This is a genomic window from Bradyrhizobium sp. 1200_D9_N1_1, from assembly GCF_052075915.1.
Taxonomy (GTDB): Bacteria; Pseudomonadota; Alphaproteobacteria; order Rhizobiales; family Xanthobacteraceae; genus Bradyrhizobium; species Bradyrhizobium diazoefficiens.
Genome location: NZ_CP197226.1, coordinates 5,577,432 through 5,632,827, shown reverse-complemented (window position 1 = coordinate 5,632,827; position 55,396 = coordinate 5,577,432). Strand labels below are relative to the sequence as shown.

Sequence of the window (55,396 nt, the reverse complement as noted above, 5' to 3'; positions counted from 1 at the left end):
GGCATGCGCGCGATCACGGGGGCGGGGAACTGGCGCACGGCCTCGCAGAGATCGCGCAGGCGGCTGATGAAGGCTTCGGCCGATGCCTGCTCGAGCTTGGCCATCTCCTTGATGTCGGCGCCGCCGATCATGCTCTTCTCGCTCTGGCCGCGCAGCACCACGACGCGGATGCTGCGATCGGAGGCGAGCTGTTGCAGGCCTTCGCGCACCGCGTCGGTGACGGGCGAGCCGAGGATGTTGAGCGAGCCGGCGTTGCAGATCGCGACGTGAACGACGCCGCGCGCATCGCGCGTCACGCCGCAGTGGTTGTTGAGCATTTCCATCGTGGGATCTCGACGTTTGTTGGACGTGCGCGGGCGCACCGGTCGGGGTCACTTCCGGGCCGAAACGCGTTGCTTGTCAAGCGGGCCGGGGAGACGGAGTTGCCAGCGCGAAGTTCGTGGCATAGTATGATGTATGTCATACAAAGAGGCTGCCATGACCGACATCGATCAACTCGACCTGTTTTCGCCCACGCAGCGGCGCGAGCGTGTGGTGGACTGGCAGGTCCCTGCGCCGGTCGCGAAAGCGGCGATGGGCCTGTCGGGCATGGACGCCATGCTGGGCATTCGCGACGGCCGGCTGCCGCCGCCGCCCTTCGCAAAGCTGATCGGCTTCACCATGGCGGTGGTCGAGCCGGGCCGGATCGTGATGCAATTGGAGCCGCGCGAGGATCTCGAAAATACCATCGGCCTCCTGCATGGCGCGACGGCCGCGGCGCTGATCGACACCGCCATGGGATGCGCCATTTCGACCCGGCTGGAGGCCGGGCAGTCGTCCGTGACCCTCGATCTGAAAATGACGTTCCTGCGTCCGCTGTCGGTCCGGTCCGGGCTGATCACGGCCGAAGGCAAGATCATCAAGCTGGGACGGCAGACCAGCTACACCGAGGGGTTCGTCCGCGACGGCAAGGGGGCGCTCGCAGTCCATGCAACTGCAACCTTTTCCATGATTGGCAATATCTTAACATGAATTAATTCACCGTCCGGTCCATTCTTGTGTTATGAAATGATCTCCGACATCCAATGAGACCCGCATGCGCTATTCCCGGGAACACAAGCAGGAAACCCACGACCGCATCGTGAAGAAGGCCTCCGTGCGGCTGCGCGAAAAGGGTGCGCACGGCATCGGCGTCGCCGACCTCATGAAGGAGGCGGGCCTGACCCATGGCGGCTTCTACGCGCATTTCGATTCCCGCGAGGCGCTGGTGATCGAGGCCTTTGCCTACGCCATGGACCGCTCGATGGAGCACTGGCGCAAGATCAGTGGCGAGGTTTCTCCCGAGAAACGGCTGGCGCTGATCGCGGAGACCTATCTCTCCGCGCTGCATCGCGACAATCCCGGCCATGGCTGCTCGATTCCCGCGCTGGGCGCCGAGATTGCCCGCGAGAGCCCGAAGACGCGAAAAGCCTTCGCCGGCAAGCTCGACGAGATGATCGAGATGATGACCGACTACATCCCGAGCCTGCCGCGCAAGGCCGCGCGCAAGCAGGCGATCGCGACGCTGGCGACGATGGCCGGCACCATGCTGCTGGCGCGCATCGCCGGCTCCAGCGAACTGTCGGACGAGGTGCTGAAGGCGGGCAGGGACAGCGCGCTGGATGGTGCGAAGCGTGAGCCGAAGGTGGCGGCGGTGAAGAAGGCGAAGCAGAGTTAGGCCGAGATGCCGTAGGGTGGGCAAAGGCGCTCTTGCGCCGTGCCCACCGTCTCTCCGTGATCGTAGTTGGCATGGTGGGCGCGCTTCGCTTTGCCCACCCTACGGGATCGGTGCTTACCGCCCCGCAAACAACGCCCGCTCGCGCTCCACGATCTCACCGATGTAGTCCGCCACGGCCCTGATCCGGGCGAGGTCCTTGCTGTCGGCGTGCATCAGCATCCAGAACGTCCGCGTGATCGAGATCTCCTCCGGCAGCACCGCGACGAGCTGCGGATAGTCGCTCGCCATGAAATGCGGCAGCACCGCGATGCCGAAGCCCGAGAGCGTGGCGTTGAGCTGTGCGATCAGATTGGCGCTGCGGAAGCGGGCGGAAATCCGCGGCGACACCTGCGGCAGATAGTCGAGCTCCGGCGTGAACAGGAGCTCCTCGATGTAGCCGACGAAGCGGTGCTGCGGCAGCACCTCGCGCGACACGATCGTCGGGAAGCGGTCGAGATAGGCGGGGGCGGCATAGAGCCCGAGGCGGTAGTCGAGCAGCTTGCGGCCGACGATGCGGCCCTCCTTCGGCATGGTCAGGCTGATCGCGATGTCGGCCTCGCGCTTGGAGAGACTGAACAGCCGCGCAGTAGCCACAAGTTGCAGATCGAGATCGGGATACCGGTCCGCGAAGGGCGCCAGCCGCGGCGCCAGGAAGGCGGTACCGAAGCCATCGGGCGCACCGATCCGCACCGTTCCGGTCAGCCGCGCCACGGAGCCGCCGACCTGCTCCTGGTTGGCGACGATGGTCGATTCCATCGCTTCGGCGCTGTCGGCGACGCGCTGGCCGGCCTCGGTGAGGAGATAGCCGGTCTTGCGCCGGTCAAACAGCTTGGCCGAGAGGTGCTTTTCCAGCCTGTCGACGCGACGGATCACGGTCGCATGGTCGACGCCGAGCTGTTTTGCCGCAGCCGAAACCGAGCCGCCCCGCACGATGGCCAGCACGAAGCGAAAGTCGTCCCAGTCGATAGCGCCTTGATCCAGCATTTTCGCACATCTATGGTGCAATATATCAGACTTGAATCCTATAAAATGCAGGTCGATAGGAATTGTCAAAGCGAACAGGCTGGCCTGAAGGAGATATTTCCATGCGTTCAATCGGACATTTCATCGGCGGCAAGGAGGTCAAGGGTACCTCGGGCCGCACCGCCGACGTTTTCGAGCCGATGACCGGTGACGTGCAGGCCAAGGTGGCGCTGGCGTCCAAGGCCGAGGTCCGCGCTGCCGTGGAGAACGCCCGCGCCGCGCAGCCGGAATGGGCCGCGACCAACCCGCAGCGCCGCGCCCGCGTCATGATGAAATTCGTCGAGCTGGTCCAGCGCGACTACGACAAGCTCGCCGAGCTGCTGGCGCGTGAGCACGGCAAGACCGTGCCGGACGCCAAGGGCGACATCCAGCGCGGCCTCGAGGTCGCGGAATTCGCCTGCGGCATCCCGCATCTGATGAAGGGTGAGTACACCGAAGGCGCCGGCCCCGGCATCGACATCTATTCGATGCGCCAGGCGCTCGGCGTCGTCGCCGGCATCACGCCGTTCAATTTCCCGGCGATGATCCCGATGTGGAAGTTCGCGCCCGCGATCGCCTGCGGCAACGCCTTCATCCTCAAGCCCTCCGAGCGCGATCCCGGCGTGCCGATGCTGCTCGCCGAACTGATGATGGAAGCGGGCCTGCCGGCCGGCATCCTCAATGTCGTCAACGGCGACAAGGAAGCGGTCGACGCCATCCTCGACGACCCCGACATCAAGGCCGTCGGATTCGTCGGCTCCACGCCGATCGCGCAGTACATCTATGAGCGCGCCGCGCAGACCGGCAAGCGCTGCCAGTGCTTCGGCGGCGCCAAGAACCACGCCATCATCATGCCCGACGCCGACATGGACCAAGCGGTCGATGCGCTGATCGGCGCCGGTTACGGCTCGGCCGGCGAGCGCTGCATGGCCGTCTCCGTCGCGGTGCCCGTCGGCAAGCCCACCGCCGACCGCCTGATGGAAAAGCTGATCCCGCGCGTCGAGTCCTTGAAGATCGGCACCTCGATCGATCCGTCGGCCGATTACGGTCCGCTGGTGACGCGCGAGGCGGTCGAGAAGGTCAAGGGCTACATCGACATCGGCATCAAGGAAGGCGCGACGCTCGCCGTCGACGGCCGCGGCTTCAAGATGCAGGGCTACGAGAAGGGCTTCTATCTCGGCGGTTCGCTGTTCGACAACGTCACCAAGGACATGCGGATCTACAAGGAAGAGATCTTCGGCCCGGTGCTCTCGGTGGTGCGCGCGCACGACTACAAGGAAGCACTGGCGCTGCCGTCCGAACATGACTACGGCAACGGCGTTGCGATCTTCACCCGCGACGGCGACGCGGCGCGCGACTTCGCGGCCAAGGTCAATGTCGGCATGGTCGGCATCAACGTGCCGATCCCGGTGCCGATTGCCTATTACACCTTCGGCGGCTGGAAGAAGTCCGGCTTCGGCGATCTCAACCAGCACGGCCCGGACTCGGTCCGCTTCTACACCAAGACCAAGACGGTGACCTCGCGCTGGCCGTCCGGCGTCAAGGAAGGCGCGGAGTTCTCGATCCCGCTGATGAAGTGATCCTCTCAAGAGCGAGGCACCCATGCAGTTCGCTCTGAACGAGGATCAGATCGCGGTTCGCGACATGGCGTTGGCGTTTGCGGCGGAAAAGATCGCGCCGCACGCGCTGCGCTGGGACGAGGAGAAGCATTTCCCCGTCGATGTGATGCGCGAGGCGGCGACGCTCGGCATGGGCGGTATCTACATCCGCGAGGATGTCGGTGGCTCCGCTATGACCAGGTTCGACGCGGCGCTGATCTTTGAGGCGCTGGCGACGGGCTGTCCGACCACGTCGGCCTTCATCTCCATCCACAACATGGCGTCCTGGATGATCGATGCCTACGGCAGCGACACCCAGCGCCACAAATGGCTGCCGAAGCTCTGCACCATGGAGCTGATCGCGAGCTACTGCCTGACCGAGCCGGGCGCCGGCTCCGATGCGGCGGCGCTGCGCACCCGCGCGGTGCGCGATGGCGACCATTATGTGCTCAACGGCCAGAAGCAGTTCATCTCGGGCGCCGGCGGCACCGACCTTTTGGTCGCGATGGTCAGGACCGGCGGCGACGGCCCCGGCGGCATCTCGACGCTCGTCATTGACGGCAACACACCGGGAGTCTCCTTCGGTGCCAACGAGCGCAAGATGGGCTGGAATGCGCAGCCGACCCGCGCCGTCATGTTCGAGAACGCCCGCGTGCCGGTCGCCAACCGGCTGAGCGAGGAGGGCGTCGGCTTCAAGATCGCGATGGCCGGCCTCGATGGCGGCCGTCTCAACATCACGGCATGCTCGCTCGGTGGCGCGCAGACCGCGCTCGACAAGGCGCGCAACTACATGAAGGAGCGCAAGGCGTTTGGAAAACGCCTCGACGAATTCCAGGCGCTGCAATTCCGCCTTGCCGACATGGCGATCGAACTCGAGGCCGCGCGCACGTTCCTGTGGCGGGCCGCAGCGGCGCTCGACCGCAAGGATCCTGACGCCACCATGCTCTGCGCGATGGCCAAGCGCTTCGGCACCGATGTCGGCTTCGAGGTCGCCAACCAGGCGCTCCAGCTTCACGGCGGCTATGGCTACCTCAGCGAATACGGCATCGAGAAGATCGTGCGCGATCTGCGCGTGCACCAGATCCTCGAAGGCACCAATGAAATCATGCGACTCATCGTGGCGCGCAAACTGATCGAGGGCGCGCGATGACGGCAGCGGAAGAGGGCGATCTGGTCGCCCGCGTCGAGGGATCGGCCGGCGTCATCAGGCTCAACCGTCCCAAGGCCATCAATGCCGTGACGCTCGAGATGTTTCGCGACATCGAGACCGCGCTCGACCGCTTCGAGACCGATGCGGCCGTCGCCGTGATCGTGCTGGAGGGCGCCGGCGAGCGCGGCCTGTGTGCCGGCGGCGACATCCGCACGCTCTGGGAAAGCTCGAAGGTTCATGGCGACCTCGGCAAGATCCTGTGGCGCGAGGAATATATCCTCAACGCCCGGATCAAGAGGTTTCCAAAGCCCTATGTCGCCTTCATGGACGGCATTGTGATGGGCGGCGGCGTCGGGCTCTCCGCGCATGCGAGCCACCGCGTCGTCACCGATCGCACCAAACTCGCGATGCCCGAGGTCGGGCTCGGCTTCTTCCCGGACGTCGGCGGCACTTATCTGTTGTCGCGCTCGCCGGGCGAGATCGGCACCTATTTCGGCCTGACCGGCCAGACCATGAACGGGCCGGACGCGATCCACGCGAAGTTCGCCGATTGGGTGGTGCCGGCGGCGAAATGGCCGGAGCTGCGGGATGCGCTGACGAAGCTGCGCTCCGGTGCAACCGCGGCCGAGGTCGGCAAGCTCATCAACGGCTTTGCGACCGGCGAGACCGCCGGGCCGGTCGCGGCAAAGGAGCCGATGATCGATGCGCTGTTCGGCTTCGACCGGATGGAGGACATCGTCGCCGCGCTCAAGCGCGACGGTTCCGAATTTGCTCTGGCGACACTGAAGACGCTCGGCGAAAAATCGCCGCGCGGCATGGTGGTGACGCTGAAGCTGCTGCGGCTGGCACGCGCCGCGTCGAGCCTGGAAGAATGTCTGGTGCGCGAATATCGCGCCGCGCTGGAGGTCTTCCGCAGCGACGATTTCCGCGAGGGCGTACGCGCCGCCGTGATCGACAAGGACCGCAATCCGATCTGGTCGCCGCCGCGGATCGAGGATGTGACGCCGGAATTGCTTGCGCCGTATCTCGCCGAGATTGGCGCCGACGAACTCAAGTTCAACTAACAACAGTCTCAAGCGGAGGAAACGACAATGGCCACGATCGCATTCATCGGTCTCGGCAACATGGGCGGCCCGATGGCGGCCAATCTGGTCAAGGCCGGCCACAAGGTCGTCGCGTTCGACCTCGTCGAGGCCTCGCGCGCGCAGGCCAAGGCCGATGGCGCCGGCATTGCCGACAGCGCATCGGGCGCAGTGAAGGGCGCCGATGTCGTCGTCACCATGCTGCCGGCCGGCAAGCATGTGCTCGGCGTCTGGAACGAGGTCGTCCCTGTCATGACCAAGGGCGCGCTGATCATTGACTCCTCCACCATCGACGTCGAGAGCGCGCGGCAGGCACACGCGCTTGCCGCCAAGAACGGCGTGCTCTCGGTGGATGCGCCGGTGTCCGGCGGTACCGGCGGCGCCAAGGGGGCGACGCTCACCTTCATGTGCGGCGGCGAGGACAAGGCGTTCGCCGCGGCAAAGCCCGTGCTCGAAAACATGGGCAAGAAGATCGTGCATTGCGGCGGCGCCGGCGCCGGCCAGGCGGCCAAGATCTGCAACAACATGATCCTCGGCATTTCCATGATCGCTGTGAGCGAGGCCTTCGCGCTGGGTGAGAAGCTCGGCCTCTCGCATCAGGCGCTGTTCGACGTCGCCTCGACCTCGTCGGGCCAGTGCTGGTCGCTGACGACCTATTGCCCGGTTCCGGGCCCGGTGCCGAGCTCTCCGGCGAACAACGACTACAAGCCGGGTTTCGCCTCGGCACTGATGGTGAAGGACCTGACCCTGGCGCAGGATGCCGCCAAGGCCGCCGGCGCGGCGACGCCGCTCGGCCAGCATGCGCAGGAGATTTACCAGGCCTTCGACAAGGCGGGGCAGGGCGGGGTGGATTTTTCCGGAATTATCAAGCACGTTCGCGGCCTCGCTGGAAAATAGCGAGGCTTTGCCCGTAGCCCGGATGGAGCGAATCGAAATCCGGGACAGCTTCTGCCAATTGCGTAGCCGGCCCCGGATTGCGCTCCGCTCCATCCGGGCTACGCTCGCAGGTCAATTGGACGGGCCCGGACCATGACGACATTTCAGGAAGCGCGCGCGTTTCTTCTACAACACCGCACGGATTACGAGGCGGCGGTCAAAGGCTTCCGCTGGCCCGATCCGACCCCCTTCAACTGGGCGCTCGACTGGTTCGACGCCGAGCTGGCGGCGAATGCGGAGAGCAAGGATCGCCCCGCGCTCTGGATCGTCGATGCCGCACAGGACCGGCAGACGAAATTGTCCTTCGCGGCGCTGTCGCGCCGTTCCAACCAGGTCGCCAACTTCCTCCGAGCGCAGGGCCTGAGGCGTGGCGACCATCTCCTGCTGCTGCTCGGCAATGTGGTTCCGCTGTGGGAGACCATGCTCGCTGCGATAAAGCTCGGTGTCGTCGTCATCCCCGCCACCACGCTGCTCACCGCCGACGAGCTGCGCGACCGGCTCGATCGCGGCAAGGCGAAGGCCGTGGTGGCCGCGCAGGATCAGGTCGCGAAGTTCGCGAGCCTCGGTGCAGAGAATGTCGTCCGCATCGTGGTCGGCGCGGCCTCCGATGGCTGGCTCGCTTACGATGAGGCGGCAGAGGCTCCGGATAGCTTCGTGCCCGACGGCCCCACCCACGCCGACGACCCGATGCTGCTCTATTTCACCTCGGGCACCACGGCAAAGCCGAAGCTGGTGCTGCATAGCCAGCGCAGCTATCCCGTCGGCCATCTCTCCACCATGTACTGGATCGGGCTGAAGCCCGGCGACGTCCATCTCAACATCTCTTCGCCCGGCTGGGCCAAGCACGCCTGGAGCTGCTTCTTCGCGCCGTGGAACGCGGGCGCCACCGTGTTCGTGGTGAACCAGCCGCGCTTCGATGCGAAGGCGCTGCTCGCCACCATCGGCCGCTGCGGTGTCACCACGCTATGCGCGCCGCCGACCGTGTGGCGGCTGTTCATCCAGGAGAACCTTGCCTCGTTCAAGGTCGCGTTGCGCGAGGTCTGCGGCGCCGGCGAGCCGCTCAATCCCGAGGTGATCGACCAGGTGCAGGCGGCCTGGGGCCTTACCATCCGCGACGGCTACGGCCAGACCGAGACCACCGCGCTTGCCGGCAACTCGCCGGGGCAAAACATCAAGGTCGGCTCGATGGGCCGCCCGCTGCCGGGCTATCGCGTGCAGGTCAGCGATGCCGACGGCAACCCGGCGAAGGAAGGCGAGGTGACGCTGGTGCTCGGGGCGAACCGTCCCGCCGGCCTGATGCAGGGCTATCAGGGCGACGACGGCAAGCTCTCGGGTGCCGAGGGCGCACTCTATCGCAGCGGCGACGTCGTGTTCGAAGACGAAGATGGTTATCTCACCTTCGTCGGCCGCTCCGACGACGTGTTCAAATCGTCCGATTACCGCATCAGTCCGTTCGAGCTGGAAAGCGTGTTGCTCGAGCATGAACTCGTCGCCGAGGCTGCCGTGGTGCCGAGCCCGGATCCGATCCGGCTGGCAATCCCCAAAGCGTTCGTGCTGCTGACTTCGGGGTCGGAGCGAACACCGGAGACGGCGCTTTCGATCTTCAAGCACCTGCACACCCGCCTTGCGCCGTTCAAGCGCATCCGCCGCCTTGAAATCGTCACCGAGCTGCCGAAGACGATCTCTGGCAAAATCCGCCGCGTGCAGCTACGACGTCTCGAGCGCGACGATGATCGGGGCGATCCGCTGCGTGGCCGGGAATTCCGCGAGGAGGATTTTCCGGAGCTGCCGAAAACCCGGAGCGAGAGTTAAGTGGGTACCTTCGTCATTCCGGGGCGCGCGGAGCGCGAACCCGGAATCCATTCGGCGACAAACTCTGTGGCACAGTGGATTCCGGGCTCGATGCTGCGCATCGCCCCAGAATGACGCCATCTGGAGCTATCAATGAACGAAGTCTGGAAGAAGCCGCCGATTACGCTGGACGCCTATCAGGCCATGGTCGGCAAGGAGATCGGCGTGTCGTCATGGCACCTGATCGACCAGCCCCGCATCGACACCTATGCCGACGTGATCGAGGATCACCAGTTCATCCACGTCGACCCTGAACGGGCAAAGAAGGAGACCGCGTTCGGCACCACCATCGCGCACGGCTTCCTGACCATGTCGCTGCTGTCGATCATGTCCTATGAGGTGATGCCGGTCATCGCCGGCACCACGATGGGCGTCAATTACGGCTTCGACAAGCTGCGCTTCATCTCGCCGGTGCGCTCGGGAAAGCGCGTCCGTGGCCGTTTCGTGCTGGCGGAAGCCAAGCTGCGCAAGCCGAACGAGCTGCAGTCCCGCACCAATGTCACTGTCGAGATCGAGGGCGAGGACAAGCCGGCGCTGGTCGCCGAGTGGCTGGGCCTGATCTATTTCGCGTAGGTCTGGCCGGGCTTGACCCGGTCCTTCAACGCTGCTCAAAAGCTGTCCGATCTCTCGCGGAGCGCTCTTACCCACTCCCCCTGTGGGAGAGGGTGGCTTCGCGCCACCTTCTCCCACGAGGGGAGAAGGAAGAAAGGAAGCACAATGGCAATCAGGTTTGACGGACGCGTCGCCATCGTCACCGGCGCGGGCAATGGCCTCGGACGGGCGCATGCGCTGGGACTGGCCAGCCGCGGCGCGAAGGTCGTGGTCAACGATTTCGGCGGCGCGCGCGACGGCACTGGTGGCTCGCTGTCGCCGGCGGAAGCCGTGGTCGAGGAGATCCGCAAAGCCGGCGGCACCGCGATGGCCGACGGTGCCGACGTCTCGAACTTCGAGCAGGTCACCGCGATGGTCGAGCGTGCCACGAAGGAATGGGGCAGCGTCGACCTCTTGTGCGCCAATGCCGGCATCCTGCGCGACAAGTCGTTCGGCAAGATGGAGGCGGCCGATTTCCAGAAGGTGCTCGACGTGCACCTCGTCGGCACCTTCTACTGCTGCAAGGCGGCCTGGGCCGGCATGCGCGACCGCAACTACGGCCGCATCGTGCTGACCACGTCGTCCTCCGGCCTTTACGGTAATTTCGGCCAGGCCAATTACGGCGCGGCGAAGTCCGGCATGGTCGGCCTGATGAACGTGCTGGCGGAAGAGGGCCGCAAGACCAACATCCGCGTCAACATCATCTCGCCGACCGCGGCGACCCGCATGACCGAAGAGCTGCTGCCGCCGCAGGCGCTGCAACTGATGAAGCCGAACGCGATCACGCCCGCTGTCGAGTACATGCTCAGTGAGGATGCGCCCACCCGCACCATCATGGGCGCCGGTGCCGGCTCCTTCGCCGTGATCAAGATTGTCGAGAGCGAAGGCATCAACCTGCCGGAGTCCGAATGGACGCCGGACGCGGTCGCCGCGCATTTCGCCGAGATCAGCGACATGTCGAAGGCGAAGGCTTTGCAGGGCGCCTTCGAGCAGACGCAGAAGTATGTTGCGCAGGCCGCGGCCAGGGCCGGCATCAAGCTCTGAGTTGTCATTCCGGGGCGCGCGTAGCGCGAACCCGGAATCCATCGTGCCTCAGAATCCGTCGTCTAATGGATTCCGGGTTCGCGCCCAAGAAGGCGCGCCCCGGAATGACGAGCTAGGCGCCAGAATCTGGCCTAAACTCCCACCATGACCGCACCCGAATCCCACGTTGCCATCATTGGCGCAGGTCCGGCCGGGCTGATGGCGGCCGAGGTGCTGGCGCAGGGTGGCGCGCGCGTCACCGTCTACGACGCGATGCCATCTGCCGGCCGCAAATTCCTGATGGCCGGCCGCGGCGGACTCAATCTCACCCATAGCGAGCCGCTGCCGCAGTTCATGCCGCGCTATCGCGAGGCGGCGGCGAAGCTGCAGGCCGCGATCGAAGCGTTTCCACCCGACGCGCTGCGCGCCTGGAGCGCGGCGCTGGGCGAGCCGACCTTTGTCGGCACCAGCGGCCGCGTGTTTCCGAGGGCATTCAAGGCTTCGCCATTGCTGCGCGCGTGGCTACGGCGACTGGACGCCAGCGGCGTACGGTTCGCCTTTCGCCATCGCTGGACCGGGTGGGATGGGGAAGAGCGGCTGCTGTTTCAAACCCGGAGCGGCACCTCCGTCGTTGCCGCCGATGCCACGGTGCTTGCGCTTGGCGGCGCAAGCTGGCCGCGGCTTGGGTCGGACGGCGGCTGGGTCGATATCCTTGCGGCCAACGGCATTACCATCTCAAAGCTGCGGCCGGCCAATTCCGGCTTCACCGTCGCCTGGTCCGAATTGTTCCGTGACCGTTTCGAGGGCCAGCCGCTCAAGGGCGTGGCGCTGACGATAGGTGCACACACGGTGCGCGGCGAAGCGATGATCACCCGCGGCGGCATCGAAGGTGGCGCGATCTACGCGCTGTCGGCGGAGCTGCGCGAGGCGGTGCTGGGGATCGGGCAGGCGATGCTGACCATCGCACTGCGGCCCGACCTCGCCGCCGCCGCGCTGACCACGCGCCTGTCAGGTACGCGCGGCAAGCAATCGCTCGCAAACTTCCTGCGTAAGGCCGCGCAAGTCTCGCCGGTCGGGATCGGCCTGATGCAGGAGGCCGCGATCGCATCCGGCCGGCCGCTGGCATCGTTCTCGCCGGCCGAGCTCGCACACCTGATCAACGCAATTCCGGTTCAGCTCACCGGCGTTGCCCCGATCGATCGCGCGATCTCGACTGCAGGCGGAGTTTCGTTTGACGAGCTCGACGCGGACTTCATGATCCGCAAGCTGCCGGGCGTGTTCGCCGCCGGCGAAATGCTGGACTGGGAGGCGCCAACCGGCGGCTATCTGCTGCAGGCGTCGTTCGCGACCGGCGCTGCCGCGGGCAGGGGTGTGCTGGGGTGCCTGAAGCGCTCATAGAACCCTGTCGAGGCTCGCTGATAGAGGCGCTCATGACGTCCCCGTCCGGCTGACGAGATCCGTGACCAGGCCGAGCACCCCAAAACCCGCCGCCACCGCGCAGACCATCGTCCAGCCGCCAAGGGTCCATGCCAGCGATGCCGCGGCGGCACCGACACCGCCGCCGATGAAGAACAGCGCGACGAACAGGCCGTTGATGCGGCCGCGTGCCTCGGGCCGCAACAGGTTGATTGCCCGGCGGCCGAGCGTCTGGTCGGTGGTGATGCCGACATCGAGCAGGATGGTGCCCAGACTGAGCACGAGGAGGGCGGCAATGCGGGACTCCAGCGCGCCGGCCCAGGCGCAGAGCGCGAGCGAGCCGATGATGAGCAGATGGGCCGCAACAAACATCGAGCGTGCCCATCCCTTGTCCCCCCACCGGCCGGCCATCGGCGTCGCGGCGGCGCCAACGACGCCAATCAGCGCGAAAGCGGCAATTCCCTTGGCATCGAGGCCGAACGGCGCCTCCGGCAGTCGCAGCGCGACCGCCGACCAGAAGGCGGTGAAGGAGGCCATGACCAGCGATGCGGTCCAGGCGCGCACGCGCAGCACGGGCTCTTCGCGCAGCAGCCTGGGAAATGAGCGCAGCAATTCGCCGTAGCTTGCGCGCACCGGCGATTGCAGGACTGGAAGGTAGCGGCCGAGCGCGCCGGCAAGCAGCGCCATCAGGGCGGCGGAGACGACGTAGTAGGCGCGCCAGCTCCAGAGATCGGCGATCAGGCTCGCCGCAGGCCGCGACAGCAGAATGCCGATCATCAACCCGCTCATCACCTCGCCGATGGCCTGTCCGCGCCGCTCCGGCGCCACCATTGACGCAACCAGCGGAACCATCATCTGAATCGCCGCGCAGGAGGCGCCGAGGGCGAAGGTGCCAAGCAAGAGCAGGAACGGCTTCGGCGCAAACGCCGTGGCGAGCGCGGCAAGGATAGCGCAGCCGAGCGTGCGCAGGATGACGCGCCGGTTTTCGACGAGATCGACCAGTGGCACCAGCAGCAACAGGCCGAGGGCATAGCCGAGCAGCGTCAACGTGCTGATCAGGCCCGCCTGCCACGCCGGCATGGACAAGGAGCGCCCGATCTGCCCGAGCAGGATCTGCGGCGCGAACAGGTTGGTGACGACGACACCGGCAGTGATGGCGCCAAGCCAGATCAGGGGCCGTTCGGCGAGTTGGTTTCGCGACGCAAGCGTGGGGGTTTCTGAAATCGTCATGGGACCTCGCGGGGCTCAGTGCAGGTCCCTTTAAGCCGCGGGTCTAATATGCTACAATTCAAATAAGTCTATAAAGAATATGCGAGTTAGTTATGAACACCCATGACCTTGTGGCGTTTGTTGCGGTAGTCGAGACCGGATCGATCGTGGCGGCCTCGGCGCGCCTCAATCTCACGCAGCCCGGCGTGACGCGGCGTATCCAGAACCTCGAGGAGATGCTGGGGGCGAAGCTTCTGGACCGGCTCTCCAAGCCGCTGAAACCGACCGCGGCGGGCCATGAAGCGTATGAGCAGGGCCGGCGCCTGCTCCGGATGCTGGACGATCTCAAATCAGGGGTCGCCAATGACGGCGTGGTGCGCGGCGAATTCCGGCTCGGCCTGACGCCGTTCCTCTCGGAGGCGGGGCTGACCGGACCGCTCGACGCGGTGCGTGCCGAATTTCCCGCGCTGGCCGTGCGTGTCGTCTCCGGCTGGTCGCCGAACCAGCTCGAACGTGTCTGCCGCAACGAGCTCGATGCGGCCGCGATCTGTCTGCCCGACGGCGCGGTCCCGCCTTCCGATCTCGCCGCCGACGATCTCGGCGCACAGCCCGTCGTGTTCGTCGTTGCGCGCGACATGAAGATCCCGCGCATCGTCGATCTTGAACGGCTGTCGCAGCTGTCGTGGGTGATCAACCAGGACGGTTGCGGCTTTCGCGATTCGCTGAAACGAAAATTCGACGCGGAGCATCTGCCGTTCAGCATCGCCGTGGAAGCGCTGGACAGCGAGCTCCGCCTGTCGCTGGTGTCGCGCGGCCTCGGCGTCGGGCTGGTCACTCCGATCGCCCTGAAACGCAGCGCGTTTCGCGACAAGCTCAAGCCGGTGGTGGCGCGCGACTTCAAACCCGCCGTGCGCGCCTGGATAGTCCATCGTGCGCCCGCCGGCCGTCTGGAGCGGCCGATCAAGCTGTTCCGCGATGGACTGGACCGGGAGCTCCAGGCGATGATCGGGAGTTAGCGCAGCTTCCCCCGCGCCGCCACCGGCAGCGTGCCGATGATCTCCTCGCCACGCACCATCACGACCTCGTCCATCATGTTGACGACGACGCAGACATGATTGGGAATGATCCGCACGACGTCGCCGACGTTCGGGCGCGTGTTGCTGCGGGAGAGATCGAGGAAGCCGTGCTCTTCGGCAAAGCGCGCGATCTTGGCTTCGGGGTGCTCCAGGATCAGGCCGTGGCCGTCGAGCCCGCCGGTGTCCGTGGTCAGCGTCTTCGAGCCGGCGTCGAGGATACCGCGCTCGGGCGCGGCGCGGCTCACCACGGTCGAATAGATGTGCAGCGCGCAGTCGTCCCAGGTGGCGGAGCCGGCCGCGACCTGCATGCGGTCGTTGTAGATATAAGTGCCGAAGCGATGCTCGGTGCCGCCCTTGAGCTTGCCGATGTTGACGAGGTTCGGCGTGCCGCCGGTGGAGACGATCTTCGCATCCAGCCCGTGCGCGCGCACGCCGGCCAGCGCCTCGTCATAGAATTTCTGCGCGTCCGCCCAGCCGGTCTCGGTCGGATAGAGCATGAAGCCGGCGAATTCGAGCCCCTTGGACCCGGCGATCTCGCGCGCCAGCGCAATCGCCTCGGCCGGCGTCTCGACGCCGGCGCGCTTGCGGCCGGTATCGCATTCGACCACCACCGAGAGCGGACGGCCTGATGCTGCGGCCGCCTTGGGCAAACCGGCAACGACCGTCGAATTGTCGGCGGCCACCGTCATGTTCGCCTTCGCCTGCAGCGCGCCGAGCCGCGCCATCTTCTCTTCGCCGAGCAGATTGTAGCTGATCAGGATGTCGTCGATGCCGGCATTGGCCATGATCTCGGCCTCGCCGAGCTTCTGGCAGGTGATGCCCTTGGCGCCGGCCGCGATCTGCATCTTCGCAATGGTCGGGTTCTTGTGCGTCTTGATGTGGGGACGATTGGCGACGCCGGCCTCGTCGCAGGCCTTCTGGATCCGCGCGATGTTGCGCTCGACCTTGTCCATGTCGATGACGGCGCAGGGGGTGCCGTATTCACGGGCGATCTTGGCGGCGAGAGGAGTGGTCATGTGATGTCTCTATGTTCGGTCCTGCAGGATGGGTAGAGCGCGGCGAAACCCATCATTTGCAGCAACCGGGCAAGTGTCGATGGGTTTCGCTTCGCTCTACCCATCCTACGGTTCAAGCCTGTTCGATTTCTTCGCGGAGCATTTCCAGTTCGAGCCAGCGCTCTTCGGCGGCGGACAATTCGTCATGCGCCTTGGCGATGGCGGCGGAGGTGTCGTCGAATGTCTTGCGATCCTTGGTGTAGAGGTTGGGATCGTCGAGCACGCGTTGCAGCTTGGCGATGTCGGCCTGCAACGTCTCCATCTTCTTCGGAAGTGTTTCCAGCGCGTGCTTCTCGTTGAAGCTCAATCGCCGCTTTGGCGCGGCAGCGGGAATAGCGATCCGCTCCTCTTTCTTCTCCGCGGGGGCTTGCGCCTTCGCCGTCTCGCGCTTCAAGTCCGCGCCGCGCTGCGCCAGCATATCGCTATAGCCGCCGGCATATTCGATCCATTTGCCGTTGCCCTCAGGCGCGATCACGGAGGTGACGACGCGGTCGAGGAAGTCGCGGTCATGGCTGATCAGGATGACGGTGCCCTCGTAGTCGCCGAGCATGTCCTCGAGCACGTCCAGCGTTTCGAGGTCGAGATCGTTGGTTGGCTCGTCCAGCACCAGCAGGTTCGAGGGCTTGGCCAGTGCGCGCGCCAGCATCAGCCGGCCGCGTTCGCCGCCGGAGAGCACTTCCAGCGGCGTGCCGCGCTGCTCCTGCGCGAACAGAAAGTCCTTCATGTAGCCGACGACATGCTTCGGCTTGCCCCCGACCATGATCTGGTCGCCACGGCCGCCGGTCAGTGCCTCCGCCAGCGTCGATTTGGGGTCGAGGCTTTCACGGTGCTGGTCGAGGGTTGCCATCTCCAGATTGGCCCCGAGCCGCACGGTGCCGCTGTCAGGCTGCATGCCGCCGGTGAGCAGATTGACCAGCGTGGTCTTGCCGGCGCCGTTCGGCCCGATGATGCCGAGCCGGTCGCCGCGCTGGATGCGGGTGGAGAAATTGTCGACGATCTTGCGCTCGCCATAGGCCTTGGTGATGCCCTTGGCTTCGATCACCAGCCTGCCGGACTGCTCGGCCTCGGCGGCTGCGAGATTGGCGCTGCCAGCGGTGCCGCGATAGTTGCGGCGCTGGTCGCGCAGCGTGTGCAGATTGGCAAGCCGCTTGACGTTGCGCTTGCGCCGGCCGGAGACGCCGTGGCGCAGCCAGTGCTCCTCGTCGACGATCTTGCGGTCGAGCTTGTGCTGGTCGCGCTCTTCTTCCGCCAGCACCTCGTCGCGCCAGGCTTCGAACGAGGCAAAACCGCGGTCGATCTGCTTGATCCGGCCGCGGTCGAGCCAGGCGGTCGAGCGCGAGAGGTTGGTGAGGAAGCGGCGGTCGTGGCTGATCAGCACCAGCGCGCTGCGGCGGCTGTCGAGCTCCTGCTCCAGCCACTCGATGGTGGAGAGATCGAGATGGTTGGTCGGCTCGTCCAGCAGCAATATGTCGGGCGAGGGCGCAAGCACACATGCGAGCGCCGCGCGGCGAGCTTCGCCGCCGGAGAGGTTGTGCGGGTTCTCGTCGCCGGTCAGCCCGAGCTGCTCGAGGAGATAGCGCGCCTGATGCTGGTCGTCGCCGGGCGCAAGCCCCGCCTCGACATAGGCGAGCGTAGTCTTGTGGTCGCCGAAGTCAGGCTCCTGCGGCAGATAGCGGATCGTGGCGCCCGGCTGCACGAAGCGTGTGCCGCCGTCGGGCTCGACCAGGCCAGCCGCGATTCTCAGCAATGTCGATTTGCCGGAGCCGTTGCGGCCGATCAGACAGACCCGCTCGCCAGTCGCAACGTTGAGCTCGACGCCGTTCAAGAGCGGCGTGCCGCCAAACGTCAGCTTGATGTCCTTGAGTTGGATCAGCGGCGGCGCCATCGTCAGCCCTGACTTGAATTCTGGCTGGTTGCGGCCGCATCAATGCGGCGCCGCTGGATCCGGCGCAGCGTCTGGTCGAGCGCCGAGAGGAACGTCGAACGGTCGCGCGGCGCGAACGATCGCGGGCCGCCGGTGACTTCGCCGGCCGAGCGCAGATCCGTCATCAGGTTGCGTACCGCCAGCGTCATCCCGATCGACTGTTCGGTGAACGGTTTGCCGTTCGGCGCGATCACGTCGGCGCCCGCCTTCACGCAGCGGCTGGCGAGCGGAATGTCGGAGGTCACGACGACGTCGCCGGGCCTGGCGCGTTCGGCGATCCAGTCGTCGGCGGCATCCATGCCGGCTCCGGCCGCGATGCGCTCGATCAAGGGGTCCTGCGGCACGCGAATGAAGTTGCCGGCCACCACGCTCACGGGCACGCTGTGCCGGAGCGCGACGCGGTAGATCTCGTCCTTCACCGGACAGGCGTCGGCGTCGACATAGATGCGGGTGGGCGTGTCAGTCATTCGCGGGGTGGTACCCCATTCGGGCCGCAAAGGCGAGGGGATTGACCGGTGTTCCCCGGGGCCTACGATCGATCCGAAACAACAGGAATTTTGGGGAAGGCCAGCCATGCCGAACCGGCTCGAAACCTACCGCGTCGAGGCCTACAACACCGCCAAACAATCCGAGAACAAGATGCATGACGACAAGGTGGCGCGCCGCTTCGGCTTCTCGGGCGGGCTGGTGCCCGGCGTCGACGTCTTCGCCTACATGATGCATGTGCCGCTGGCGCGCTGGGGCCGCGATTTCCTCACCCGCGGACTGGTGGAGGCCCGCTTCATCAAGCCGGTCTATGACGGCGAGAGCGCCGATGTCGATGCGACCGAGCACAACGGCCTGCTCACGATCGAGGTGTTCAGCCGTACCGAGCTCTGCGCCACCGGGACGGCTTCGCTGCCGGCGGCTGCGCCTGCGGTGGATTTGAGCGACTATCGCGCGGTCCCCGCGGTCGCCGAGCGCAAGCCGGTCAGCCCGGCGACGTTCGAGACCGGCAAATGGCTTGGCACAGAGCCGCGCCGATGGATCGGGCAGGCCGCCGCGGACTATCTCGCCGATATCAGGGAAACCGATCCGATCTTCGCGCGAGAGGGGCTCGGCCATCCCGGCCTGATCCAGCGCGTGATGAATCGCGTCCTCGTCGACAATACCATTTTGGGCCCGTGGATCCACGTCGGCAGCCGCATGCAGCTGCTGTCGCCCGCGCGTGCCGGCGACGAGATCGTTGCGCGGGCCAAGGTCACCGCGAACTACGAGAAGAAGGGCCACCGCTTCGTCGAGCTCGACGCGCTGGTCGTCGCCAACGGCACGACACCGCTGGCGCATTGCCAGCACACCGCGATCTACCAGCCGCGCGAGGAGGCTGCGGCGTAACATCCAGCGTCGTCATTCCGGGGCGGTCCGCAGGACCGAACCCGGAATCTCGAGGTTCCGGGTTCGATGCTTCGCATCGCCCCGGAACGACAAACAACTCCTACGCCGCCTTGCCCTTCGCATCCTGGATCGCACGCCACACGCGCTCCGGCGTCAGCGGCATGTCGATGTGCTTGATGCCGTGGTCGGAGAGCGCATCGAGCACGGCGTTCACCACGGTCGACAGGCTGCCGGCGCAGCCGGCTTCGCCGCAGCCCTTGCTGCCGAGCGGATTGGTCGTGGCCGGCACCGGGTGATCGCCGACCGTCATGAACGGCACGTCCTCGGCGCGGGGGAGGGCGTAGTCCATCAGCGAGCCCGTGATCGGCTGGCCGCTCTCGTCGTAGCGGACGTGCTCCATCAGCGCCTGTCCAATGCCCTGGACGACGCCGCCATGGAGCTGGCCTGCGACCAGCAGCGGGTTGATCACCGTGCCGAAATCGTTCACCGCGCTGTAGCGCACGATCTGCACCACGCCGGTATCGGGATCGATTTCGACCTCGGCGACGTGGCAGCCGTTCGGGAAGGCAGAGGGCACCGGCTCGCTGGTGTGATCGACGTCGAGGCTATCAGGCACGCCCTCCGGCACCTTGCCGTCATGCAGGCGCTTGGCCAGCTCCATGATGTCGATGCTGCGGTCGGTGCCGGCGATGGTGAAGCTGCCGCCTTCGAACTCGATGTCGGCTTCGGACGCCTCCAGCATGTGCGCGGCGGCGCGCTTGCCCTTCTCGATCACGAGCTTGGCGGCTCCCACGATCGCCATGCCGCTCGCGGTGATCGAGCGCGAGCCGCCGGTGCCGTTGCCGGTGTGGACGATGTCGCTGTCGCCCTGCACCAGCTTGACGCTCTCGAAGGGCACGCCGAGCTGCTCGCACAGAACCTGCGCGAATGGAGTGGCATGGCCCTGGCCGTAATCGAGCGTGCCGGTGATGAGCTGCACGCTGCCGTCGGGATCGAACACGATCTTGCCGAGCTCGGGGCTCGGCGGCGCCGTGACCTCGAGGTAGGAGCCGACGGCGATGCCGCGCAGCTTGCCGGCCTTCTTGCTCTCCTTCTTGCGCTTGGCGAAATTCTCGTGGTCGGAGATTTCGAGCGCCTTGTTGAAGACGGCCTGGAAGTCGCCGCTGTCATAGGTGACGCCGGAGGACGCCGGGAACGGCATCTGGGTCGGCTTGATGAAGTTGCGCTTGCGCATCGTCAGCCGGTTGATGCCCATCTCGTCGGCGGCGCGGTCGATCAGCCGCTCCATGTAGTAGTTCGCCTCGGGCCGGCCGGCGCCGCGATAGGCGCCCATCAGCGTGGTATTGGTCAGCACCGTCTTGATGTCGATGCCCATCAGCGGCGTGCGGTAGACGCTGGAAAAGTTCTTGCCGGTGTTGAGCGAGAGCGGGCCCGGCGCAACGCCGGTGATGTAGGCGCCGAGATTGCCGTAGCCTTCGAGCTTGGCCGCGAGGAAGTGCCCCTCGGCGTCGAGCGCGAGCTCGGCATGGATTTTTTGCGCGCGGCCGTGGCTGTCGGACAGGAAGCTGGTCGAACGCTCGTCCAGCCACTTCACCGGCCGTCCCAGCGCCTTGGCCGCGTACAGGATGCACATGTATTCGGGGTAGTTGATGTTCTTCATGCCGAAGGAGCCGCCGACATTGGCGGTGAGAATGCGCACCTTCTCGTTCGGCACTTTCAGGTTCTTGGCGAGGTTGGCGCGGTTGCCGGCGACACCCTGCGTCGGAACCTGGAGCGTGTAGCGCTCGGCCTTCTTGTCGTAGGAGGCGAGCCCGACGCGCGGCTCCATCGAGACCACGGCGACGCGGGTGTTCTCGATGTCGATCTTGGTGACGTGAGCGGCGCTGGCGAAGGCCGCGTTCACCTGCTCCATGTCACCATAATGGTAGTCGAGCGCGACGTTGTTCGGGATGTGGTCGTAGAGCTGCGGCGCGCCGGGCTTGGCGGCCTCCTCGGGGTCGGTCACAGCCGGCAACGGCTCGATATCGAGCTCGACCGCCTCGGCCGCGTCGCGCGCCTGGGCCAGCGTGTCGGCCACCACGAAGGCGACGGGATCGCCGACGAAGCGAACCTTGTCGGTCGCCAGCGGCTGGCGGTTGGTCTGGAGCAGGGGCGAGCCGTCACGGCTCTTCAGCGGCAGGCCGCAGGTGAAGGGGCCGTAGCCGGCGGCATCGAGGTCCGTCCCGGTCCAGACCCCCAGCACGCCCGGCATCGCCTTGGCGGCATCGAGGCCGATGCCACGGATGATTCCATGGGCGTGGGTCGAGCGGACCACCACGGCGTAGGCCTGGCCGGGCAGGTTGAAATCGTCGGTGTAGCGGCCCTTGCCGCGCACCAGCGTGTCGTCCTCCTTGCGGCGGACGGGCTGCCCGACGCCGTATTTTTGCAGTGCAATAGCGTTTTCGAGCGTGGACGATTTGGTGTGTTCTTGCATGGAATTGACCTGAAAAGCCGGCAATTGCGCGTTTTGGGGGGCGCTTGGGGGGGCCGGACCCCTCAAAAATAACCCACGGTCCCGTTCACGACAACGCACGAATGGGCATAGTGCCATGTGATGCGTTGTTGCGCAGGCCTGCCGCGCTGCTAATGTTTCAGGCGAAAAAGCAATTCCAGCTCGGCCCCAGCGGGCCGCGGAAAGACAGTTTGTATGAATGACCACACGCGGCTCCGCGACGGCCATGGGCCGCACGGTGAGCTCGAGGGGTCGATGGCGGCGGTGGCGTTGGCCACTGAACCGGCCGTCGCCGCGCAAGCGCCGGGAACCGGCGTCTACGCGGCGCTGGACCTCGGAACCAACAATTGCAGGCTCCTGATCGCCAGTCCGACCAGCGACGGCTTTCGCGTGGTCGATTCCTTCTCGCGCATCATCCGGCTCGGCGAGGGGGTCTCGGCGACCGGCTCCATCAGCGAGGCCGCGATCGAGCGCGCCATCGCGGCGCTCAGCATCTGCCGCGACAAGATCAACTTGCGGAAAGCGCGCCGGCTGCGGCTGATCGCGACCGAAGCCTGCCGCGCGGCCTCGAACGCGGAGGGTTTTCGCAGCCGCGTCGCGGCCGAGACCGGCATCGAGCTCGAGGTGATCGACCGTGAGACCGAGGCATCGCTCGCCGTGCTCGGCTGCTCGCCGCTGGTTGACCCCAGGGGGCGCGGCGCGATCCTGTTCGACATCGGCGGCGGCTCGACCGAACTGGTGCGGATCGAGCGCGATCCGGAAAATCCGGAGCCGCGCATCAAGGCCTGGATGTCGATCCCGTTCGGCGTGGTCACGCTCGCCGAGCAGTTCGGCGGCCGCGACGTGACGCCGGAGATCTACGACGCGATGGAGCGGGAGGTCGCACACCACGTTGCGCCGTTCGCCGAACAGCACGGCGTCGATCTCGCCGACATGCACCTGCTCGGCACCTCAGGCACGGTGACGACGCTCGCCGGCATCCATCTCAATCTGGCGCGCTACGACCGTCGCCGCATCGACAGCATCTGGATGAACGATTCCGACATCACCGCGACCATCAACAAGCTGCTCGGCATGAGCTACGAGGAGCGCGCGAACAACAGCTGCATCAGCGTCGAGCGCGCCGATCTCGTGCTTGCGGGCTGCGCCATCCTCGACGCGATCCGCCGCGCCTTTCCGCTGCCGCGCCTGCGCGTCGCCGACCGCGGCCTGCGCGAAGGCATGCTGGTCGAGATGATGCGCGAGGACGGCGCGCTCAGGAGCTGGTGAGATGGCCAAGGACACCACCGGCCGCTTGCACGTCCAGGTCAAGACCGGCGGCAAGCGCAAATTGTCGTCGAAGCTGTGGCTGGAGCGGCAACTCAACGATCCCTATGTGGCGAAAGCCAAGGCGGCGGGTTATCGCTCGCGCGCGGCATTCAAGCTGCTCGAGATCGACGACAAGTTTCGGCTGCTGAAGCACGGCATGGCCGTGGTCGATCTTGGGGCCGCGCCGGGCGGCTGGAGCCAGATCGCCGCCAAGCGGGTCGGCTCGGTGGACGGCAAGGGCAAGGTCGTTGCGATCGACCTTTTGGAGATGCCCGAGATTGCCGGCGTCGAGTTCGCGCAGCTCGACTTCATGGACAATGACGCGCCGGCAAAGCTTACCGCGATGCTGGGGGGCGGCGCCGATGTCGTGATGTCCGACATGGCCGCCAACACCACCGGTCACCGCAAGACCGACCAGCTCCGCATCGTCGGCCTGATCGAGACCGCGGCGGCGTTTGCGTGCGACGTGCTCAAGCCCGGTGGCACCTTCCTCGCCAAGACGTTCCAGAGCGGCGCCGATGCCGATCTGCTCGCCCAACTCAAGCGCGACTTCGCCACCGTGCGCCATGTGAAGCCGGCGGCGAGCCGGCAGGATTCGTCGGAACGTTACGTGCTGGCGACCGGGTTTCGCGGCGGGGCGAAGGCGTAGCAACGAACTCCGTCATTCCGGGGCGCCTCGAAGAGGCGAGCCCGGAATCCATTTCTCCCAGGACTCTTGCGGCACAATGGATTCCGGGCTCGATGCTCCGGGCCGCGCTTGCGCGGTCCCGTGGCATCACCCCGGAATGACGGAGCGCGTTTTTTATCCCAGCCGCTGGTCGCGCACGTCCTGCGTATCCTCCGTCGCTGCCTTCACGGCGGCCTTGGCCGCGCCCTTGCCGGCGCCCTTGCGGCTCGCGATTTCGGTCGCCTTGCGGCCGGAGATCTCGTGGCCGGCATCAGCGGGCATCTGCCAGAAGAACCAGCTCGACGCCGCCGAGGTCAGCGCGACCACGACGAAGGCCGGCGCGAACACGGTGGCGTTGAGCTCGCTGACATGGCTGAGCCACATCGTCGTCTCGACGGACGCTGCGCCGACGGCGACGCCGGCAGAGACCGCAAGCTGCTGGTTGACGCTGACGAGCGTGGTGGCGCGGCTCATCTGCCCAGTCTCGACCTCGGCATAGGCCACCGTGTTGATCGCGGTGAACTCGAGCGAGCGGAAGAAGCCGCCGACCACCAGGATCACCATGATGATCAGCAGCGGTGTCGTCACCGTGAACAGCGCGCAGACGCCAAGAAAGAACGCGCTGACGATCGCGTTCACCGTCATCAGATTACGGAAGCCGAAGGTGCGGATGATCCGCGCGGCCAGCGTCTTCATGCCCATGGCGCCGAGCGAGGAAGCAAACGTGACGAGGCCCGAATGGAACGGCGACAGGCCGAAGCCGATCTGCATCAGGAGCGGCAGCAGGAACGGCAGCGCGCCGATGCCGAGCCGGAACAGGAAGCCGCCGAGCACGGCCGCACGCAGCGTCGGCAAGGTCAGCAGCGAGAAGTCCAGCACCGGCGATCCCGTGCGCCGGGCATGAATGACATAGAGCGTCATCGAGATCGCGCCGCCGGCGATCAGCGCGGCGACCGTGCTCCAGGGCAGCAGGTTGAGGCCGGCCACCGACAGGCCGAAGGCGATGCCGGCGAGCCCGATCCCCGCGAGCACCATGCCGTAGAGGTCGAACGGCTCGCGTTCCTCGCTCTTGATGGGATCGATGAAGCGCAAGGCCATGAAGATGCCGAGCAGCCCGATCGGGATGTTGATCAGGAAGATCCAGTGCCAGGACGCGTAGGTCGTGATGAAACCACCGAGCGGCGGGCCGATCACAGGGCCTATGAGGGCAGGGACCGTCACCCAGGCCATCGCATTGACCAGCGCGCTCTTGTCCACCGAGCGCAGCAGCACGAGGCGCCCGACCGGCGTCATCATCGCCCCGCCCATGCCCTGGAGGATGCGCGCGAACACGAAATCCGTGACCGAGGTCGAGAGCGCGCAGCCGACCGAGCCGACCATGAAGACGCCGACCGCGATCGCGAACACCATCCGCGCGCCGAACCGGTCCGCGGTCCAGCCGCTCGCCGGGATGAACACCGCGAGCGACAGCAGATAGGAGGTGATCGCGAGCTTCAGCGTCAGCGGGCTGGTGCCGATGTCGGCCGCGATCGCCGGCAGCGAGGTGGCGATCACCGTCGAGTCCATGTTCTCCATGAAGAGAGCAGTGGCCACGATCAGCGGAATGACGCGTTGCTTGTCGACCATGACGGATTGGTAACGAAAATCGGAAGGAAGGGCGAGGCTTGCGGCTTAACACTGCCGCCCGGCGGCGACCATTGCGGATCAACGCATGGCACCTAAATCCTGGGTAATAACCATGTGACCCTCGACGGCGGTTGCACTCGCTCCCTCGTCATTCCGGGGCGCGCCCTTGGTCGCGCCCCGGAATGACGAGGGGTGGCCGCCGCCCGGCTATCCCCGCTGAATTTGGGTAAAAAGCCTGTGCATGGCTGGCCAGCGGCTCGATTTGCTTTGATTCGTCACGCGGCCGTGCTATCGACCCGCGTCAACCCCACCGATGGGCTCCGATTCTCCGGCGATGCCGCAAGGTACGCCGAGGGCGGCGCTCATCCATAGCTATTTGCGGCAGGGCCGCAGGAAGGAGTTGGCAGATGGCCACGGTGCAAGTTCAAGGCATCCGCGAAGCCCTTACGTTCGACGACGTGCTGTTGAAGCCAGGCCTCTCGGACGTCATGCCGGGCGAGGTCGACATCCGCTCCCGCGTCACCCGCGCCATTCCGCTCAACATCCCGATCATGGCCTCCGCCATGGACACCGTCACCGAGGCCCGCATGGCGATCGCCATGGCGCAGGCCGGCGGCCTCGGCGTCATCCACCGCAATTTCGATCCCGAAGGGCAGGCCGCCCAGGTGCGCCAGGTCAAGCGCTACGAGTCGGGCATGGTGGTGAACCCGCTCACCATCAGCCCCGAGGCGACGCTCGACGATGCGCTCAAGCTGATGAGCGATCACGGCATCTCCGGCATTCCCGTCGTCACCGGCGCGGGCAAGTCCACGCCGGGCAAGCTGGTCGGCATCCTCACCAACCGCGACGTGCGGTTCGCCACCGACCGCAGGCAAAAAGTCTCCGAGCTGATGACGCATGAAGGCCTCGTCACGGTGCGCGAGAATGTCAGCCAGGACGAGGCGCGGCGGATGCTGCACCAGCATCGCATCGAGAAATTGCTCGTGGTCGACGAGCAATATCGCTGCGTCGGCCTCGTCACCGTGAAGGACATGGAAAAGGCGGTCGCCCATCCGCTCGCCTGCAAGGATGCGCAGGGCCGCCTTCGCGTTGCCGCCGCCACCACCGTCGGCGACACCGGCTTCGAGCGCACCGAGCGGCTGATCGACGCCGGCGTCGACCTCGTCGTCGTCGACACCGCGCACGGCCATTCGCGCCACGTGCTGCACGCAGTGAACCGCATCAAGCGTCTGTCCAACTCTGTGCAGGTCGTCGCCGGCAACGTCGCGACCTCCGAAGGCGCGCAGGCGCTGATCGATGCTGGCGCGGACTGCATCAAGGTCGGCATCGGCCCCGGCTCGATCTGCACCACCCGCATCGTCGCCGGCGTCGGCGTTCCCCAGCTCACCGCGATCATGGATGCGGTGGAGGCTGCAAAGAAGGCCGACATTCCCGTCATCGCCGATGGCGGCATCAAGTTCTCCGGCGACCTCGCCAAGGCGCTCGCCGCCGGTGCCGACATCGCCATGGTCGGCTCGCTGCTCGCCGGCACCGACGAGACGCCCGGCGAAGTCTTCCTGTGGCAGGGCCGTTCCTACAAGGCCTATCGCGGCATGGGCTCGGTCGGCGCAATGGCGCGCGGCTCGGCGGACCGATATTTCCAGCAGGACATCAAGGACACGCTCAAGCTCGTGCCTGAAGGCATCGAGGGCCAGGTACCCTACAAGGGCGCGGTCGGCCACGTCATGCACCAGCTCGCCGGCGGCCTGCGCGCCGCGATGGGCTATGTCGGCGCAAAGGACATGAAGGAGCTGCACGACAAGGCGCAGTTCGTCCGCATCACCGGTGCAGGCCTGCGCGAAAGCCACGTCCACGACGTCACGATCACCCGCGAGAGCCCGAACTATCCGGGCGGGGGTTAGTCGCTTCTGCCGTCATTCCGGGGGCGCGAAGCGCAACCCGGAATCTCGAGATTCCGGGTTCGATGCTTCGCATCGCCCCGGAATGACAATGAGTGGTTTGCGCGCTCGCCTCAATGACGGTGTCATTCCCCGCGAATGCGGGGAATCCAGTACGCCGCGGCTTCTCGGTTCAATCACAGCCGCCCCTGGACTACTGGATCGCCCGCTTTCGCGGGCGATGACAGCAAGTGTGGGATTTGCTTCATTCCCACCTACCTCCTAAATGACTGCAACAAGCATTCAGGAGGAAGCCATCATGTCCCAAGCAAAACGCATCGTTCTCGCCGCGCGTCCCGTCGGCGAACCCAAGCCGTCCGATTTCCGCATTGAGGAATTCGCTGTCCCGACACCGGGGCAGGGCGAAGTCCTGCTGCGCACGATCTGGCTGTCGCTCGATCCCTATATGCGCGGCCGCATGAGTGACGGTCCGTCCTATGCCGCGCCGGTGCCGATCGACGGCGTGATGGAGGGCGAGGCGGTCAGCGAGGTCGCGGCGTCCAACAACCCGGACTTCGCCAAAGGCGACATCGTGCGAGCCCGTACCGGATGGCAGACGCATGCGATCTCCAGCGGCAAGGGCCTAATCAAGGTGGATCCCAAGCTCGGTCCGATCTCGACCTCGATCGGCGTGCTCGGCATGCCCGGCATGACCGCCTATACCGGCCTGCTCGACATCGGCAAGCCGCAGGAAGGCGAGACCGTCGTCGTCGCCGGCGCATCCGGCGCGGTCGGCTCCGCCGTCGGCCAGATCGCCAAGATCAAGGGCGCGCGCGCGGTCGGAATTGCGGGCGGCAAGGACAAATGCGACTACGTGGTGAAGGAGCTCGGCTTCGATGCCTGCATCGATCACCGCGATCCCGATCTTGCGGCCAAGCTGAAGGACGCCTGCCCGAAGGGGATCGACGTCTATTTCGAGAATGTCGGCGGCGCCGTGTTCGAAGCGGTGTTCCCGCTGCTCAATCCGTTTGCGCGCGTGCCGGTCTGCGGCCTGATAGCCCATTACAACGACACCGAGGCCAAGCCGCCGAAATGGGCCGCCAGCATGATGCGCGCGACCCTGACCAAGCGGCTGACCTTCCGCGGCTTCATCGTCTCCGACTTCGCCGCCCGCCACGGCGACTTCCTGCGCGACATGTCGGCCTGGGTCCGCGAGGGCAAGGTCAAGTACAAGGAGTTCGTCACCGAGGGCCTGGAGAGCGCCCCCGGCGCCTTCATGGGGCTTCTGAAGGGCGCCAATTTCGGCAAGCAGCTGGTGCGGGTCGGGCAAGATAAGGCCTGATAGCGAGGGCCTGGTTGCGCCGCCGACGCCCTCCGGGCGGTGGATGGTTAAGAAAGAGTCACCAAAAGGTCACACCCGGCCCGCAAAAGCCGCAGGTGTGACCGCCGGTTCATTGACCGGCGAGCGAAGGCATTGAATCATCGCGCATATTTTGGGTGTTGCGATGTTAGAGATCAGTGTTTTCTGCGTAATCCTTCTGGCCGCCGGCTATTGGACGACCATGTTCGTCATGGGCCGCCGCGACGACGTCATCCATGGCAAGTTCGTTCATGCCGAGGACGAGGGCGATTTGACCCGGCCCGCGATGCCGACACCGCCGCCGTTCCCGAAGCGTCCGCTCAAGGCTGCGCAGTCCGCCGGCGTCCAGTCCGCCAACGTCCAGCCCGAGATGGCCGAGGCCAGGCCGGTGAACAGCGCAGCGCTGGAATCCTTGCTGGCTGCGATCCAGCAGGACCTCAAGAGCGTCGCGTAAGCCGCAATCCTCAGACGCTGCCGCGCTCGACCAGGAACAGGTCGACGGCGATCCGCTGTTCGGCAAGCTGCGTGCCCGACAGGCGCGCCAGCAGCAGTTCGGCCGCGATGCGCCCCACGGCCGCCGCATCGAACGAGATGGTGGTGAGGCCGGGCGTGATCTGATCGGCGACGTCGTTGTCGCCGAAGCCGAGCACGGCGAGATCGCGCGGCACCGACAGGCCGCGCGCGCGAGCCTCGATCAGCGCGCCGGTCGCGAGCAGATCGTTGGCGCAGAACACGGCATCGACGCGGTCGCCGCGATCGAGCAGGGCGGTGAAGGCGGCGCGGCCGTCTATGAGGCCTGTGATCTCGCCAACGCCGATCTCGTGGACGATATCGAGGCCGAGCTGCGCCGCTGCCGTGCGAAAGCCGTCGCGGCGCAGCGCGCCGCGGCCGCTGCTGCGGCCGATGAAGGCGACGCGGCGATGTCCGGCCTCAGCCAGCCTGCGCGCCGCCATCGCACCGGCATCCGCATTGGGCAGGCCGACCAGCATGTCGATGGGGTCGCGCGGAAACGCCCAGGTCTCGATCACGGGAATGCCGAGCTCTGCAAGCGCTGCGCGGTTCTCCTCGAGCTCGATCACGCCGGTGAACATCACCGCGGCGGGGCGGATGCCGCGCAGCGACTGGATCATCGCGACTTCCTTGACATAGGAGTAGGAGGTCTGGCCGACGAGCACCTCGAATCCTTCCGGCTCGAGCGTGGCCGCGAAGCTGCGCACGGCGAGCCCGAACTGCTGGCTGAGGATGTTGGAGACGAAGGCGACGACCACGTTCGAGCGGCCCGAGCGCAGCGCGCGCGCATGCGGGTTGGAGGCGTATCCGGTTGCCTCGATCACTTCGAGGATGCGCTCGCGGGTCTTTCGATTGACCTTCTGGGGGTGGCGCAGCACCCGCGACACCGTGATCGGCGATACCCCGGCGCGCTCCGCCACCTCCGCGATGCGCGGCGGCCGTCCGGTCGCGCTGGCGCGGCCGGGCGGCGCCGGAATGCGCACCACGTCGTCATAGTTCGGCTTTGCCGGATCGGTCATCGAATCCCGAGGGTAGTCGAAGTCGCTATCGTCTCCAAAGCTCAGCGCGCTGGCAGCTCGTCGCGCGACAGCGCCCGGCCGACCTGGACCAGGCAGTCGCCGCTCTGGCTGTCGGTGTGCAGGCGCTGCGAGATCACGATGCCATCGGCCGGGAAGCGCAACACTTCCTCCGGCAGCTCCGGCCGCTCGAAATCATGATACCAGCCGGCGACGTCGCCGGCCGCAACGCGCGCGCCGACCATGACCGCGGGCTCGAACCAGCCGCGCCGCGTCGCGAACACCGCCTGCGCGTGGCTTTGCAGCGCCAGCAATTCGGTGGCGCGCTCGACCGGCGCATGCGGCCCCAGCACGGGCGCCTGGACGATGCCGAGCGCGAGCAGCAGCCGGTCGACGGCGCGCGCGGTGAACGCCATCGTCTGCGGCGTGACGGTGCCGCCGCCGCCGAACTCGCCTGACAGTCCGATCGCGCCGGCGCGCGCGGCCGCCGCCATCGAGGTCGGCGCAGCGGCGCCGTTCTCGGCGACGAAGGCGAAGGGCATCCCTAATCCTTCCATCAGGCGCAGTGCCTGGCCGAACATCTCGGGCGGTCCCTGCCGCTCGATCAGCGCGCAGGGCACGTGCGCCATCGACGTGCCGCCGGAATGGATATCGAAGACGACGTCATGGCGCGGAAACAGCTCGTGCTCGAGGAAGTGCGCCAGCCGAAAAGTCGGCGTGCCCGCGGCATCGCCCGGGAAGGCGCGGTTGAGATTGCCCTCGTCGAGCGGCGAGCGGCGGCGCGCCGCCATCACGGCGGGAAGATTGGCGAAGGGCAGGATGGTGATCTCGCCCTTGACGGCCTTGGCATCGAGCCGGCGATACAGCCGCGTCAGCGTGATCTCGCCCTCGTATTCGTCGCCGTGATTGCCGGCCATCAACAGAAGTTTTGGGCCGGCGCCGTTCTTGATCCGGAAGATCGGGATCTTGAGCTGGAAGTAGGGCGATCGATCGATCGAGAAGGGAATGCCTAGATGGCCGGACCATTTCTGGTCCTTCTCGAAATCGATCTCGTGGAAAAGTCCGGTATGCATGGGATGCCCTGAGGGCCGCGTCGTCGCCGAAGCCGGCCGAAGGTTGAAGAAAGAGCGCCGCGTTTACAGCAAGGCGACCGCGGTCATCTCGACGCGCAAATCGGGATCGGCGAGACGGGCTTCGACGCAGGCGCGCGCCGGCGGATTGGCCGGATCGATCCAGGAATCGTAGACCGAGTTCATGGTGTCGAAGTCGGTGATATGCGGCAGGAAGACGTTGACCGCGATCAGTTTGGAGCGGTCGGTGCCGGCTTCCTTGAGCAGCGCGTCGATCTTGGCGAGCACCTGCTGGGTCTGCGACACGATGCCGGCCTTGCGGTCGTCAGCGACTTGACCTGCGATATGCACCATGCCGCCGGCAGCGACGGCCTGGCTCATGCGCGAGCCGACGACGTAACGTTTGATCATCTCGAAGTCTCCTTGGGAAAAGCGGCTCCCGCGCGGGCGCGGGAGCCGCTTGTGAACTTACAGCGTCGGCAGCGACTGCTCTTCCCTAAACCATTTCAGCTGAAGTGCGCCGAGCTTGCCGTTGAGCTTGTTGAAGAAGATGTCGGTGTTGATCCAGTTCAGCAGGTTCTGCTCGCCCTGGCGCACGCCGACATGGGCCGGCGACTGGCGGATCAGGAATTTCAGCTCGACCTCCTTGGTCGGGTTCTGGTCCTGCACCTTCAGCGCGATGGCGCTGTTCTCGGCGAAGGTGTCGGCCTGGCCGGCGAGGAAGGCGGCGAGCGCGGCCGGCGTGTCCTCGAAACGCACCAGCTTCACCTTAGGTGCGTTGTCGGTCAGCCAAACGTCGAGCGTCGAGCCCTTGGCCACCGCAACGCTGCGGCCGTCGAGATTGTCGGGCTTCTTGCTGGTGGCTGATGGCAGCGACTTCGCACCGTAGACGCCGAGATTCACCACCGCATAGGGCTGCGAGAACATCACCTGCTGGGCGCGCTCGGGCGTGGCGCCGAGGCCCGCGATCAGCATGTCGATCTTGTCGGAGAGCAGGCTCGGGATGCGCGCGGCGCCCGTCACCGGCACGAGCTCGAGCTTCACGCCCATGTCGGCGGCGATCAGCCGGGCGAGATCGGCATCAAGGCCCGCGATCTCACCCTTGTCGTCCTTGAAGCCCCAGGGCGCGGCATCGGTCAGGATGCCGACGCGCAGCTTGCCGGAGCCGAGCACATCCTGCAGCTTGTCGGCGTGTGCGAGGTTCGGCGCGGCGAGCACTGCGAGTGCCGTGGCTGCGATCGCAAAGAGGGATTTCAGTTGTCTCATGACTCTCTCCTGGTGGCGGATGGCTGGATGATCATTTTGCGGAGGCGATGAAGCTGGCGAGCTCGGGGGTCTCAGGATTGGCGAACAGCTTTGCCGGCGGCCCCTGTTCCCAGACGCGGCCCTGGTGCATGAAGACGATGCGGTTGGCGACGTTGCGGGCAAAACCCATCTCGTGGGTGACCAGGATCATGGTCATGCCTTGCTTCGCCATCGCCTCCATCACCTTAAGCACCTCGCCGACGAGTTCAGGATCGAGCGCGGAGGTCACCTCGTCGAACAGCATGAGGTGAGGCGCCATGGCGAGGCAGCGCGCGATCGCGACGCGCTGCTGCTGGCCGCCGGAGAGCTGCTCGGGCCAGGCGTCGATCTTCTCGGCAAGGCCGACGCGGGTGAGCACGTCCTGGGCCAGCGTGCGTGCGCGGGCCTTGTCGATGCGGCCGGTGAGCAGCGGGGCCAGCGTGATGTTGCGCTCGACCTTCAGATGCGGAAACAGGTTGAAGGCCTGGAACACGATGCCGACGCGCTGACGGAATTTCTTGAGGCCGGGCATCTTCGCGTGGACCCGCTCGCCCTCGACGCGGATCTCGCCGGAATCGACGCTCTCCAGCGCATTGATGCAGCGGAGCAGCGTCGACTTGCCCGAGCCCGAGCGGCCGATGATCGTGACGATCTCGCCTTCCTCGACGTCGAGCGAGACGCCCTTGAGCACCTCGACCTTGCCGAATGTCTTGTGCACGTCGCGGATTTCAACGAGAGCCATCGAGGCGGGCCTCCAGGGAGCGGGACCAAAGCGTGAGCGGCAGGCACAGCGCGAAATAGATCGCGGCGACCAGCGCGTAGGTGAGCAGCGGCTGGAACGTCGCCGCGCTCACCACTTGCCCTGCGCGGGCAAGCTCGACGAAGCCGAGGATCGAGGCGAGCGAGGTGCCCTTGATGAGCTGCACCAGGAAGCCGACGGTCGGCGGCAGCGACAGCCGCAGCGCCTGCGGCGCGATGATGTGGCGGAACTGCTGCCAGGCGGAGAGGCCGAGGCAGGCACCGGCCTCCCATTGCGCCTGCTTCACGGCCTCCAGCCCGCCGCGCCAGATCTCGCCGAGGAAGGCGGCGGTGTAGAGCGTGTAGGCGACGGTCACGGCGACGAGCGCCGGCACCTGGATGCCCAAAAACACCGGCATGCCGAAATAGAAGAAGAACAACAGCCCGATCAGCGGCACGCTCTGGATCACCTGGATGCACGCCGTCATGGTCCAGCGCAGCCCGGCGAAGCGGCTGATGCGGCCCATGGCGAGCCCGAGCGCCAGCGGCGCGCCGAAGGCGAGCGCGAGCACGACCAGCGCGACGGTCCAGCGCAGCGCCGCGAACAGCGAGACGAAATCGATGAGGGAGAAGGATCGCATCGCTGTCCCCTCAGCGCCGCCGCGGCCAGCGGAAGGCCGCCAGACCGATGATTGCGAACAGCGCCTTGAACGACATCGCCATCGCGAAATAGACCGCGCAGATCACCGCATAGACCTCGAAGCTGCGGTAGGTGCGGCTCTCGATGAATCCTGCGACATGGAAGAGTTCGTCGGCGGCGACCTGCGAGGCGAGCGAGGTGCCGAGCAGCAGCAACACGAACTGGCTGGTCACGGCCGGATAGGCGTTGCGCAGCGCCGGCGGCAGCAGGATGTGACGGAACACCTGCCAGCCTGACAGCCCGAGGCACTGGCCAGCCTCGATCTGGTTCTTCGGCACGGAGTCGAGGCCGGCGCGGATGATCTCGACCGAGTAGGCGCCGAAATACAGCGACAGCGCGACGGCAGCCGCCTCGAAGGCCGGCAGCTTCAGGCCGAAGTTCGGCAGCACGAAGAAGACGATGAAGATCTGGATCAGCGACGGCGTGTTGCGGAACAGCTCGATATAGCCGCGCACCAGCCAGCGCAGCGGCGTGATGCGGCCGTTCAGCGCGACCGCGCCGGCAACGCCGATCACGAGCCCGGCCAGTGCCGCGATCACCGTCAGCTCGAGCGTGACGATGGCCCCGTCGATGAGCTGGTTCTGATAGCGCCAGAGCGGCAGGAAGTTCATTGCGTGCGCTCTCAGCCGAACTGGGTGGGGAGGGCGCGCGTGACCACACCATCGGCGTCGAGCCCGAGGATCACCCGCCAGCGGTCGAGGCAGGTGCAGGGATGCGAGATGCCGAAGGCGATGATGTCGCCGACAGCAAGGGCGCCTTCGGGGGCAACGGACAGGAACGCATGCTGGTCGTTGAGGCGCGTGACCGCCAGCGCAGCGTCGAGCCCTTGCTGCTCGACGCCGTCGCGGAATACGCGCAACGGGACGGGCAGTCCCTGATCGAAGGAGGCGTCGCGCATGCCGAAGCCGGCAATCGCAAGTCCTGTCTCGGGGCGCGACAAGACTTCGGCCCAGAGCGTCAGCGCGGGGCGAAAGCCTTCCACGGCGGAGTGGTGCAGACCGTCGATGAGGAGACCGCCGCGCCGGTCTATTTCCGCGAAGGCGCGGGCGTAGATGCCGTGATCGGCGAAGAACAGCGCGCCGGAGCGCAGGATCACGCTGGCGTTGCCGTCAGCCTGCGCGCCCGGTGCGAGCGCGCGCGCGACGATGTCGAAATAGGCCGAGCCGCCGGCACTGATGATCAGTGGCCGCTGCGGGGCGGCGGCGCGCACCAGCGCAAAAGTCTCGATGGTGCGCTCCATCAGTGCCGCGATCGCGCGCATCGTCTCGTCGGCATCGGGCGTTGCGGCTGCGCCCTCATAGGTCGCAACGCCGCCGAGCACGAGCCGGTCGGCGGCGAGCACGGCTGCGATCGTCGCCTCGATGGCGGCGCGATCGCGCGCGCCGGCGCGGCCTGCGCCGAGCTCGACCAGCACGGACAATTCGCGGCGTGACGCGATCCGTGCCGCTTCGGCGAGCGCGGCGACAGCGGCGGGTGAATCCGCGAAGGCGTGAAATTCGGCGTCGGGATAGGCGCCGAGCAGCGCGCCGAGCCGCCGGCCGGCCGCGAGCCCGCCGATCTCGTTGGCCAGCAGCAGGCGCCGCTCGCCGCTCGCGAGCAGCACGGCGGCCTGCTGGACGTTGGCGACCGTCGTACCCCAGGCGCCGGCTGCACGCAGCGAGCGGGCGAGCTCCGGCGACATCGGGGTCTTGGCGTGGGGCGCGACGCTGACGCCGGCGCTGGCGCACCATGTCAGGAAGAGGTCGCGGTTGGCCGCGAAGGCGGCTTCATCAAGGGTGAGGGCGGGCAGGGCAAGATCGCCGCGCGAAGGCGACCAGCGCTGGCCGCCGATGTCCTCAGTGGCTACGCCATCGACCAGGGGAATGCCCCGGGTAGTCGTCGAAACGCGTTGGCTATCCCACCGGGACAAGAACTGCATCGTCGCTCCCTCAGCGGCGCTCGACCGCTGAAGTGAACGATATGTCCGAATGACAACGTTGTCATTAGCCAAATCTAGCCATCATGGGGACAAGTTCGAGGTAATAAGGTATTTGGATAAGGGTATGTGCCAACGAATTGAGCTAATGCTCGCCGCCCATCTGGAGGAGGACTTCCTCGATATCGATGTCGATCTGGCCCGCCGCCCTGAGATGGCGGACCTCGAGACTGTCGCCCCGGAAGCGGTACTCGACGAGGCCGGTCTCCTTGATCGCGATCCGGTCCTGGCGCTGGTCGTTGATCTTGAAGCCGACCGACGGCGCCCAGACGTGGCGCGTGTGGCGGAACGTGAAGTCGCGGCGCTGGTGCACGTGGCCGCTGGCGATGAGGCGCAGATCGACACGCGCAAACATCTCGATCAGCCGCGCCCGCGCCGGCTGCGGCACGTAGCGGATCGAGGTCTCCGGCGTCTCTGGATCGTCGGGCAGGTTGAGGAACACCGGCTTGTGCAGGAACAGCGCGACCGGCCTGCCATTCGTGCGTGCGATCTCCTGGGTTAGCCAGTCGAACTGCGCGGCCTCGAAGGCGAGCCCGGAATTCATCACCAGCGTGTTGAGGCCGATGAAGCACCAGCCCGCCGCCTCGAACGACCAATGGTCCTCGCCGATGATGTCGCGGAATTGCTGGCGGTATGCCTCGCTGACCGGCGGCTTCGGCGCCGGCCCGATCGCGGTCGGATTGTCGCCGATGTCGTGATTGCCGGGGAGGTAACGGCAGGTCACGGGCAGGGCGTCGTGCAGGCCTTTGGCGAATACGACATCATCGCGGCTGGTCGGCCCGTCGAAGGAGACGTCGCCGGTGTTGATGACGAGATCGGGCCTGTCAGCGTCGATGTGCTCGCAGACGCGATGGAAGTTGGCGATCAGGCCGGGAAAGCGTCGGCCGAGATGGGTGTCGGAAATCTGCGTCAGGCGAAATTCGGACATGGCGTCAGCATAGGCGTTGTCGCACGTCGGAACGATGACGGCGCGCGCATCATCCGCGATCGAACAATGTTTAAAGCACGCGATAGCGGATCGTGTAGGCGTCCTGCGGCGCGATGCTGCCCGTCACCGGCGAGGCGATGCGGTCGGCGAGATGCCAGGGGCCGAACTGCTCGGAGCGATGCGGCTCGGCCGGAAGGCGGAGGCGGAATTCGAACGTGCCCTTGCCGGGCAGGTTCACCACCAGCACGCGGTCGGCGGTGCGGTGGTTGAGCGCCACCGCGCCGCGCAGCAGTGCGCGGCCGTCGGCGAGGTCGCGCACGCCGTCGACCAGCGCCAGCGTCTGGTTGCGGTCGGTATGCAGCTCGATCTGGGTGTCGGATACAGCCGTCAGCGTCTCCCTGGGCATGCGGATCTCGAACTCGACCGCAGGCTTGGACGGGTTGAGGCCGAGATAGGCGAGCGCAGCGTGGCGCACGTCGGAGGCGGCGAAGGCGAACAGGGCGACGGCGGCGAGCGTGGCGAGGCCATGCCTGACGACATCGCGCCAAGGGGAATAGCTCATCCGATAGCCCAGGCGGAAATACACCGTCATCGCCAGCGCGACCGCGAGCGCCATCGCGATACCTGACAGCGCCGACATCAGGATGCCGAGCCGGTCGCTGGCGGATTCGGCAAGGGGGCCGATCAGGCCGGAGAGGGTGTTCATGGCGGTCGCTCGCCTTGCGCCCCAAAGGGGACGAAATTGCTTTAACAATCGGTGGTTGGTCGCAAGAGCGGGAACACCGGTTCAACTCGCTGATTGTCAGCGTCAGAAGTCGCGGCTAATGACGGTCCGCGGTGTTCCGCCTTACGGGAAAGTTCCGATGTCTGTCCAAATGGTCCTGCTGCCTGTCTTCGTGCAGGTCGGTCTCACCTTCGCGCTTCTGATCGGCATGGTCTTCGGGCGCCGCAAGGCGCTGGTCTCGGGCGAGACCAAGATCCGCGACATTGCGCTGGGCGAGCCGAACTGGCCCAAGAGCACCACGCAAATCGCCAATTGCTACCGCAACCAGTTCGAGCTGCCGTTGCTGTTCTACGCCCTGATCGCGCTGGCGCTCCCCTTGCGCCATGTCGATCTCTTCATCGTGCTGATGTCATGGGTGTTCGTGGTGACACGGTTCGCCCATGCCGGCGTGTTCGTCTCCTCGAACGATCTCGGCCGCCGCTCGACGATCTGGCTCGCCGGCGTGCTGGTGCTGCTGGTGATGTGGATCTACTTCGCGCTGAGAATGCTCTTGTTGATCTGACTTTTAACGGTCGGATTTCATCTGAAAGATTTGAAATGACCCCCGCTGCCCGGCTGTCCGCAGCCATCGAACTGATCGATACCATCGAGAGAGACCGCGTGCCCGCGGCCAAGGCACTGAAGGAGTGGGGCACCGCGCACCGCTTCGCCGGCTCCGGCGACCGCGCCGCGATTGCCGGCCTCGTCTGGGACGTGCTGCGCCGCTATGCCTCGAGCGCCTTCCTGATGGACGCCGACACCGCGCGGGCGCGGCTGATCGGCATGCTCCGTCTCGAGCGCGACATGGACGCGGCCACCATGGCCGCCCTGTTCGACGGCAGCCGGTTTGCGCCGGCGCCGCTGACGGAGGCCGAGCAGGCGGCGCTCAGCCATCGCTCCCTCAGGGACGCTCCCGCTGCGATCGCCGGCGACTACCCCGAATGGCTCGATCCGCATCTGGCAAAGGTGTTCGGCGAGGACCGTGCGGCGGAGGCGGCCGCGATGGCGAGCCGGGCGCCGCTGGACCTGCGCGTCAACACGCTAAAGTCCAATCGTGACAAGGTGCTGCGGGCGCTTGCTCATCTTCATGCGAAACCGACGCCCTGGTCTGCAACCGGCCTGCGCATCGAGCTTTCCGCCGATGCGCGCAACCCCGGCATCCAGGCCGAGGAGGATTTCATCAAGGGCGCCGTTGAAGTGCAGGATGAGGGATCGCAGCTTGCGGCCCAGTTCACCGCGGCAAAACCCGGCGAGCAGGTGATTGATCTGTGCGCCGGCGCCGGCGGCAAGACGCTGGCGCTCGCCGCCATGATGCAGGGCAAAGGCCGGTTGATCGCGACCGATAGCGACAAGCGGCAGCTTGCGCCCATTCACGAACGCCTGTCGCGCGCCGGCGTCCACAATGCCGATGTCCGCACGCCCAAGGGCGAGGCCGATCCGCTGGCCGACATCAGTGCCACGGCCGATCTCGTTGTGATCGACGCCCCCTGCACGGGAACCGGCACCTGGCGCCGCAACCCCGACGCCAAATGGCGGATGCGGCCGGGTGCGCTGGAGATTCGCCTGCGCGACCAGGCCGAGGTGCTGGAGCGCGCCGTGCCGCTGGTGAAGCTAGGTGGCCGCATCGCCTACATCACCTGCTCGGTGCTGGCGGAAGAGAACGGCGAGCAGGTGAGGGCGTTCATCGGCCGTCACCCGGAGTTCGCGGTGGTCCCACCCGAGCAGATCGCGAGCGTGCTCTGGGACAAGGCGGAAGATTTCGCAAAAGCCGCGCTGCAATCGCCCGAGGGCTGGCTGATGACGCCGCGCCGGACGGGGACGGATGGCTTCTTCGTCTCGGTGCTGAAGAAGACCGCCTGATCAACGTTGTCATTCCGGGGCTCGCGAAGCGAGAACCCGGAATCCATCGAGCCGCAGGGACCGCCGCGCGATGGATTCCGGGTTCGCCCTCCGGGCGCCCCGGAATGACGGCCGTTGGGCCCCCCAAAACAAAAGCCCCGCAGACCGAATCCCGGTCACGGGGCTTTCAAGTTCTCGCGCTCTGCCGGTACGTCCGTGGTCAGAAGCGCTGGTGCGCGGGCGATTAGCCGACGCGGAGATTATCAGCCGACGACTTGCCGCTGCGACGGTCGGCGACGATGTCGAACGAGACCTTCTGACCCTCGTTGAGGGAGGAGAGGCCAGCGCGCTCGACGGCGCTGATGTGCACGAACACGTCCTTCTGGCCGTCGTCCGGCTGGATGAAACCATAACCCTTTTGGGTGTTGAACCACTTCACGGTGCCCATAGCCATGGGAATTTCCTTTAGTTAGTTAGAGAGGATACGCACGCGGACCGGTACGCAGCACTGCGCCCATAGTCCTGATGAGTCGATGTTTTGGAGAAATCATCTGAAGCGTGCGCGCCTGTCTTAGACGAGGCGAAGCGGCCCAGTCGTTCGGCCAAGTATCGATGATCACAATATAGCGAGAATTTTGGGCCACTTCAAGGCACCACCCGCCACCCGGCACCTCGCCCGGATTTTCTATTTTGCGGTGCAAATTAACCGCTCCGGCGCATCTCAATCGACGATAAACAGCGTCGCCCCGGTGGCCGTCGAGGACCGGTGCGCGGCGTCGCCGAAGTCGGAGACCTGGTAGCTCATCCCCGCCGTGAGCTTGAACTTGCGGCCGTCGCGCAGCTCCGAATCGAGCTCGCCCTTGACCACGAAGATGACGTGGCCGCGGTCGCACCAATGGTCGGCGAGATAGCCCGGCGAATACTCGACCATCCGCACCCGGAGATCCCCGATGTTGAGCGTGCGCCACAGCGCCTGGCCGGTCTCGCCGGCATGCTTGGTCGGCTCGACCTTGCTCCAGTCGGTGACGGTGAAGGGGGAGGTGGGGAGTTTCATGGGGGAGGTCCTGTCTCAGAGCCGGCAATGCTGGTGTTAGCGTACGCTGCCGCCGCAGTCTCCGTCATTGCGGGCGCAGCGAAGCAATCCAGAAATGCATCCGCGGAGGCCGTCTGGATTGCTTCGTCGCGTCAGCGCAAAATTGCTCCGCAATTTTGTCTCGCGATGACGGGCTTGGGGCACGCTCGCACCCCGCTCAAGGTGTCATCGCCCGCCTTGTGCGCACTTGCGCACTGGAGCGGGCGATCCAGTATTCCAGAGGCCGTGCCGTGATACGGAGAAGCCGCGGCGTACTGGATTCCCCGCTTTCGCGGGGAATGACAGCGGTGGGTGGGGTGGCACCGTCTGCACACGACAAGCCGCGGCGGGGACAGCAACCCACGCAGGCGTCACTGCGGCAGATGGTTCGCCGACCCCTGCACGATCAGACCCGCGTCGTTCACCCGCAGATACTCGCAGATCTTCTTGCCCCGCTCGTTCGCGTAAAACACCACGACGCTGTCAGGGCTGACGAACACGTCGATCAGGGAGAAGTGCAGGTCAGGCAGCAGGGCGAGCGCCTTGCCCCAATAGGCCCGCAACGCGTCCTTGCCGCGCACGGTGCCGCTGGCATCGAACCCCAGCGCCGGGATGCGGTCCGATGTCATCACGGCGGCCTCGTCATAGAGTGTCAGCACGCGTTCGAGATCGCGCGCATTCCAGGCCTCGACCCAGGTCCGGCCGAGCGCGGCAAGCGATGATGGCTGATGGTGCTGTGGCATGGCATTCTCCCTGATCGGCCCCGGATTGAAGCGCGGGGGCAATTAGGTCAATAATACTGACCTATATGCATTTGTCCATGCCCAAAGAAGAATGTGGGCGTGCAAACCTGCGCGGTTGCGGGCCGGGGCGTGGTCGCGTATCTGCTTGCCATGACAGCAGCACAGAACGACCGCTCCGCGTCGACGCCCTCCGTGGCCTCGGCGCATGACAAGATTCTCATCGTCGACTTCGGCAGCCAGGTGACGCAGCTGATCGCGCGTCGCGTGCGCGAGGACGGCGTCTATTGCGAGATCGTCCCGTTCAACAAGGCCGAAGAGGCCTTCAAGGAGATGAAGCCGAAGGCGGTGATCCTCTCCGGCGGGCCGGAATCGGTGCACGAGGCCGGCTCTCCGCGCGCCCCGCAATTGATCTTCGCCTCCGGCGTGCCCGTGATGGGCATCTGCTACGGCCAGATGACCATGGCGGCGCAGCTCGGCGGTGAGGTCGAGGGCGGCCATCACCGCGAATTCGGCCGCGCCGATGTCGAGGTGAAGGCGCAGAGCAAGCTGTTCGAGGACGTCTGGTCATCAGGCAGCAAGAACCAGGTCTGGATGAGCCATGGCGACCGCATCACCAAGATGCCGCCGGGCTTCTCGGTGGCCGGCACCTCGCCGAACGCGCCCTTCGCGATCATCCAGGACGAGAAGCGCAAATATTACGGCCTGATGTTCCACCCCGAAGTGGTGCACACGCCCGACGGCGCCAAGCTGATCCGCAACTTCGTGCGCAAGATCGCCGGCCTCACCGGCGACTGGACCATGCGCGCCTTCCGCGAGGAGGAGATTGCCAAGATCCGCGCCCAGGTCGGCAAGGGCAAGGTGATCTGCGGCCTCTCCGGCGGCGTCGATTCGGCCGTCGCGGCCGTGCTGATCCACGAAGCCATCGGCGACCAGCTGACGTGTGTGTTCGTCGATCACGGCTTGATGCGCCTCAACGAGGCCGAGCAGGTGGTTGACCTGTTCCGCCACCACTACAACATCCCGCTCGTGCACGTGGATGCGTCGAAGCAGTTTTTGGGCGAACTCGAAGGCGTCACCGACCCCGAGACCAAGCGCAAGACCATCGGCCGCCTCTTCATCGAGGTGTTCGAGGCCGAGGCCAAGAAGATCGGCGGCGCCGACTTCCTCGCGCAAGGCACGCTCTATCCTGATGTGATCGAGAGCGTCTCGTTCACCGGCGGACCTTCAGTCACCATCAAGTCGCACCACAATGTCGGCGGTCTCCCTGAACGCATGAACATGAAGCTCGTCGAGCCCCTGCGCGAGCTGTTCAAGGACGAGGTGCGCAAGTTAGGGCGCGAGCTCGGCCTGCCCGAAATCTTCGTCGGCCGCCACCCGTTCCCGGGCCCGGGCCTCGCCATCCGCTGCCCCGGCGACATCACAAGCGACAAGCTCGACATCCTGCGCAAGGCCGATGCCGTCTACATCGACCAGATCCGCAAGCACGGCCTCTACGACGACATCTGGCAGGCTTTTGCGGTGCTGCTCCCCGTGAAGACGGTGGGCGTCATGGGCGACGGCCGCACCTACGACTACGTCGTGGGTCTGCGCGCCGTCACCTCCACCGACGGCATGACCGCGGACTTCTACCAGTTCGACATGAAGTTCTTAGGCGAGACCGCCACGCGCATCATCAACGAGGTGAAGGGCGTGAACCGGGTGGTGTACGACGTGACCAGCAAGCCGCCCGGGACGATTGAGTGGGAGTAGGGGACCGGTTGTCATCGGGCAGTTTGGCGTGGTTTTGGAGCGTCTATCTCATTTCTTCCCGGTCGCGTCGTCACATAAGCCTGATCGAGGTCTGAAAACTATCGCGCTTCCGCGAACAGCGCAATGTGGCGTACTGCGGCGTGCAGAAAGGTCGGAAGCGGTGAGCCGAAGTCTCAGTTTGAGGGATCGGGATTACGGTGACAGTGCATTTGACTATCGCTCGCTAAAGAAGGCTTGCGAGTTGAATTCACTGTCACCGTAATGTTCGAAGAAGTCAGCGCGCGACCGGTTCTCGGCGTCGATCACGGCCATAGATCGATTACTGCTCCTTCCTGAACAAATCCTGGAAGACCAGCGGGCCCCAGGTGCGGCCGCGCGCGTGCACCAGCGCGCCACCCTCGTTGAGCTTTCCGAGCTTCACGGGTGCGAAGCCGAGTTGTTTCGCCAAGGCCGCGACGGGAACGATCGCGTCCTCGTCGTCGCTGGACAGAAAGACGACCCGGTGGCCGCCCTCGACGACCGGATCGGTAGCCAGTTTGGCTGCAATCAGATGATTGAAACCTTTCACGAACCTGGCTCCGGTGAACGCCTTCGCGACGACGGCGGAGGACAGAAGACCGTCCAGCTCTTCTCCAAAGCCGTTCGTCGCGTCGATGATCGTCTTGCCTTGCCAACTCGGCAGGGCCTTCGCAACCGCGCGATGCTCCCCGAACGGGACCGCCAGAATGATGGTGTCGGCCTCGAGTGCGTCCTCCAGCGACCTGGCGACGACCGTGGGTCCGATCGCCCGAGCCTGCGGCGCCAACGTCTCGGGCGGCCGGCGGCTCGCGACTGATACGTCGATGTTCCTGCGGGCGAAGGCATGGGCGAGGGCCTGGCCTATCTTGCCGAATCCTATGATTGCGTAGCTCATCATACGTCTCCTATTTTCAGATGGCCGAGAAGCCGCCGTCGACGGACAACTCCACCCCGTTCACGAAGCTTGAATCGTCTGAGGCAAGAAACAGCGCGACCGCCGCGATTTCCTCAGGACGACCCATCGTTCCCCTGGGGATCAGGGATTCGAACATCCGCTTCGCGTCCTCGGTGAGAACCTGGTCCTGCATCGGTGTGGCGATCGGCCCCGGGCTCAGCACGTTCACCCGGATATTCCTGCCCTTCAGTTCGTTGAGCCACGTGCGTGCGAATGAGCGCAGCGCCGCCTTGCTCGCCGCATACACGCCGTAACCGGGAAAACCTTTCACCGACGCAACGGACCCGGTCATGAAGATCGATCCGCCATCGCGGAACAGCGGCAGCGCCTTCTGAACCGTGAACAGCGTGCCGCGCGTATTCAGGCCGAAGGTTGCATCGAAATGCTGCTCGGTAATCTCGCCGAGCGGAACGGCTTCCCCCATGCCGGCGCTCGCGTAGAGGACGTCGATCCTACCCTTGTCCCGCTTGACCGTGTCGAACAGACGGTCGAGGTCGTCGAGATTGGCCGCGTCGCCGCGCACGCCGATCACGTTCTGGCCAATCAGCTTGACGGCCTCGTCGAGCGCCTGCTGCCTCCGGCCCGTGATGAAAACATAGGCGCCTTCTTCAACGAACCGCCTGGCGCTCGCCAGCGCCATACCGCTCGATCCACCCGTGACGACTGCGACCTTACCTTCAAGCTTTCCCATGACTTCTCCATTCGTGGTGTCGGGGCAGCATCTGCCTCCGAGAACCTCGAAATGGGTCCGCAGGGGTCAGGTGTTGAGTGCGGAAGCGCGCACATCGATGGTGCGAAATCGAACCGGCTGGACGATCGACGCCAGCCGCGACGAGCGGTGTCCGCCGGTCGGAATTGGGCCGTACTTGCCGGCATGGGGCTGTGATCGCTGCCCGTGCTACCCACATACGAGACGCCGCTCGATGTGTTGGACACGGGCTTTGGAAGGCGCACCGTGCGGTGCGGGATTGCACCATGATCGACTGGGATGACGTTCGTTACTTTCTTGCCGTCGCGCGCGGAGGCTCGGTGCGGGCTGCCGCCGAGCGCCTCGGTGTGAACCACGCGACCGTGCTGCGACGCATCGCCCAGCTCGAGGAGCGCCTCGGGGTCCATATGTTCGAAAAGCTGCCTTCGGGCTACCGCCTGACGGCTGCAGGCGAGGAGGTCCTCGAGTTCGCGGACCAGATGGAAACGTCTTCGCACCTGCTGGAGACGCGCGTCTTCGGGCGCGACCAGAGCGTGCGCGGGCTTCTGCGGGTGACGCTGGCGCCGCCGCTGGCGACACACCTGCTCATGCCTGATTTCGCCGATTTCGCGCGTCTGCATCCGGACATCGAGATGGAAATCCTGTCGTTCGGCGAGTTGGCAAATCTGACCAACCGGGAGGCCGACGTCGCGATCCGCGTCGTCTACGACCGCAAAACCCTGCCGCTCAATCTTCACGGCCTGAAGGGACCGGAGCTGTTCGGCGCCGTCTACATGTCCAGGGATCGACTGGCCGCGTGGCGTGCGGGCGCGCCTGATCCTGTCAGGTGGATCGTCATCAGCATGCATGGGATTCCGGATTGGGCCAGCGAGGGTGAGGTTCGCACCACGGGCGGTCCGTTCAGGGTCACGGATGCCGGCGCGCAGATCGCTGCCGTACGGCAAGGGCTCGGGATCACGACACTGCCGTGCTTCGTCGGCGATGCCGACCCCCTGCTGGTGAGGGTGCCGGGCACCGACCTGCACATGTACGGAACGGTTTGGCTTCTCACACAGGGCGAGACACGCAAGACGAAGCGCGTGCGGCTCTTCACCGAGTTCGTATCCCGCAGGCTCACCGCGTACGCGCCGCTTCTCGCGGGGCTGTCCGTATCGCGAGCCTGATGCAGCGTCGTACTAAGGCGATGTTGTGTCAGCGATCGCAGGCGATCGTTCTCGCGTTGCCATGCAGGACGTACCCGTCTCACCAGATGAACGGAATCAGGCGCCGGCGCACACGGCGCGCGTAGTCGTCATAGCCCTCGAGACCCGCGCGCAGCGTCTGCTCCTCGATGCCGATCCGGATGCCGAACAAGAGGGCGAGGATGGGGACCGTCGCAAGTCCCCACCACGAGCCGAGCACGAGCGATGTCCCGGCGACGTAGAAGAGCGTGCCGAAATACATGGGATGGCGGACGATGGCATAGGGGCCTGTTGTGATGACGGCCTGCCCGCGGTCCTTCTGCAGTTTCACGACCGGCGCCGCGAAGCTGTTCGTGCGCATGATCCAGTAAATGAACAGCATTGCCGCCAGCAGGAGCCCGCAGCCTGCCCACTGCACGGAAGATGGCATTGCCGACCAGCGCCAGCGCGCCGCATCCGCCACCATGAAGCCCATTCCTCCAAATATGAGGAGCAGGATCGGGATGAGAATCAGCTTGTCCGCGAGCGGCTGATCTTTCTGCAGGGGCGGCTTGAGGCGCTCTCTGAGCAGGCTCGGATCCACGCGCGCCATGATTGTCCCAAACACGACTGAGGATAAGACCATCACGCCGAGATAGAGCCATCCGCCGGTGTAGTCCGTCGTGCCTGCAGCACCAAAGATGATCGCGCCCATGAAGCCGAACCAGACGATTGTCTGCACGATGAGATTGAGAACGAGACCCATTGTTTCTGCCTTTCCCGTCGAAGGTTCGGAGTCTTCCGCACGGCCAGCGCCGCTGCGGGTTTCCTCATTGCCGTCGTCGGCCACGTGTCCAGCGGCTCATGGCGTCCTCCATGGCGCCCCGCATGACCCGATAGAAGTCGGCCATCTCCCTGAGACGCGCGCTTGCCGCCTTGGACGCAGCTATTTCAGCCCCGGCGTTCAACTGCCCGGCCAAGGCGTCGAGCAGACGATTCTGCTGCCGGATCATGGCTTCGTAGTCGTCTGCTACGGCATAAAGCGCGCGTTTTGTCCCAGGCTCGCTATGGCGACGCGCCAGCGTGTAACTCTCGAGCAGCCGAGCGGCTACGCTTGCGCTGCTCTTGCTGATCCCGAGGCTTTCGGTGATCTGGTCGAGGCTGACGGGGCGAGGGCAGAGAAGCAAATAGCCATAGAGACGGGCGGCGACGGGCGGCACGCCCCAGGGCGTGAGCAGCCGTGCCACGTCCTCCGTGAACCGCTGCTCGTCCCTGCTGGTCTTGTTTGACATATTCGGCATATTCCGAATATATAGAAGTAAGGGCCGACTGCAAGCGTCAAGCGGGGGCTCGTGCCTCCCTGTCAGTCCGCTGCGGCTTGTGTTTTGCAGGATCGGTATCATGTCGCCGGAGTTCACGCCTCGGCGGGAGCCATCGCGTCATGGACGAGCGGCAGACGTCGAGCGTAGTCGCAATCATTCCCTGCAACGACCTCGATGCAGCGGAACGGTGGTGGAACAGGCTCGGCTTCTTCAGACCGGTCGATCAAGGCTACGAAGACTATCGGATGCTGTCAGATGTTGGTGGCGAGGTGCACTTGCAGCAGGCGGTGGAAGGCTGGCTCATTCCGGGGAGCAACCCGTTTGGCGTCTACGTCTACACGCCCCGGGTCCGCGGCCTGGCCGCGGCGATGTGCACGGAGATCGTCGAGCCGAGCCGCGCGGCCGAGCACAAGCCGTGGGGCATGTATGAATTCGCGCTAAATGGCCCTGACGACCTGCTCGTCCGCGTGGGCTGGCCGAGCCGGTTGATGACGGAGTAGGTCTGGCGTTGGCGCGAGCCTCTCGGCGCTCAATTGTCGCACCTTCATGTGAAGCATCTCACACGCACGCTTGCGTCAATCATGCGACAGAACACCTGCTGTGATTGTACGTGGTGAATTGGGCTTATTGCGATGCCCGCCACCACATCAGCTGAAATGAGCTGCACACGCCAGAACGACATGTTGAAATAGCCATCAACCGGCCGATTGCGTCGGTCCATGAGAGCTATGGAGACACTATGGCTGACAAACACGAACAGAGCATGGTTGGTACGTGGACCAAAACCACGGCGGCTGCGTGTGCGGACAAATATCCCGCCACCATCACATTCTCGACCGGCACCTACCGCGGCATGCGCGGCGAGGGGCAGGGCATGGTGTGGTGGGACGCGGGAATCTACCGTCTCGAGGATTCCAACACACTCGTCGTCGGGACGGCCAGCGATGAACTTGTGACCTATCGCATTTCACTCGAGGCCGACCGGTTTGAGTTTACGGATTCCGAGGGCTGTGTCGTGACCTATCGGCGCGCGTAGGACTGCGCACGCCACAGCTGACTTGAGATAACGCGGGCGTACCCGCGAACGAGCCCGATGCTCACGTCGATCGCCTCGTCATTTCAACGAGGAGATTACGACATGTGCAATTGCTCAGAGCATGAATCGAGTGGCAGCCTTGCAAAGATGACCGGGGCATCGGTCGAGCCGGCCATGAAGCCGCAGGTGCCGCTGTCGCGTCAGATCAGCATCAGCGATGAGGATTCCGGCGATCAGCCGGCCTCGACCGATCTGCAGCCGTTTCCGCCGTTCAGACTATGCAGGCTCGACTTTCGCGAAGGCTGCTACCAGATCAACTTCAGGCCGACGGCCGGCTTCGTGTCCTTCGAAGGCACGCTGCGCGTCGATCGCTCGGCGCCCGACGGCGGCGCGGATCATCTGATCGTCAGCGGCGATCTCTATTCGAAGCGGCCGGTGATCGGTCCGATCCCCCATCCGTTGCCGCCGGTGGGGAACAAGGACGGAGATGCAGCCACAGCGGACGCGGGGCTGACGAGCCTCGCCGGTTCGCTCAGCGCGGTCGATGAGCCGGCTATTCCGTTCCCGATCCGCAGGCCGAGGATCCCCATCTTCCCCCGCGCGCGCTATCATTCCTATCTCAGGGTGACCAGCGTGTCCGCGCCGGTCGCGGTCCCGCTGCCGAAGAAGTGCGAGCTCACCATCGTCGCCGAGCAGTTCAATTACACGCAGCCGCCGGTCGGCCAGTTCAAGGGCACGTTCCCGGCGACGCCGTCGCGCACCGTGACGATGAAGCTTGCGAAGGTGCCGGCGCCGTTTCCGTTCTCCCTGACCGGCGGACCGTTCTACGAGGGCCGGCTGTTCGAGGGCGGTGTGGACAAGGGCAGCGTCTCGCTCGCCTGGGTGTCGAAATTCTTCCGCAGAGCGACGCTGGAAATCGATACGCTGGTCGGCGCCGTGCGGCCCGCACCGGTGCCCGACGGCGCCGGCGGCACGGAGTTCTTCGACACGATCTTCGCCAGGACCGGCTGGCAGCTGACGGTGGTGCAGGACCAGCTCAACGTCCCGGTGCCATCAGGAGTGGTGCCGACCAACTGCTGGAGCTCTGCGGATCTGCACGCGCTGATGACGACCGTGCGCAATCCGGCTACGAATCTGGACGCCGAATGGCGCGTGCACATGATCGTCGTGCCTGCGAAGCTCGGCTGCTCGCGCGGCATCATGTACGACCAGATCGGCGTTCCCCGCGAAGGCTGCGCGAGCTTCTCCGATGACGGCTATCCCACCTCGGACTCGTCGAACTTTGGTCTCGCCGCGAACAGGAAGCAGCGCGATGTGCCGCGTGCGTTCCTGCGCAGTGCGACCCACGAGCTGACGCACACGCTGAACCAGATCCACCAGGAGCAGGAGACGGCGGCCGACAACTCGATCATGACCACGACGCCGAGCGTGGCGGACGTGCTCGGAGGTCCCGCGACCGGCGAGCCCGGCGTGTTCCCGGATCAGATCAAGCTCGCGCACAACACCAACGTCCGTCATCACCTGAACCACATGCCGGATCCGGTCATTCGTCCGGGCGGATGGCCGTTCGCAAGCTGGTTCCCGACCGGCGCGCCGCAGGCCGCCGACCGGCACGACTTCGAACCTTCCGAGCTGACGCTTGCGGTGACGGCTACGACCGACCGCGTCGCGCTCGGCCAGCCGCTGGATCTGACCTGGACGATGACGAACACCAGCGGCGTGTCGCTGCGCACGCCGAACGACGTCGGCATCGAGGCCCTGTTCGCGTCGATCACGGTCACCGATGCCGAGGGGCGCGAGCGCCCGGTGAGGCCCTTCGTGATCCTGTGCGAGCACGCAAAATTGAGCGAGCTCGAGCCCGGCAAGAGCGTCACGGCCTCGGCGAAGGTGTTCTGGAGCACGGCGGGCTTTGCCTTCGAGCGACCGGGCCGCTACCGCGTCGACGTCGCCGTGTCGTGGTCGGCGCAGGGCGTGATGGTGGGCGTGCAGTCGGGGATCGACGTGTTCGTCGACTATCCGTCCAGCGCCAGCGACAACCATTCGGCCAATCTCGTGCTGCATCCCGAGGTCGGCAAATGGGTGGCGCTCGGCGGCGATGCCTATCACCTCGGCGAGGCGTGCCGGCGCTTGCAGGCGCTCAGCCAGACCGCGGCGCCGGCAGGTGCACTGGCCGTCGCCGGCGACGGTGCGCCCGCGCCGCGGGTGCTCGACGGCTTCGCGGACCTGCTGCCGGACCGCGCCAAGCTTGCGAGGCTGCGTCCCGAGCTGACCGCCGACACGGGCGGCCGCGCGGAACGCGGTCCCGCGCGCGCGGCAGCCCCGGGGCGCAAACGCGCGGCGAAGGCGAAGAAGCGCACGGGGCGAAAGGGGTAGGCCGAAGCCGGAGCCACGGGTATCGATCGCCCGACCCATCCATCGCACGTCACCCGCGCCGCGCACGGCGCGGGTGACGCACGACGCGCCGTCAGAACCGGGCGTCGATGTCGACGACGTCGATCAGCTTGTGATTGACGAACTCCTTGAGGCCGAGCCCCGGCAATTCGCGTCCGTAGCCGGAGCGGCGGATGCCGCCGAAGGGCAGGTCGGCCTCGACCTTGGTCGGGTGGTTGACGAACACCATGCCGGTCGAGATCTTCCTGGCGACGTCCGCGCCGTGCTTCGTGTCGGAGGTGAACACCGAGCCGCCGAGGCCGAACGGGGAATCATTGGCGATGCGCACGGCATCATTCTCGTCCCTGGCGCGAAATAGCATCGAGACGGGGCCGAAGAATTCCCAGTAGCGCGCCGGATTGTCGTCGGCGACATCGGTCAGGATCGTCGGCTGCACGAAGGCGCCCTGGTTGGGGACGGGCGGGCCGACCTGCTCGGCCTTGGCGCCATGCGCAACGGCCTGGCGGATCTTCTCTCTGATCTCGTCGGCCGCCGCCTGCGAAGAGAGCGGCGCGAGCGTGGTTTCGGGGGCGAAGGGGTCGCCCGCCCTGAGGCCGGCCACGCCCTCGCGGTAGCGCGCAAGAAATTCGTCATAGACCGCATCGACGATGATCATGCGCTTGGACGAGACGCAGACCTGGCCGCCGTTCCAGTGACGGCCGAACACCGCCCATTTGATCGTCTTGGCCATGTCGGCGTCGGCGAGCACGACGAACGCGTCGGCGCCGCCGAGCTCCATGGTCGACTTCTTCAGCGCCTTGCCGGCCTGCGCGGCGACGACCGCGCCGGCATCTTCCGAGCCCGTGAGCGCCACGCCATGGACGCGCGGATCGTTGATGATCGTCTCGACCTGCGAGCGTGTCGCGTAGAGATTGATGAAGGCGCCCTCGGGCAGCCCCGCCTCACGCATCAGCCGTTCGAACGCCGCCGCGCTCTGCGGCACGTTGGAGGCGTGCTTCAGCAGCATGGTGTTGCCGGCCGAAAGCTGCGGGGCGATGATGCGGGCGATCTGGTAGTAAGGGAAGTTCCAGGGTTCGATCGCGAGCAGCACGCCGAGCGGCTCGCAGACGATGACGGCCTCGCCCTCGGCGGGATCGGCGACAGTCAATTTCTCCGGCCGGAGCAGGCTTTCGGCATTCTGGACGTAATATTCGAAGATCTTCGCGGACAATTCGACCTCGGCCTTCGCTTCGGTGAACAGCTTGCCCATCTCGAGCGTCAGGAGCTTTGCGTAGGCGTCGGCGTCCTTGCGCAGCAGGTCGGCTGCCTTTTGCAGGATCGCGCCGCGCGCGGCAAAGGACGTCTCGCGCCAGGCAAGGAAGGCCGCATGCGCCGCGTCGATCGCGCGGGCGACCTCGGCATCGGTGGCGGTGGGGAATGTCTCGAGGACTTCACCCGTGTAGGGGTAGGTGGTTGCGTAGGCCATGTGTCGTTCTCGCTCCAGGCATCGTGCAGTGTTTGGTGCCGGCTGCCTTCATGCGCTTCCGACGGGACTGCTGATGAAAGGATGGATCACAACCCAATTCGTCACTTTGAGACAGGTCAATCGAGATGCCTCAGCGCCGTTCACGAGACTGCGAGCGGGCGGTGGTCGGACCTGTCGTCATCAGGGGGCACTGCACAGCACCCCGGCACAAACGCGGGATGTGGGTTGCGCTGTCTCATGATACGCCAGCCACATCGTCCTCTCCGGAGCCTGCCTTCATGTCCGTCGCGACCACCGCCAATCAAGCCCCCGCAACCGCCGCCGAGACCGATCCCGAAACGCTCGGCTGGATGAAGGGCTTCCCGCCGGCGCCGGAGCGGACGATCACCTTCCAGGACGGCTCGTTCCGCAGCTTCCCCGAGCTGCGCTGGGCCTGGAGCAATATCCGCCAATTGGTGCCGACCGTGAACGTCTGGCGCGGGGCGGGACCGGCATCGCCGCTGCCGCGCGAGGACCACGACATCGGCGCGGTCGCCTCGACCACGATGGACGGCCGTCCCATGACCTTCGCGAAAATGCTGGAGGAGACCTACACCGACGGCATCGCCGTGCTGCATCGGGGCAAGCTGATCTACGAGCGCTATTTTGGTGCGTTGAAGCCGCACAAGCCGCATATCGGAATGTCGGTAACGAAATCCTTCACCGGCGTGCTCGCGGGCATTCTGGTCACCGAGGGCAAGATCGATCCGCAGGCACCGGTCACGGACTATGTACCGGAGCTGAAGGCGAGCGCATTTGGCGATGCGCGCGTGCACGAGGTCATGGATATGACCACCGGCCTCGAATACACCGAAGTCTACACCGACAGGAATTCGCATGTGTGGGGCTTGCGGCGCGCCAACGGCATGGCGCCGATCCCGCCTAATTATGACGGCCCGACCACCATTTTCGATTTCCTCGTCGCGCAGAAGAAGCAGGGCGAGCACGGCAAGGCCTTTGCCTACAAGACCGTCAACACCGACGTGCTGGCCTGGATCTGCCGGCGCGCCAGCGGCCTGACGCTGTCCGATCTTCTCTCCGAGCGGATCTGGACGCAGATCGGCGCGGAAGAGGACGCGCATTATCACGTCGACCGCATCGGCACCGAGAGCGGCGGCGGCGGTCTCTCGACCACTTTGCGCGATCTCGCCCGCTTCGGCGAGACCATGCGCAATCACGGCCGTTTTAATGGCCGCCAGATCGTGCCGTCGTCCGTTGTCGAGGACATTTCGCGCGGCGGCGATCCCGAGAAATTCAAGCCGGCCGGCTACACCACGTTGCCAGGTGCCTCCTATCGCAATCAATGGTGGGTGACGCACAACCCCCACGGCGCCTACATGGCGCGCGGCGTCCACGGCCAGGGCATCTACGTCGATCCCAAGGCCGAGATGGTGATCGCGCGCTACGCCTCGCACCCTGTCGCGGGCAACGCCGCCAACGATCCCGTGACGCTGCCGGCCTACATGGCGCTGGCAAAGGCGCTGATTGCGGGCGGATGAGGTGAGGTTGTAGGATGGGTAGAGCGATAGCGAAACCCATCGGCTTCTCTCGCGGAGCACCAGCGATGATGGGTTTCGCTGCGCTCTACCCACCCTACGAGTCCCCAAACCGCAAGATCGGTCGAGCACGTCGCAGCCGTCAGCGACTAACTGGAGCCGCCACGGAGGAGGGACGATGAAGGCGGCGCTGCAAAATTATCAGGATTGGATGCGGCGGGTGCTGGAGCATATCGACCGGCATCTCGACGCTGATCTGGACCTCGACACGCTGAGCGCTGTTGCGGCCTTCTCGAAATTTCATTTCCACCGGCAGTTCACGGCGACCTTCGGGCTGTCCGTGCATCGCTATGTTCAGCTTGCCCGTATGAAGCGCGCTTCGCATCGGCTGGCCTACAGGGACGACGAAAGCGTCACCGACATCGCGATGGATGCCGGCTACGACGCACCGGACGCCTTCGCCCGCGCCTTTCGGCAACGGTTCGGGCAATCGCCGTCGTCGTTCCGGAAATCTCCCGACTGGGAGCCGTGGCTTGCGGCCTTCGGGCCTCTCGACAACGCAAGGAGCAAGCTCATGCAGAAGACCTTTACCCCTGACGACGTGACGATCCGCGATGTCCCGCCCACACGGGTGGCGATCATGGAGCATCGGGGCGACCCGGCGACGCTTCCTGCCACCATCCAGCGGTTCATCGCCTGGCGCAGGGCGGCTAACCTGCACCCCAGGACAAGTCCGACCTTCAATGTCTGGCGTTCCGAGCGGCGTCCCGCCTCGCCGGCCGATTACAGCGTGGACCTCTGCGCCGGGACCGACCAGCCGATCCAGGCGAATGGCGAAGCGATCAAGGCCGGCGAGATCCCCGGCGGACGTTGCGCAGTGCTGCGCGTCGTCGGCCACACCGACAATCTGGAGCCCGCCGCGCTCTACCTTTATCGCGACTGGCTTCCGGCCAGCGGCGAGGAAGCGCGCGACTTCCCGATTTATTGCCAGCGGCTGAGCTTGTTCCCGGAGGTGCCGGAGCATGAGGCGGTCGCGGAGCTTTTCCTGCCGCTGAAATAGCGCACCTGACGGCGGCCTGTCCGTTTCGGTCGTAGGAGACGGACTGGTCGCTATCGAGTTGGCGGTTAAGCCGCTATGCCATCTCGCGCCAGCGCATCGGCAATACGCCGTCCTGCCTGAAACTGTCGAGGAAGCGGAAGCGGGCGGCTTGCGGATTGGGACGGGCTTCGATCGTCGTATCGAGGATCTGCACGACGTCGTTCTCGTCATAGGCGGGCCAGGGTGGCAGACCTGATCCGTTCGGATTCCCCTGCGTCGCGAAATTCACCCAGTAACCCATCATCGTCCGCGCCAGCGCGCGGTCCTCCTCGGCCGGCGGTGCTGTGCTGCCGATCACCTGTTGCGGCGTCAGCGTGCCGAACACGAACGGGATTTCGGTGACATGCGAGGCGATCGGCGTGTAGCGCGACGTATAGCTGAACAGATAGCCGTAGGCGGGCGCGCGCCGGCGACGCCGATGCAGCCGCAGCCACTGCCAGCACTGCTCGCCGATCACGGTGTCGCCGGTGAGGGCCGCCGCGGAGGCCTTCGCCTCGGCATCGGTCGCGGCAGGGTAGACCTTCAGGAAATCGGCCATGCGTTCCCCGCCGAACATTGCCTCGGCCGCGGTGAGAAAGGCGCGCGCCGAGTGGTCGGGCAGGGATTGCGCAGGGAAGGGGAATTCCTCCGCGCTATTCCAGCCCGCCAGCAACGGGATGTGCATCTGCTCGCCGCGCAGGAATCTGCGGGCGGGCACGTCGGGCACCACATCATGATCGATGCTCGGTGAGAATGCCGAGACAACGGGGCTGGCCTTGAAGCTCCATGGTGCGGCTGCATTCAACTGATCGGCCGGCATCGCGCGCAAGGCGGCGATGGACTCATCGCCTTGTTGCCGGGCGAACGCGAGACCGCGCGCGCGGGCTTCTTCAAAACTCTGAAGTGGCCCGTGCTTGCCATCCCAGAACGCGCCGCTCTGTCCGATGGCCTTGTGAAACAGTCCGTGCGCGAGCGGCGAGGCCATCAGG

Annotated in this window: 52 protein-coding genes and 1 pseudogene (2 of these 53 only partly in view); 26 read left to right on the top strand and 27 right to left on the bottom strand. The window is 65.8% G+C overall.

Features of this window, described 5'->3' with window-relative positions:
- Nucleotides 1–323, bottom strand: partial view of an enoyl-CoA hydratase gene (locus AB5K84_RS27385; protein ID WP_038966886.1) — the 5' end (the start) only. 448 nt of this gene lie to the left of the window's left edge; the window shows 323 of its 771 coding nt (coding positions 1–323); its start codon is at nt 321–323; the stop codon falls past the left edge of the window.
- 154 nt (nt 324–477) lie between these two features.
- On the opposite strand from AB5K84_RS27385, the gene AB5K84_RS27380 reads away from it, so the two are divergent.
- Together AB5K84_RS27380 and AB5K84_RS27375 are read left to right on the top strand one after the other, a co-directional pair.
- Nucleotides 478–1,011, top strand: a complete 534-nt coding sequence (locus tag AB5K84_RS27380; RefSeq protein WP_028170984.1) for a PaaI family thioesterase — start codon at nt 478–480, stop codon at nt 1,009–1,011.
- Nucleotides 1,012–1,075: 64 nt separating this feature from the next.
- The gene (locus AB5K84_RS27375; protein ID WP_011086729.1) at nt 1,076–1,696 is read left to right on the top strand and encodes a TetR/AcrR family transcriptional regulator; all 621 of its coding nucleotides are present in this window, start codon (nt 1,076–1,078) and stop codon (nt 1,694–1,696) included.
- Nucleotides 1,697–1,810: 114 nt separating this feature from the next.
- On the opposite strand, the gene AB5K84_RS27370 is transcribed toward AB5K84_RS27375, so the two are convergent.
- Nucleotides 1,811–2,719, bottom strand: a complete 909-nt coding sequence (locus AB5K84_RS27370; protein WP_011086730.1) for a LysR family transcriptional regulator — start codon at nt 2,717–2,719, stop codon at nt 1,811–1,813.
- Between the two features lie 101 nt (nt 2,720–2,820).
- On the opposite strand from AB5K84_RS27370, the gene AB5K84_RS27365 reads away from it, so the two are divergent.
- The 8 genes and pseudogenes from AB5K84_RS27365 to AB5K84_RS27330 all read left to right on the top strand — a co-directional run bounded on the left by AB5K84_RS27365 (nt 2,821) and on the right by AB5K84_RS27330 (nt 12,366).
- The gene (locus AB5K84_RS27365) at nt 2,821–4,317 is read left to right on the top strand and encodes a CoA-acylating methylmalonate-semialdehyde dehydrogenase (protein WP_011086731.1); all 1,497 of its coding nucleotides are present in this window, start codon (nt 2,821–2,823) and stop codon (nt 4,315–4,317) included.
- A gap of 22 nt (nt 4,318–4,339) precedes the next feature.
- Nucleotides 4,340–5,485: an isobutyryl-CoA dehydrogenase gene (locus tag AB5K84_RS27360; RefSeq protein ID WP_011086732.1), complete on the top strand. Its 1,146-nt coding sequence runs from the start codon at nt 4,340–4,342 to the stop codon at nt 5,483–5,485.
- Nucleotides 5,482–6,549 (top strand): enoyl-CoA hydratase/isomerase family protein, encoded by a 1,068-nt coding sequence (locus AB5K84_RS27355; RefSeq protein ID WP_011086733.1) that lies wholly within the window; start codon nt 5,482–5,484, stop codon nt 6,547–6,549. The genes AB5K84_RS27360 and AB5K84_RS27355 overlap by 4 nt, the downstream gene beginning before the upstream one ends.
- Before the next feature lie 21 nt (nt 6,550–6,570).
- Nucleotides 6,571–7,464 (top strand): annotated as a pseudogene (mmsB, locus tag AB5K84_RS27350) (3-hydroxyisobutyrate dehydrogenase); the annotation flags it as partial.
- A gap of 132 nt (nt 7,465–7,596) precedes the next feature.
- A complete protein-coding gene (locus AB5K84_RS27345) occupies nt 7,597–9,315 on the top strand; it encodes an AMP-binding protein (RefSeq protein ID WP_011086735.1) in 1,719 nt (572 codons plus the stop codon).
- 132 nt (nt 9,316–9,447) lie between these two features.
- Nucleotides 9,448–9,927: a MaoC family dehydratase gene (locus AB5K84_RS27340; protein WP_011086736.1), complete on the top strand. Its 480-nt coding sequence runs from the start codon at nt 9,448–9,450 to the stop codon at nt 9,925–9,927.
- A gap of 144 nt (nt 9,928–10,071) precedes the next feature.
- A complete protein-coding gene (locus AB5K84_RS27335) occupies nt 10,072–10,989 on the top strand; it encodes an SDR family NAD(P)-dependent oxidoreductase (RefSeq protein ID WP_011086737.1) in 918 nt (305 codons plus the stop codon).
- A gap of 144 nt (nt 10,990–11,133) precedes the next feature.
- Complete coding sequence (locus tag AB5K84_RS27330; protein WP_011086738.1) at nt 11,134–12,366, top strand: NAD(P)/FAD-dependent oxidoreductase; 1,233 nt, start codon at nt 11,134–11,136, stop codon at nt 12,364–12,366.
- A 30-nt stretch (nt 12,367–12,396) separates the two neighbouring features.
- Here AB5K84_RS27330 and AB5K84_RS27325 read toward each other — a convergent pair whose 3' ends face one another.
- Nucleotides 12,397–13,614: an MFS transporter gene (locus AB5K84_RS27325; RefSeq protein ID WP_011086739.1), complete on the bottom strand. Its 1,218-nt coding sequence runs from the start codon at nt 13,612–13,614 to the stop codon at nt 12,397–12,399.
- Between the two features lie 92 nt (nt 13,615–13,706).
- On the opposite strand from AB5K84_RS27325, the gene AB5K84_RS27320 reads away from it, so the two are divergent.
- The gene (locus AB5K84_RS27320) at nt 13,707–14,609 is read left to right on the top strand and encodes a LysR family transcriptional regulator (protein ID WP_011086740.1); all 903 of its coding nucleotides are present in this window, start codon (nt 13,707–13,709) and stop codon (nt 14,607–14,609) included.
- On the opposite strand, the gene AB5K84_RS27315 is transcribed toward AB5K84_RS27320, so the two are convergent.
- From AB5K84_RS27315 to AB5K84_RS27305, 3 genes are all read right to left on the bottom strand, one after another.
- Nucleotides 14,606–15,685: a D-TA family PLP-dependent enzyme gene (locus tag AB5K84_RS27315; RefSeq protein WP_011086741.1), complete on the bottom strand. Its 1,080-nt coding sequence runs from the start codon at nt 15,683–15,685 to the stop codon at nt 14,606–14,608. The two genes, AB5K84_RS27320 and AB5K84_RS27315, sit on opposite strands and share 4 nt — an antisense overlap.
- Nucleotides 15,686–15,797: 112 nt before the next feature.
- A complete protein-coding gene (locus AB5K84_RS27310) occupies nt 15,798–17,609 on the bottom strand; it encodes an ABC-F family ATP-binding cassette domain-containing protein (protein ID WP_011086742.1) in 1,812 nt (603 codons plus the stop codon).
- Between the two features lie 2 nt (nt 17,610–17,611).
- Nucleotides 17,612–18,115: a YaiI/YqxD family protein gene (locus tag AB5K84_RS27305; RefSeq protein ID WP_011086743.1), complete on the bottom strand. Its 504-nt coding sequence runs from the start codon at nt 18,113–18,115 to the stop codon at nt 17,612–17,614.
- Nucleotides 18,116–18,221: 106 nt separating this feature from the next.
- Here AB5K84_RS27305 and AB5K84_RS27300 point away from each other — a divergent pair, with 106 nt between their 5' ends.
- Nucleotides 18,222–19,022, top strand: coding sequence for a hypothetical protein (locus tag AB5K84_RS27300; protein ID WP_038966887.1), 801 nt, complete (start codon nt 18,222–18,224; stop codon nt 19,020–19,022).
- Nucleotides 19,023–19,122: 100 nt separating this feature from the next.
- Here AB5K84_RS27300 and AB5K84_RS27295 read toward each other — a convergent pair whose 3' ends face one another.
- Nucleotides 19,123–21,495 carry a xanthine dehydrogenase family protein molybdopterin-binding subunit gene (locus AB5K84_RS27295; RefSeq protein ID WP_011086745.1) on the bottom strand — a complete coding sequence of 791 codons (2,373 nt, stop codon included), beginning with the start codon at nt 21,493–21,495 and terminating at the stop codon, nt 19,123–19,125.
- 213 nt (nt 21,496–21,708) lie between these two features.
- On the opposite strand from AB5K84_RS27295, the gene AB5K84_RS27290 reads away from it, so the two are divergent.
- Together AB5K84_RS27290 and AB5K84_RS27285 are read left to right on the top strand one after the other, a co-directional pair.
- Nucleotides 21,709–22,782, top strand: a complete 1,074-nt coding sequence (locus tag AB5K84_RS27290; protein ID WP_011086746.1) for a Ppx/GppA phosphatase family protein — start codon at nt 21,709–21,711, stop codon at nt 22,780–22,782.
- 1 nt (nt 22,783) lies between these two features.
- Nucleotides 22,784–23,470, top strand: a complete 687-nt coding sequence (locus tag AB5K84_RS27285) for an RlmE family RNA methyltransferase (protein ID WP_011086747.1) — start codon at nt 22,784–22,786, stop codon at nt 23,468–23,470.
- 153 nt (nt 23,471–23,623) lie between these two features.
- Here AB5K84_RS27285 and AB5K84_RS27280 read toward each other — a convergent pair whose 3' ends face one another.
- On the bottom strand, nt 23,624–25,114 hold the full coding sequence (locus tag AB5K84_RS27280; protein ID WP_011086748.1) for an MFS transporter: 1,491 nt from the start codon (nt 25,112–25,114) through the stop codon (nt 23,624–23,626).
- A gap of 407 nt (nt 25,115–25,521) precedes the next feature.
- Here AB5K84_RS27280 and guaB point away from each other — a divergent pair, with 407 nt between their 5' ends.
- The 3 genes from guaB (at nt 25,522) to AB5K84_RS27265 (ending at nt 28,805) form a co-directional block, all read left to right on the top strand.
- Complete coding sequence (guaB, locus tag AB5K84_RS27275; protein ID WP_011086749.1) at nt 25,522–27,015, top strand: IMP dehydrogenase; 1,494 nt, start codon at nt 25,522–25,524, stop codon at nt 27,013–27,015.
- 295 nt (nt 27,016–27,310) lie between these two features.
- Nucleotides 27,311–28,333: an NADP-dependent oxidoreductase gene (locus AB5K84_RS27270; protein WP_038966893.1), complete on the top strand. Its 1,023-nt coding sequence runs from the start codon at nt 27,311–27,313 to the stop codon at nt 28,331–28,333.
- Nucleotides 28,334–28,496: 163 nt separating this feature from the next.
- A complete protein-coding gene (locus tag AB5K84_RS27265; RefSeq protein ID WP_038966888.1) occupies nt 28,497–28,805 on the top strand; it encodes a hypothetical protein in 309 nt (102 codons plus the stop codon).
- A 10-nt stretch (nt 28,806–28,815) separates the two neighbouring features.
- Here the strand turns inward: AB5K84_RS27265 and AB5K84_RS27260 are convergent, their stop codons facing one another.
- The 10 genes from AB5K84_RS27260 to AB5K84_RS27215 all read right to left on the bottom strand — a co-directional run bounded on the left by AB5K84_RS27260 (nt 28,816) and on the right by AB5K84_RS27215 (nt 37,278).
- Nucleotides 28,816–29,880, bottom strand: coding sequence for a LacI family DNA-binding transcriptional regulator (locus AB5K84_RS27260; protein WP_011086751.1), 1,065 nt, complete (start codon nt 29,878–29,880; stop codon nt 28,816–28,818).
- Nucleotides 29,881–29,921: 41 nt separating this feature from the next.
- A complete protein-coding gene (locus AB5K84_RS27255) occupies nt 29,922–30,950 on the bottom strand; it encodes a succinylglutamate desuccinylase/aspartoacylase family protein (RefSeq protein ID WP_011086752.1) in 1,029 nt (342 codons plus the stop codon).
- Between the two features lie 63 nt (nt 30,951–31,013).
- A complete protein-coding gene (locus AB5K84_RS27250) occupies nt 31,014–31,358 on the bottom strand; it encodes a RidA family protein (protein ID WP_011086753.1) in 345 nt (114 codons plus the stop codon).
- 57 nt (nt 31,359–31,415) lie between these two features.
- A complete protein-coding gene (locus tag AB5K84_RS27245) occupies nt 31,416–32,213 on the bottom strand; it encodes a transporter substrate-binding domain-containing protein (protein WP_011086754.1) in 798 nt (265 codons plus the stop codon).
- A 31-nt stretch (nt 32,214–32,244) separates the two neighbouring features.
- Nucleotides 32,245–32,973: an amino acid ABC transporter ATP-binding protein gene (locus tag AB5K84_RS27240; protein WP_011086755.1), complete on the bottom strand. Its 729-nt coding sequence runs from the start codon at nt 32,971–32,973 to the stop codon at nt 32,245–32,247.
- Nucleotides 32,960–33,610, bottom strand: coding sequence for an amino acid ABC transporter permease (locus tag AB5K84_RS27235; RefSeq protein WP_011086756.1), 651 nt, complete (start codon nt 33,608–33,610; stop codon nt 32,960–32,962). The genes AB5K84_RS27240 and AB5K84_RS27235 overlap by 14 nt, the downstream gene beginning before the upstream one ends.
- 10 nt (nt 33,611–33,620) lie before the next feature.
- Entirely contained in the window at nt 33,621–34,280 is a 660-nt protein-coding gene (locus AB5K84_RS27230; protein WP_011086757.1) for an amino acid ABC transporter permease, read from the bottom strand.
- A gap of 11 nt (nt 34,281–34,291) precedes the next feature.
- Entirely contained in the window at nt 34,292–35,587 is a 1,296-nt protein-coding gene (locus tag AB5K84_RS27225) for an amino acid deaminase (protein WP_011086758.1), read from the bottom strand.
- 142 nt (nt 35,588–35,729) lie between these two features.
- On the bottom strand, nt 35,730–36,572 hold the full coding sequence (locus AB5K84_RS27220) for a metallophosphoesterase family protein (RefSeq protein ID WP_011086759.1): 843 nt from the start codon (nt 36,570–36,572) through the stop codon (nt 35,730–35,732).
- A gap of 70 nt (nt 36,573–36,642) precedes the next feature.
- Nucleotides 36,643–37,278, bottom strand: a complete 636-nt coding sequence (locus AB5K84_RS27215) for a hypothetical protein (RefSeq protein WP_038966895.1) — start codon at nt 37,276–37,278, stop codon at nt 36,643–36,645.
- 157 nt (nt 37,279–37,435) lie between these two features.
- Here AB5K84_RS27215 and AB5K84_RS27210 point away from each other — a divergent pair, with 157 nt between their 5' ends.
- Both AB5K84_RS27210 and AB5K84_RS27205 read left to right on the top strand, forming a co-directional pair.
- On the top strand, nt 37,436–37,858 hold the full coding sequence (locus AB5K84_RS27210; RefSeq protein ID WP_028171008.1) for an MAPEG family protein: 423 nt from the start codon (nt 37,436–37,438) through the stop codon (nt 37,856–37,858).
- Nucleotides 37,859–37,893: 35 nt separating this feature from the next.
- A complete protein-coding gene (locus AB5K84_RS27205; RefSeq protein ID WP_011086762.1) occupies nt 37,894–39,195 on the top strand; it encodes an RsmB/NOP family class I SAM-dependent RNA methyltransferase in 1,302 nt (433 codons plus the stop codon).
- Nucleotides 39,196–39,418: 223 nt separating this feature from the next.
- On the opposite strand, the gene AB5K84_RS27200 is transcribed toward AB5K84_RS27205, so the two are convergent.
- The 3 genes from AB5K84_RS27200 to AB5K84_RS27190 form a co-directional block, all read right to left on the bottom strand.
- Nucleotides 39,419–39,628, bottom strand: coding sequence for a cold-shock protein (locus AB5K84_RS27200; protein ID WP_008141931.1), 210 nt, complete (start codon nt 39,626–39,628; stop codon nt 39,419–39,421).
- Nucleotides 39,629–39,895: 267 nt separating this feature from the next.
- Entirely contained in the window at nt 39,896–40,228 is a 333-nt protein-coding gene (locus AB5K84_RS27195) for a DHCW motif cupin fold protein (RefSeq protein ID WP_011086763.1), read from the bottom strand.
- A gap of 389 nt (nt 40,229–40,617) precedes the next feature.
- Nucleotides 40,618–40,989, bottom strand: a complete 372-nt coding sequence (locus AB5K84_RS27190) for a nuclear transport factor 2 family protein (protein WP_011086764.1) — start codon at nt 40,987–40,989, stop codon at nt 40,618–40,620.
- 150 nt (nt 40,990–41,139) lie between these two features.
- On the opposite strand from AB5K84_RS27190, the gene guaA reads away from it, so the two are divergent.
- Nucleotides 41,140–42,738 (top strand): glutamine-hydrolyzing GMP synthase, encoded by a 1,599-nt coding sequence (guaA, locus tag AB5K84_RS27185; RefSeq protein WP_038966922.1) that lies wholly within the window; start codon nt 41,140–41,142, stop codon nt 42,736–42,738.
- Nucleotides 42,739–43,057: 319 nt separating this feature from the next.
- Here the strand turns inward: guaA and AB5K84_RS27180 are convergent, their stop codons facing one another.
- Together AB5K84_RS27180 and AB5K84_RS27175 are read right to left on the bottom strand one after the other, a co-directional pair.
- Entirely contained in the window at nt 43,058–43,651 is a 594-nt protein-coding gene (locus AB5K84_RS27180) for an NADPH-dependent F420 reductase (RefSeq protein ID WP_038967647.1), read from the bottom strand.
- A gap of 16 nt (nt 43,652–43,667) precedes the next feature.
- Nucleotides 43,668–44,402, bottom strand: a complete 735-nt coding sequence (locus AB5K84_RS27175; protein WP_011086767.1) for an SDR family NAD(P)-dependent oxidoreductase — start codon at nt 44,400–44,402, stop codon at nt 43,668–43,670.
- Between the two features lie 284 nt (nt 44,403–44,686).
- On the opposite strand from AB5K84_RS27175, the gene AB5K84_RS27170 reads away from it, so the two are divergent.
- The gene (locus tag AB5K84_RS27170; RefSeq protein WP_038967638.1) at nt 44,687–45,583 is read left to right on the top strand and encodes a LysR family transcriptional regulator; all 897 of its coding nucleotides are present in this window, start codon (nt 44,687–44,689) and stop codon (nt 45,581–45,583) included.
- 79 nt (nt 45,584–45,662) lie between these two features.
- Here the strand turns inward: AB5K84_RS27170 and AB5K84_RS27165 are convergent, their stop codons facing one another.
- Together AB5K84_RS27165 and AB5K84_RS27160 are read right to left on the bottom strand one after the other, a co-directional pair.
- Nucleotides 45,663–46,346 carry a methyltransferase family protein gene (locus AB5K84_RS27165; RefSeq protein WP_038967639.1) on the bottom strand — a complete coding sequence of 228 codons (684 nt, stop codon included), beginning with the start codon at nt 46,344–46,346 and terminating at the stop codon, nt 45,663–45,665.
- Nucleotides 46,347–46,410: 64 nt separating this feature from the next.
- Entirely contained in the window at nt 46,411–46,872 is a 462-nt protein-coding gene (locus AB5K84_RS27160; protein WP_038967648.1) for a GbsR/MarR family transcriptional regulator, read from the bottom strand.
- A 149-nt stretch (nt 46,873–47,021) separates the two neighbouring features.
- Here AB5K84_RS27160 and AB5K84_RS27155 point away from each other — a divergent pair, with 149 nt between their 5' ends.
- The 3 genes from AB5K84_RS27155 (at nt 47,022) to AB5K84_RS27145 (ending at nt 50,311) form a co-directional block, all read left to right on the top strand.
- The gene (locus AB5K84_RS27155) at nt 47,022–47,402 is read left to right on the top strand and encodes a glyoxalase (RefSeq protein ID WP_011086771.1); all 381 of its coding nucleotides are present in this window, start codon (nt 47,022–47,024) and stop codon (nt 47,400–47,402) included.
- A 239-nt stretch (nt 47,403–47,641) separates the two neighbouring features.
- Entirely contained in the window at nt 47,642–47,938 is a 297-nt protein-coding gene (locus AB5K84_RS27150; protein ID WP_011086772.1) for a hypothetical protein, read from the top strand.
- Nucleotides 47,939–48,040: 102 nt separating this feature from the next.
- Nucleotides 48,041–50,311 (top strand): hypothetical protein, encoded by a 2,271-nt coding sequence (locus AB5K84_RS27145; protein ID WP_038967640.1) that lies wholly within the window; start codon nt 48,041–48,043, stop codon nt 50,309–50,311.
- 91 nt (nt 50,312–50,402) lie between these two features.
- Here the strand turns inward: AB5K84_RS27145 and AB5K84_RS27140 are convergent, their stop codons facing one another.
- Nucleotides 50,403–51,794 (bottom strand): NAD-dependent succinate-semialdehyde dehydrogenase, encoded by a 1,392-nt coding sequence (locus AB5K84_RS27140; RefSeq protein WP_441232697.1) that lies wholly within the window; start codon nt 51,792–51,794, stop codon nt 50,403–50,405.
- Between the two features lie 278 nt (nt 51,795–52,072).
- On the opposite strand from AB5K84_RS27140, the gene AB5K84_RS27135 reads away from it, so the two are divergent.
- Both AB5K84_RS27135 and AB5K84_RS27130 read left to right on the top strand, forming a co-directional pair.
- A complete protein-coding gene (locus AB5K84_RS27135; protein WP_038967641.1) occupies nt 52,073–53,332 on the top strand; it encodes a serine hydrolase domain-containing protein in 1,260 nt (419 codons plus the stop codon).
- A gap of 175 nt (nt 53,333–53,507) precedes the next feature.
- A complete protein-coding gene (locus AB5K84_RS27130) occupies nt 53,508–54,389 on the top strand; it encodes an AraC family transcriptional regulator (protein ID WP_441232696.1) in 882 nt (293 codons plus the stop codon).
- Nucleotides 54,390–54,462: 73 nt separating this feature from the next.
- Here the strand turns inward: AB5K84_RS27130 and AB5K84_RS27125 are convergent, their stop codons facing one another.
- On the bottom strand, nt 54,463–55,396 hold the 3' portion of the coding sequence (locus tag AB5K84_RS27125) for a carboxylesterase/lipase family protein (RefSeq protein ID WP_011086777.1). The gene runs 617 nt beyond the window's last position; the window shows 934 of its 1,551 coding nt (coding positions 618–1,551); its start codon lies off the right edge, out of view — the gene reads right to left on this strand; it ends in the stop codon at nt 54,463–54,465.

Coding starts and splice junctions, on each gene's coding strand:
- AB5K84_RS27380 (WP_028170984.1), top strand. CDS start 478: ATGACCGACATCGATCAACTCGACCTGTTTTCGCCCACGCAGCGGCGC.
- AB5K84_RS27375 (WP_011086729.1), top strand. CDS start 1,076: ATGCGCTATTCCCGGGAACACAAGCAGGAAACCCACGACCGCATCGTG.
- AB5K84_RS27370 (WP_011086730.1), bottom strand. CDS start 2,719: ATGCTGGATCAAGGCGCTATCGACTGGGACGACTTTCGCTTCGTGCTG.
- AB5K84_RS27365 (WP_011086731.1), top strand. CDS start 2,821: ATGCGTTCAATCGGACATTTCATCGGCGGCAAGGAGGTCAAGGGTACC.
- AB5K84_RS27360 (WP_011086732.1), top strand. CDS start 4,340: ATGCAGTTCGCTCTGAACGAGGATCAGATCGCGGTTCGCGACATGGCG.
- AB5K84_RS27355 (WP_011086733.1), top strand. CDS start 5,482: ATGACGGCAGCGGAAGAGGGCGATCTGGTCGCCCGCGTCGAGGGATCG.
- AB5K84_RS27345 (WP_011086735.1), top strand. CDS start 7,597: ATGACGACATTTCAGGAAGCGCGCGCGTTTCTTCTACAACACCGCACG.
- AB5K84_RS27340 (WP_011086736.1), top strand. CDS start 9,448: ATGAACGAAGTCTGGAAGAAGCCGCCGATTACGCTGGACGCCTATCAG.
- AB5K84_RS27335 (WP_011086737.1), top strand. CDS start 10,072: ATGGCAATCAGGTTTGACGGACGCGTCGCCATCGTCACCGGCGCGGGC.
- AB5K84_RS27330 (WP_011086738.1), top strand. CDS start 11,134: ATGACCGCACCCGAATCCCACGTTGCCATCATTGGCGCAGGTCCGGCC.
- AB5K84_RS27325 (WP_011086739.1), bottom strand. CDS start 13,614: ATGACGATTTCAGAAACCCCCACGCTTGCGTCGCGAAACCAACTCGCC.
- AB5K84_RS27320 (WP_011086740.1), top strand. CDS start 13,707: ATGAACACCCATGACCTTGTGGCGTTTGTTGCGGTAGTCGAGACCGGA.
- AB5K84_RS27315 (WP_011086741.1), bottom strand. CDS start 15,685: ATGACCACTCCTCTCGCCGCCAAGATCGCCCGTGAATACGGCACCCCC.
- AB5K84_RS27310 (WP_011086742.1), bottom strand. CDS start 17,609: ATGGCGCCGCCGCTGATCCAACTCAAGGACATCAAGCTGACGTTTGGC.
- AB5K84_RS27305 (WP_011086743.1), bottom strand. CDS start 18,115: ATGACTGACACGCCCACCCGCATCTATGTCGACGCCGACGCCTGTCCG.
- AB5K84_RS27300 (WP_038966887.1), top strand. CDS start 18,222: ATGCCGAACCGGCTCGAAACCTACCGCGTCGAGGCCTACAACACCGCC.
- AB5K84_RS27295 (WP_011086745.1), bottom strand. CDS start 21,495: ATGCAAGAACACACCAAATCGTCCACGCTCGAAAACGCTATTGCACTG.
- AB5K84_RS27290 (WP_011086746.1), top strand. CDS start 21,709: ATGAATGACCACACGCGGCTCCGCGACGGCCATGGGCCGCACGGTGAG.
- AB5K84_RS27285 (WP_011086747.1), top strand. CDS start 22,784: ATGGCCAAGGACACCACCGGCCGCTTGCACGTCCAGGTCAAGACCGGC.
- AB5K84_RS27280 (WP_011086748.1), bottom strand. CDS start 25,114: ATGGTCGACAAGCAACGCGTCATTCCGCTGATCGTGGCCACTGCTCTC.
- guaB (WP_011086749.1), top strand. CDS start 25,522: ATGGCCACGGTGCAAGTTCAAGGCATCCGCGAAGCCCTTACGTTCGAC.
- AB5K84_RS27270 (WP_038966893.1), top strand. CDS start 27,311: ATGTCCCAAGCAAAACGCATCGTTCTCGCCGCGCGTCCCGTCGGCGAA.
- AB5K84_RS27265 (WP_038966888.1), top strand. CDS start 28,497: ATGTTAGAGATCAGTGTTTTCTGCGTAATCCTTCTGGCCGCCGGCTAT.
- AB5K84_RS27260 (WP_011086751.1), bottom strand. CDS start 29,880: ATGACCGATCCGGCAAAGCCGAACTATGACGACGTGGTGCGCATTCCG.
- AB5K84_RS27255 (WP_011086752.1), bottom strand. CDS start 30,950: ATGCATACCGGACTTTTCCACGAGATCGATTTCGAGAAGGACCAGAAA.
- AB5K84_RS27250 (WP_011086753.1), bottom strand. CDS start 31,358: ATGATCAAACGTTACGTCGTCGGCTCGCGCATGAGCCAGGCCGTCGCT.
- AB5K84_RS27245 (WP_011086754.1), bottom strand. CDS start 32,213: ATGAGACAACTGAAATCCCTCTTTGCGATCGCAGCCACGGCACTCGCA.
- AB5K84_RS27240 (WP_011086755.1), bottom strand. CDS start 32,973: ATGGCTCTCGTTGAAATCCGCGACGTGCACAAGACATTCGGCAAGGTC.
- AB5K84_RS27235 (WP_011086756.1), bottom strand. CDS start 33,610: ATGCGATCCTTCTCCCTCATCGATTTCGTCTCGCTGTTCGCGGCGCTG.
- AB5K84_RS27230 (WP_011086757.1), bottom strand. CDS start 34,280: ATGAACTTCCTGCCGCTCTGGCGCTATCAGAACCAGCTCATCGACGGG.
- AB5K84_RS27225 (WP_011086758.1), bottom strand. CDS start 35,587: ATGCAGTTCTTGTCCCGGTGGGATAGCCAACGCGTTTCGACGACTACC.
- AB5K84_RS27220 (WP_011086759.1), bottom strand. CDS start 36,572: ATGTCCGAATTTCGCCTGACGCAGATTTCCGACACCCATCTCGGCCGA.
- AB5K84_RS27215 (WP_038966895.1), bottom strand. CDS start 37,278: ATGAACACCCTCTCCGGCCTGATCGGCCCCCTTGCCGAATCCGCCAGC.
- AB5K84_RS27210 (WP_028171008.1), top strand. CDS start 37,436: ATGTCTGTCCAAATGGTCCTGCTGCCTGTCTTCGTGCAGGTCGGTCTC.
- AB5K84_RS27205 (WP_011086762.1), top strand. CDS start 37,894: ATGACCCCCGCTGCCCGGCTGTCCGCAGCCATCGAACTGATCGATACC.
- AB5K84_RS27200 (WP_008141931.1), bottom strand. CDS start 39,628: ATGGCTATGGGCACCGTGAAGTGGTTCAACACCCAAAAGGGTTATGGT.
- AB5K84_RS27195 (WP_011086763.1), bottom strand. CDS start 40,228: ATGAAACTCCCCACCTCCCCCTTCACCGTCACCGACTGGAGCAAGGTC.
- AB5K84_RS27190 (WP_011086764.1), bottom strand. CDS start 40,989: ATGCCACAGCACCATCAGCCATCATCGCTTGCCGCGCTCGGCCGGACC.
- guaA (WP_038966922.1), top strand. CDS start 41,140: ATGACAGCAGCACAGAACGACCGCTCCGCGTCGACGCCCTCCGTGGCC.
- AB5K84_RS27180 (WP_038967647.1), bottom strand. CDS start 43,651: ATGAGCTACGCAATCATAGGATTCGGCAAGATAGGCCAGGCCCTCGCC.
- AB5K84_RS27175 (WP_011086767.1), bottom strand. CDS start 44,402: ATGGGAAAGCTTGAAGGTAAGGTCGCAGTCGTCACGGGTGGATCGAGC.
- AB5K84_RS27170 (WP_038967638.1), top strand. CDS start 44,687: ATGATCGACTGGGATGACGTTCGTTACTTTCTTGCCGTCGCGCGCGGA.
- AB5K84_RS27165 (WP_038967639.1), bottom strand. CDS start 46,346: ATGGGTCTCGTTCTCAATCTCATCGTGCAGACAATCGTCTGGTTCGGC.
- AB5K84_RS27160 (WP_038967648.1), bottom strand. CDS start 46,872: ATGTCAAACAAGACCAGCAGGGACGAGCAGCGGTTCACGGAGGACGTG.
- AB5K84_RS27155 (WP_011086771.1), top strand. CDS start 47,022: ATGGACGAGCGGCAGACGTCGAGCGTAGTCGCAATCATTCCCTGCAAC.
- AB5K84_RS27150 (WP_011086772.1), top strand. CDS start 47,642: ATGGCTGACAAACACGAACAGAGCATGGTTGGTACGTGGACCAAAACC.
- AB5K84_RS27145 (WP_038967640.1), top strand. CDS start 48,041: ATGTGCAATTGCTCAGAGCATGAATCGAGTGGCAGCCTTGCAAAGATG.
- AB5K84_RS27140 (WP_441232697.1), bottom strand. CDS start 51,794: ATGGCCTACGCAACCACCTACCCCTACACGGGTGAAGTCCTCGAGACA.
- AB5K84_RS27135 (WP_038967641.1), top strand. CDS start 52,073: ATGTCCGTCGCGACCACCGCCAATCAAGCCCCCGCAACCGCCGCCGAG.
- AB5K84_RS27130 (WP_441232696.1), top strand. CDS start 53,508: ATGAAGGCGGCGCTGCAAAATTATCAGGATTGGATGCGGCGGGTGCTG.